The organism is Staphylococcus sp. FSL W8-1207 (assembly GCF_038003745.1).
GTDB classification, from domain to species: domain Bacteria; phylum Bacillota; class Bacilli; order Staphylococcales; family Staphylococcaceae; genus Staphylococcus; species Staphylococcus equorum.
Map to the genome: position 1 here is coordinate 1 of NZ_JBBOPU010000004.1, position 57671 is coordinate 57671.

The window sequence follows — 57671 nt, forward strand, 5'->3', positions numbered from 1 at the left end:
TACTTCTCCGCCACCTCCAGGTTTATTAATCACATTAACATTTTGTTTAGTTAAGTCTTCATCAATCATAATTTTTTGTATCGCACGCGCTGTAGTATCCCAGCCGCCTCCTGGAGAAGCTGGTGCAACAATTTCAACCGTTTCATCAGGAAATTGCTTGTTTGATGCACTTGATTTATTGTCATTGCCACAACCTGCTAATACAACTGAAAAAATGACAAGTAAAATCCCCCATCTTTTCATCGGAATCCCCTTATTGAAAGCGTTTACAAAAATTCGCATTATATTCTAATTAAAAGTATTAAATGGGACATATTCATTCATTAAATAAGTTATGTTTGACTGAAAATTCTGTTTTTTTATAACAGTCGAATGTCGGCTACGTATACTAATATAATTAGATTATTTAATGGCATTCTTGCATCCGCATTATTTCGTATTGCGTTGAAATATCCAGAGCAATCAAGAGCAACTGGTTCCTAAAGAATTCATTATGCACGCTTGTCGCTAATGGATATTTATTTGCAACACCTAGTCAATTTGGCTATTACAAAATGTAATAGCACATATGTTTATATATTGTGTGAAAATGATGCTCAATTATCTATTTTGTTCTCTTGCGCATATTCTGCTGCTGATTTTCCAGCTCTTTTTCCATAAACTGAACCCGACATTAAACCAGATCCTCCAGGATAATTATGATAAAACAATCCTCCTACCATTTCTCCTGCTACAAATAATCCATCTATTGGATTGTTTTGTTCATCTAAAGCTTCAGCTTTAGTATTTGTAGAAATACCACCAAAAGCAAAAGTAATACCACATGTAATAGGAAACGCATAATAAGGGGCCTGATCAAATTTTAAAGCCCAATTCGTTTTTTCTGGACTAATACCTTTTGTAGATTTACCATCTTTCACACTTGGATTATAGTCTCCGTCTTAACACTAGCGTTGTACTCATCAATCATTTCAACAAAATCATTAGGATTGATATCCATTTTTGTAGCTAGTTCTTCTAATGTGTCCGCTACAATCTTAGTCGCTTCTGTTAAATTATATTCTTTTCTCAACATAGAGATGACTTGAGAATCAAAAATTTGAAAAGCTTTTTGGTCAGGTTGTCTCAAAGTCTCTTTTCCATATTTTGCATAAGTATAATTTCTGAAATCAGCACCTTCATCAACAAATCTCTTGCCATTTTTATTAATGATTAATCCCAGTGGATAAGATGATTTTTTATAGATATCACCAGGTTTTGAAAAATCGCCCACCTTAGGAGCGTTATAATCTGTAGTATGTGCATGACAACCATCATAGTGACCTGCTTTATTAGCTCCGATTTCTGTCGCTATTTCTATTCCGTTGCCTGTGTTATATTCAGTACCTCTAACGATTGCTTTTTCCCATTCTTCACCTAAGTTTTTAACCCTTTTATCTTTACTCGCTTCAAAACTACCACATGCTAATACAATAGCCTCAGTATTTACAGTCACCTTTTGCTTATTATTATCTAGGTAAGTTACTGCTGATACTTTATTATGATCCATTTCGATTTTGTTAACTTCAGCACTATATATAATATCAATACCTAGTTCTTGGGACCTTTTAAATAAAGTGTTCATTAATCCTATCCCTTTATCTACTGTTTTTATCGGTAAGCCACCCCAAAAATTTTTATTGCCATTAATTTCAAAGTATTGATTTTCATTTAATTGAAATTCTACTCCTTGTTTTTTCATCCATAAAATAGTTTCAAATGACTCATTTGCTAAAAATTTTGCTAATTCTGGATTACTCTCACCATTAGTTACTTTTAAAATATCTTCATAAAAATCTTCAGTATTATAATTAGGCATTTGTATTTCTGATAAATCATTTTCAGATAGTGCTGTAACAACTTCTTTTATTCCTTGCAAATCATTGTAAGCAAACCTTATTGCGCCATCAGTAAATATTGAGTTGCCCCCTCTTTTTTCTTTGGGCGCTTTTTCTAATACAAGCACTTCACTACCATTCTCTTTTGCTGATATTGCTGAACTTAGTGCAGCATTTCCTGTTCCAACTACAATTACGTCATATTTCTTCAAAAATATCCCTCCATAAAAAAAGTAATCTAAAAGTATCTCTATAAATTATTTCATTCTTTTTATCTTTAATAGGTACAATATTTAAGTTTTTATATTCCCTAACACCAATATTTGGAGCAATTGCATAACCCATACCTTTTTCTACTAACTTTAAGCAAGACTCTAAATTATCAATTAACATCGCTTCATTCGGAGGCTCGTTGTAAGATTCTTTCCACCAGTTATCGATAGTATGTTGTAATCTTGTATCAGTCTTAAAAGCTATCCTAGACTTGGAAGGTAATTTTTCTAAATCAATCTCATCTTCACTGATTATACATATTGGTTCTTTATTTAACAGGGTTTTATAGCCCTTCCAAGATACGTCTCCTCTTACGATTGCAAGAGAAACTTCATCAGATTCTATTAATTTATAGATAGACTGACTCCAAGAAGTAACAATTTTGAATTGAACTTTTTGAAAATCATTCGTAAAACTACTAAGTAGTTCAGGCAGATCATATCTAGCTAAATTTTGCGAGACACCGAGCCTGATGACTCCCTCATCCTCATTATCTATACTGTGAAGATAATCTTTCATCTTATTAAATCCATTTAATGTTTTTCTAGCATAATGAACGAGATGGCTACCTTGAGAAGTGAATCTAATACCTTTCTTAGTACGTATTATTAACGGCACGCCAAATTCTTGTTCAAGTGTATTAATTTTATAACTTAGCGAAGGTTGAGATACGTATAATTTTGTCGCTGCTCTTGTAATATTTCTTTCATCATCCAATGTTTTTATTATCTCTAAATCTCTAAAATCCATGGCTGTTTTCCCCTTTGATCGCGTTAATTATAAATTATTTTTATCGCGTTTCGTTATGTATCTATATTAAAACCTATCATGAAATGTCATTAAGCTCATTATATTAACCTTTAAAAATTACTATTTTATATTTTCTAAATATAAAAATACTCCCTTCCAAGTTTTTCACATGTTATGTGATTACTTTGGAGGGAGTTTATTAAAATGAAATTGAATTGTTATTTATATTTTTGAAAAGTTGAATAGCGTTTATTTTTAATATTATATATCTATAATGATCGCTTTCCGATATACTATATCGTTTGATAAAAATGTTTTATTAATTAGTTAAGCATGCTTAACAATTATTTTAGCAGCCTAAACAATTGTTGGTTTACTCTTTTTCTAACCTTCTCTTTTTATCAAGATCAACAGTCATACCAATCATTGCGCCTATTGCAATGCTAGGGCCGATACCTAAAGGAAAACCCAATGTATAACACATTCCAATAGAGATGATCGCCATATATGGAATCCAATTAATAAATTTTTTCATACCTATATCTCCTTTAATATTAAAATGACATAATTATTTTATTCAAATTTCTCTTCATCAACTCACAACATTCAGCTGTTTTATTATTCTGCTATTCATCTTTTAATTTTTTAGATTTTTTCACCTTATCAAAAGAAGAAAAGCCTAAAATAAAAGCAATAAAACCTAATATAAAGCTTAAAACAATCAATCCATTTAATTCTTTATCTTCAAAAATATTAATTAACTCCAAATTTCCTAAACTGCTCCAAATTCTATTATGACCGATATTCAAACCAGTAACATTTAAAAATATAGCAATGATGACGACACCTATAAATACGAAAAAGCCATCTTTTACGCCACTCACAATTCTCTTTTTCACACTTAAAACTCCCTTTTCTTTTTGGAATCTAAAACAATATTTGAGTATGGACGTTAACATCGGAATACTTAACTCTTACAAATCTTATCTAAACTATATATTCAACGTTTTTTATCACGATTATTCCAAAATAAAAAGAGAATAAAAAACAACAGATAAAAAGAAAACCAAGTGTCTAAATATTTTTGATTCATTTGTTGATATGTAAAAAAAGCTAATAAAATTGTCAAAATAGTTTGGATTAAAAATAAAAACCACTTCACAGTATCACCTCTTTACAGACAAAGTTCAACGAAATGGTAATTGCTTTATATTTCGTACTTCGTTGTTTCTATCTAACTCAATCACTTTTATTCAAAAGCCTTTGTTTGGATATCATGCTTATTCAGAAATTGTTCTACTTCTTTTTGTTTCTTACCATTAACTTGCTTTTTATATTGAGCATTTATCTCTTTTATTTCGCCTACATTTTTTAATTTTGTTTGGTCAGTATTAGAATCATCCATTGTTGCATCTACTTTATCGTTGATTTTATTCATTAATTCATTCACTGAAGTTACATAATCACTTACTTTTAAACTTCCTTTTTCGTATTGCTTCGGTAGCTGATTATTTTCTATAAACTGTTTAAAATTTTTATCATTTTTATTTGTAAGCTTAGTAAGTTTATTTAATTTATTCTGGTCTTTTTCATTTAATTCGTCTTTATCTCTAATTTTCGAAGTATTTTCATCTAATGCATCAAATGTGTCCAAATACTTTTTGATACTTGAACCCATTTCATCTTCACTAATCTTTTCGTCACTCTTTTGACTTGAAAAGACCTTTTTGGGAATTTCTGTTGCTTTTGCTTCTTGATCAGAACTTTTGTTTTCGGATTCTCCCTTGCTACAAGCAACTAATAACAAGGCTAATGTTATCAATGATATGTATTTTATGATTTTCATAATAGCCTCCTCTTTACTTTAGAATACCATTTTTATAAATATTATAAATACTTTTAATTAAAATTATATTTTTATTATTACTCCAATTGTTTTATTAAACCCAAAATTGTTTAAACGAGCAAGCGATTTTTTAAAGAACTAGCAGTAGTCTGACACACTCTTGTGGGAAAATGCTATATGAAGACTACAAATTGAGGCAATACATACGAAATAAAGGGAAAATCGTTAAAAAAGTCGGAGAAACTGTCGACATACAGAGTCTTACTTTCAATAAAAATTTTTTAACCTACTCATAATTAAATTCGAATGAATCAATTATGTTTCTTTAAATGTTGAACTTTGATATAGTCGGATATTGAATATAAAATATCAGAATTATATTAAAAACAAGCGATTTTTATTTCTTTGAAATATTATTTCTATTCAAAAAAACAGACTTTAGCACTTCACATTTTAATGTGGGGTGTTTTTCTATGTTTTTAAATCAACGTTTAATAATAGATGTTGTGAAGACTATCTATTATATAAGCAAAAATTTTATAAGGAGCGTAATGTATGATTATAAAGGATAGTATTACTAATCCATTTAATATAATTTGTAAAAATAAATATGAAGAAACAAATGCCTTCACGTACAATAGATTAATAAATTATGGAAGTGCTTATTATTATTTAAAAGATACTTCATTTGATTATATTTCAAAAAGTGTTATTAGTAAGTGTGATGGTGTAGACAACGAGGAATTCAAATCTAGATTTTATCATTATGGAGAAACTGAAAAATTTTGTATCGAAGAACTAGAAGTAACCTCTACATTTGAAAATAAAGGTGTTATGACCATCATGTTTTGTGACGTGATGCTAGCAATGTTAACTAGTGAATTATCACATCAACATCATATAGAGGTTAAATTTATAAATACATCAGATTTGATAAAAGATGGCAAAATAGTAAACGTGTACCATAGTGTGATACCTAATTATGAATTATCAACTACTAAGCCTGATAGTACAAGGATATCTTTAGAAGGCCAACGTAATAAATCAAGTATTGAATTTTATCAAGATATTTATAATATATTTCCTTTAGAGACTAGAGAAGAAGATATTGAATATTATACAAATCTAAGAGCTGAAAAAATAAAAAGTTTTAATGAAAAGTTAAAAGCTATTTAGATAGTTAACAGCAACTATCCGTAAGCATTGTTATTAGGGGTAAATTTGATTTTGAAACAATTAAGTCGCTTCATTAAAATATGATGTTTATTTTTTTATATGTTAAAAACATAGTATATGTGCGAAATATTTATCTCTTAATAACTGCTTATTTATATTTTCTAAACTAAAAAATTTCCCTTCAAAGTTTTCACATTTTAAGTGTGTACTTTGAAGGGAGATTGTTACTTATATCGATCAAAATAATATGAAATTGTGAACTTATATTTTTATATGAATGAAGTCACTTTTATTTCAAGTTAGATTCGAAAAATTCTTTTAATTTGTTAAATGGAATTTTTTCCATATTGTCATACAATGTTGAATGCGCAGCGCCAGGAATAATTATAAGTTCTTTAGGTTCCTTAGCTTGCTCATATGCTGATTCACTAAGGGGTTTAGAAAATGCTACTTCCCCTGCTATAAATAAAATTGGTCTAGGAGATATTTCATCTATATACTGCATGACAGGTGTAGTCATAAATGAAAGTGGCATAGTGGCATTCCAATTACCATTAGATAAAATAGAATTTTCATGGTAACCGCGTGATGTTCTATAAAATTCGAAAGTTTCTAATGTATCTTTATCTGGATTATCTGGTAATTCAGATGGCAATTGATCTTCCATAGGAGCATATGAACCATTTTCAAAATCTGTCCATCTTTGTTGACTTAAAGCTTCCAAAAATTGAGAACGTTGTTCTGCGGGTAGACTACCTAATCCAGCAGAATTATCATACATAGACACTGTGGCAATCGCTTTTACTCGTTTATCTACAGAAACTGCATTTAGTGTCATTGATCCCCAGCCACATATACCAATAACGCCAATACGATTACGATCAATATTAGGTTGGACACCGATGACATCCACCGCAGCCATAACATCTTCAGTATTTATATCTGGAGCAGCAACGTTACGTGGTGTACCACCACTTTCCCCTGTATAAGAACCATCAAATGCAAGTGACGCAAAGCCAAGTGAAGCCATTTGATTAGCATATCGACCTGAAGCTTGTTCTTTGACAGCCCCAAAAGGTCCAGCAACAACAAGTGCAGGTAAACTGTTGTTGTCGATATTTTTAGGTAAATATAAATCACCAGCTATTTCTATGCCAAAACGGTTGATAAATCTAATTTCTTTTCTTTCAACATTTTCATTTAATTCAAAAGTAAAATTTCTCATTTTAAATCTCCTCCGTTTTTATTCAATGCGTTTTCATAATTTTGAAGCACGTTTTCATAATTTTGAAGCACGTTTTCATAATTGTTTATTTTATAAGTGATTGTTTCTAGTGCGCTGTTATATTCTTGTATTTTTTTATAAAGCTGTGTTTTCTGTTGTTCTAAAATATCGATTCTTTCTTTTGAGAAAATAATATTAATGTCTCCCTAATTCACAAAGAATTTGGGAGATATTTTTAATTGTTACACAAAACAATAAATATAATACGTATTTATTGCGAAAAGTTTAATATATTAAAATTGTGGAATATATACACCATAACAGTAATTTCTCTTAAGTGTTTGAAGATTTAAATCTCATTCACAGTATATAGTTTATTAAAAACAAATAATCATATTTCCTCAATCTTCAATATAACTTTTAAAGTTCATGTCTAATAAACAAACGACTCAATATATTCCTTTTGTATAAACGACTTTTTTAACCTTTTTAACAATTTCCATTACAGTTTTAAATTTTCAATTCCAAAGCTACGATATCAAATTCAAAGTTTAGGTGTGATAATTATGAAAATAGAACAATGTATAGAAGATTTTATAAAAAGTATTATTAAAAAAGATCCAGAGTTATTTTGTAGTTTATTATGCCCTAAAGATTTATCTCTTTTAAGAAAAAAACTATATATAAAAACAGGACACCTTGGTGTAAATCGTTATATAAAAGATAAATACTTAAAAAAACTCACACGTTTAGTAACTACTTTTTACAAATACGAGTATTTTAAAGATGGCGATAAATATATAGTGAAATATTCTTTTGATCAAAACAATTCTTATCTTAAGACAGAATTCAAAATCGTTGGCGATAAAAATACGCCATTATTTAATTTGAATATAAATAAAATGCAAGTGAAATTTTTCAACCATCCTTCTACTGTAGGTGATGTACATGCCACTTAATTCAGATTTACATTCCGAAACACAACGTCTGCCACGCATTGGAGAAAAGGCTCCATTTTTTAAAGGTCAATCCACACAAGGTGAAATAACTTTAGATGATTATAAAAATGACTGGGTGATTTTATTTGCTCATCCAGCTGATTTTACGCCAGTTTGTACTTCAGAATTTGTAGCATTACAAAATCAATATTCGGAATTTCAAGATTTAGGTGTGAAACTGGTTGGTTTAAGTGTAGATAGTCTTGCCTCACACGTGGCATGGTTAAACAGTATCGAAGAGTCTTTTGATGTACAAATTGAGTTTCCACTTATTTCAGATGCCAACAAGGTAATATCAGAAACTTATGGTATGTTGGCGCCTGAATCAAATAATACAGAAAGCTCAAGAGCAGTATTTATTATCGATGATGATGCTGTGGTTCGTGCCATGATTTACTATCCAATGACTACTGGTCGTAATATCGACGAACTTTTACGTGTTACTAGAGCGATGAAGACCTCTGATGAAACAGGAGATAACACACCTGCTAATTGGAAAAAAGGAGATAATTTATTAGCCGCCCCACCAGAAACGCTTGAAGATGCTAAAAAACGAATGAAAGATTCTAATTATGACTGTAAAAATTGGTATTATTGTGAAAAAGATGATGAGCAAAGCTCTAAAAAATTTTATAACCCATTTTTATATAACAATTAGTCCTACTCCAATAAGATGAGTTATTACTTCTCTCTATTATTCAAAATAAAAAGATAACATGGAGGCAAAGTCATGACCTTGAAAGCAATTATTTTAAATGCATCTCTAAAACACAGTGATGAACTATCCAATACAGAAGGGTTAGCGCAAGAAGTCACTGACATCTATCATAAAGAAAATATAGCGAGTGAGATGATTCGATTAAGTGATTATAATATTTCTTATGGCATCTCTGATGATATGGACGGTGACGACGAATGGCCCCTCATTTTAGAAAAAATTAAAAACGCAGATATTTTAATTATTGGTACACCTTTATGGCTAGGTGAGAAAAGTAGTATCGCAACGCTTGCTATTGAACGTCTTTATGGCAGTACAAGTTTAACCAATGAAGACGGTCAATCCATTTTTTATAATAAAGTGGGCGGTGCGATTATTACTGGTAACGAAGATGGCGCAAAAAATGCCGCGGCTTCAATACTATATGCCCTATCTCATATTGGCTTAACAGTACCTCCAAATGTTGACGCTTATTGGGTTGGTGAAGCAGGCCCAGGCCCTTCTTATTTAGACATCGAACACGTAAACGAATTTACCAAAAAACACGTTGAAATGCTCGCTTATAATACAATGCACTTAGCTAAAATTTTCAAGGATAATCCAATTCCGAATAAGGGTAATCAATTATAAAAAACAATATTAAAAAGCCAGTTGCTTCATGCAACTGGCTTTTCGCGTAGTATTTAAGCTTTTATATTTTTCGGTATAATAATCTGCGCTAAAATCACACCAATGATCATTAACATTATACTTGCCATGAAAGACCAAGTCGCTGCCACGCTTGCACTATGTGTCACTTGTACCGCCGCAAATATTGTTGTATTCATTGCAATGCCAAACGCCCCACCGAGTGAAGAAGTCATTTTATACAGACCTGAAGCTAGGCCAATTTTTTCATCTGGAATCGTTAAAATAGCTACAGTTAAACCAGGTGTCGCACATAAACCATTGCCAATAGCAAAAATAACAAAACCAAATGTTACAGCTACAATATACCAGTCAGATGGCAATACGGTTAAACTGGCGAAAATAATGCCTATTGCAGGAAATAATGGTCCTACAAGTAACATTGGTTTACCTCCATGACGCAGTGATATTTTTTCCCCTAAGCGAACCATTAACACTGCCATGATGACATACGGCACTGTCACTAAACCTGATTGAAACGGCGTTAAGCCCAATTCTGTCTGAGCATAGATATTAAATACTGTTGTTACCCCTATACCTGTATTAAGTACAAAGTTAACCAAAGATGACCCAACGAGCCCACGGTTACGGAATAATGCAAAATCAATAAATGGGGCACGCTTTCGACGTTCAAAAAAGTAAAATACAATTACAGAAATAATAAATACACTACCACAAGTAATTGAAAAAGGACTCGTCCAGCCTTGTTCAAAGCCTTGCGTTGCAAATAAGGTGATGCTCCCTATTAAAACGGCAAAGATTAACATACCTATATAGTCAAATCGTCGATTATCGATTACTTCCTTAGCTTCTTCTTTCGTACCAAGTAATAGTACAAATGCTATGATAGCGATAATAATAGACAAGATGAAGTTAGACTGCCAATTGATATATGTAGCGATAAATCCACCAACCAATGAAGCGATACCTACGCCTCCAACAGTACCAATCATTAAGTAACTAATCGCTTTACGTAAATCCTTACCTTCAAATTGATCTTTCAGCACACCTACTGTTGCAGGTAAGAGTATGGCTGCTGATATACCTTGTATGACTCTCCCTATAATAAGTAGTGCCGTAATATCAGAAATAATAATTAATAATGAGGCGATAATACTTAAAATGATGCCCAAATAGGTCATTTTAAGTCGCCCTATTTTGTCTGACACATCACCTGCACCCACCATAAAGATACCAGTTGCGAAAGATGTGATACTCACTGATAAATTAATAATACCAGGCGTTGTTTGATATGTTTGTTGCACTGGCGTAGATATATTTATAAACGATTGAACAAACAGCCAATACGTTAATACACTTAATACAATAGCTAAAATTAATTTGTTGCCAGATTGTTGTTTCGTACTCATGATGTTCTATGCCTCCATCTTATATAATTCATATATTTAAAAAACATATGTACTAGATAGATAATATCACACAAACAACTACTTATTGTTAAAAACTATTATATATATTTATTATTTAAAATTTAGTAATAAATTCAATGTTTGTACTACGCCATCAGCATTATTATTTATAGCTATTAAATTGGCTTCTGCTTTCAACTCTGGGTATGCATTATCCATGGCCACTTTATATTTCGCTGCTTTAAATAAATCAATATCGTTTAAGCCATCGCCAAATGCAATTGTTTCTGCTGGACTGATTTGAAGTAAACTTTGAATTCGGTTAATAGTTGTTCCCTTGTTAACCCCTAAATCTGCAATATCAATCCATTCTTCATCAGATGCGATGATATAAACCTCTGACTCATAGTGTTTAATCTGCTTTGCAGTCTCTTTACACTTACCTGTTGCATCGTGTACAGAAATTTTTAAAATATCTTCTTCAATTTCATCATAACTATTAATATAAATTACATTTTGGAATGAGCCATGTACCAATATCTTCTCTGATTCTTGTGTATCTTGTAAGACATATGCACCAGATGCGGTACATGCAAGTACAGTTTGCGCTGGATCAATATCTTTAATTACTTGAATAATTTCTTTAGCTTTACTATTTTCAATCGTGGCATTATAAATAAAATCACCGTTAAATTTAATTCTTGTTGCGCTATCTCCTACGATAAACGTATCTTGTGCTAAATCCCCAATAATACTTTCGACACGCTCACACTGTTTCCCCGTACAAAACACAAACCGAACATTGTGTTTCTCGCAATTTTCTTTTAATAATTGAAATGATTCACTATTAAATTGACTTTCATTATTTAAAAATGTTCCATCCATGTCCGCAACAATCAGTTTAATATCCATTGTAAATTCCCCTTTAATCATAATTAAGATAATTGTATCGGTTTATAAATGAAAACCATAATATTTATCTTTATTTGATACGTCAATCCAAATAAAAAAGGTAACTCAATGAGCTACCTTAGACTGTCTATATTGATTTGTGTATAGTTTAGTTGGAAATAAGTTTCAACTATTTCTTTATTAACTAGTCAGGAATTGCCTCAAATTACCTTAAGGATTTAAATGACTCTTAACTATACTCAAAATTAACATAAACAAAACTATGAGTTAGTAGATTAATTCCCGGGAATTAATTGAAATTACTTAATTACTATCTCTGAACCTTCTTTAATAATTGGAATATCTTTATCTTCAACATATAGTGTGCCAGATTGCTCTGCCACTGTGCCGCCATCAAATTTCACCGTTATATGACCTAAATCATTTAAATTTTTATTAACTGCTGAACCTACTTTGGTAATATCAAATGCTGTATTATCTATATAAAAATTTTGTTCCTCAGTAATACTATCTTCAACAGATTGCACTTCAATAATATAGCAGTAATCTGCTAATTCTTCAGGGGCATTGTCTCCAAATAATATAATCATTTTTTCTTCTTCAAATGCTCCTGCATCTTGCCCGATTTTTTTTACTAACGTTTTATACAATTTTAAAACCCTTTCTTCAATTTATTTATATAATCCAAAACTTGCGATCCAAGCTACAAATACACGAGGCATACCATTCAAGAACCTTGAATATAAAACAGAGGGAACGCCTACTTCGATTGTTTTCGTTTCCGCTTCTGCTAATCCTAAACCTACAGGGATAAAATCAGCACCATTTTGTGTGTTAATTGCAAACAAAGCTGGTAATGCTAAATTCGGAGGAATGTTGCCTTTACCAATTTCCACACCTATTAAAGTACCTAATACTTGGCCAATAACCCCACCTGGGCCTAACAAAGGACTTAAGAATGGCAATGAACAAATGAATCCTATAGCTAATAGCCCCCATATATTTCCAGCAAGAGGTGACATAATTTGTGCGAAAAGGTCACCGATACCAGATCCTTGGATAATACCAATCAATAAAGCTACGAATCCCATAAATGGAAGTATGGTATGTAGCATTGTATCTACAGCATCACGAGCAGCTTGGTAAAAAGTGTTTATAACCTTTCCTGCACCCAAACCAATTTTAGTTAAGAATGACTTGTTTACTTCTCCTTCTCGTGTTTCCATAATTTTTTTATCTTTAGAATAAGTGCCAGCTACCTTTTCAGCTGATGTATTATCTTTTTGAGTTGTACTCTCACTCAAAGATGTTTCTTCTGTTTCCGACACTTCTGATACTTGTCCTTCATCTACGTTAGAAACATAAATATCTTCCGTAATATATTGACGCAATGGTCCACTTTTGCCTGTAGCCATAATATTAATAGTAGGTATTCCTTTTTTAGGATAAATACCACATCTTAGTGTCCCACCACAATCTATAACAGTTGCCATTACTTCTTCATCTGGCACTGATGTCTCAAATCCATTAACAATTTCTGCTCCTGTAATATCAGCAATTTTATCCACAACTGCAGGTTTATGCCCACCAGTTATATAAACTAATTTATTCTTTTTGCCTGCTACAGCAATTTTCAGTGGACCACCAAATCCTCCAGAACCTTTTACGATTTCTACTTGTTTACTCATTTTTTCACCTCAACCTTCCAAATTAATTTCTTTACTCAGTTTAACTTTCTGTTGCTTTTCTACGTAACTTGTTGTGAAATCAGTAATCCAACCACCAATAAAGTTCATAACTAAACCTACTAATAAGTAACGCACTGCTAAGTCAGCTGTTGGTAAACCTAATTGTTGTATTCCATTGGCAATACCTAAGAAAATAAATAATTCAGCTGGGTTTATATGTGGAAATATACCATTACTTGTATGAGCGAACTGTGCTGCAGATGCATAATAACTCGGTTTGTATTTTTCTGGCATAAATCTTCCTAATGAATGAACCATCGGATTTGCTAACATAAATGATCCTAAAAATGGTAAAACTAAATATCTCATAAATGGGTTACGTGCTGATTTTTGTGCAATAATATTAATACGGTCTTCACCTATCAGTTGAATTAGAGTATTCATAGCTATTAATAACATAAGTACTAATGGAACTATTGTCCCCATCCAATCAATAAATGTATCCGCGCCCGTTTGGAATAATTTTATAAATCCTTCTGCGAATTTAACGATGTAATCCATGTTTCATACCCCTTTCATTTTTAAATAATTTGTTTACCTTTTTAACTGCTTTCATCAAAGGCGATGGAATTTTTTCAATTTCTCCACCTTTATCAATAATATTGAGTGTGTGTTGAGCATCTAATATTGCTTTAACTAGTAATTTATTATAATTTTTCAAATCTTTATCAGTAACTTTATTTAATTTAAAACCTTCTAACCCTTCTAGCTTACGAAACTTAGAAAATACTGTTACCCCTTGCATGTAACGGCCTTCTTCAATTTCATTTTTTCCGTTTAATTGGAATAAAACCAATGTTCCTGCTTTAAATATTGAAGGTCTTCTCCCAATCGCCACGCGACCATTACTACGTAAATCTGTATAATTTTTCGTGAAATTTTTTATCTGCAAAAGTCCCAATAAATATTGAACAACAAAACCAACTGCAGCTAATACGATGAGTATTATGAAAAACATAACTTAATTCCTCATTTCTTGATTTAATAATTGTGCAAAATCAACAAAGGTAGTTTTCTCGGAAAACTTATTAATTAAAAATGCATTTGTTGATAAATTCAATATTTTCTCATACGTTCGAATTAATAATGCTTCATTTACAACTCTTTCAGGAGTAGCTATAAGTACGACAATTTTTAATTCAGGATAATCGATGCACCCTTTTTCTAAAATTGCGACCTTGATATATATACCTTCTCTATTTTGACTAGCATGTGGGAAACCTAGATTTTTATTAACTGTAGATTTTCTTTTTTCTCTTTCGATAATATGTGCTTTGAAAGTGTCCTCAACTTTATTTTCGTGATATAAAATATCTACCATTTTCCCAATTACTTCTTCATAACTAAGTAGTTCATTTATATAATGCAAATCGTTATCAGACATGCTGTCAACAATGACACTTTTGTTAAAAATAGTTTTACTTTTTAAATCTTTATAGATTAAAAATTGTTCTACTTTGAGTTTTAATAATTGTTCATCGAATGCATCTTCTATATAAATAACTCTATTGAAAAGTCTGTTTTCTTTAGTCGTTGATATGATTAGCTCATAGTCATTTACTACATGTTCATTAAATTCTACCTTTTCAATCGTAGTAATATTGATGTTCGATCCAAAAACTTTATACAAATTATTTTTCAACAGTTTAAGGGTACTTAATCCATAATCTGTCACTATTGCAATATTAGAAATTTCATTTAATTCTTGTTCTAATTGCTCCAAATAAATACTGAAGTAAATGGTTAAGAATCCTAATTCTTGTTCTGAAACATCCAAACCAATCTCTTTCGTGATATTTTCACCTAATACTTTTGACAATTCATAAGCAAAGGGAAAACGTTGTTTCATATCATAAGAAATTTCGTTATTAAGTCTAATGTCAAAAAGCATACGGTTGATTAAATGTTTTATATGTAACCGTATATCTTTGGTAAATAACGAATAATCTATTTCTATTGCAAAGTTTTCAATAACGTCATCTACTGTGTTTGAAATAATACGATTAATTAGTGCTTCATCTGTGGATGAAATTAATTCATCTAATATAGAGGCACGTCGTCCCATTAATTGTATGACGATTAAAATCATCTCTTTATCTACATCAATATTTGTATATTTTTCATTCAAATAATCTCGAATAAAAAGTATTTCCTTATAGTCATTTGAAGAGAAAATATGATTGTCTAAAGTGATATCATCATCTATAAGTTCACTTTCTTCTATTCGCTCTATTGTCACCAATATAGAAACAAGAAAACGATTATAAGATTGTTCATCAAGCTTTAACGTCTCGCGAAGTTTAGTTAGATGTATAAATAATTTATCCTCTATTTCAGTATTGTTATACCGATCCATGAATTTCTCAATAATTAATTTTCGAATATCATACTCAAACCCACCGATAGATAAACCTACATTGGTTTTACCAATGACTGAAACATCGTATCCATCTATTTCTATTTTGAGATTACTCAATAAATTATTCACGCTCGTTTTACTCATAAAATAATACTCTGCAAGATCATCAATAGTAATGGGATGATTTTTTAGTATTTGAAAAAATATATCAACCATGGCGTTATAATTAGAAAAGTTATTTTCCTCATTATTTCTCACTAAATCTTCAAAGTGATTAAAAAACGCTTGCTCTTTCTTAATATAAAGCGTTAGAGTTCTATGATATTTAGATATAACAACCAAACCATCAAAATAATGATTAATTTGTTTTATATAATTTAAAATAGTCTTTTCTGAAACTTCTATGTTAAATGATAATTTCTCGAGAGAAATATTGTCATTGAGCAGTAATTCAACTATTTTTATATGTTTTTCACTTAATTTCATAATTTCCCCCTATTTTATGGGGTTACCCTCTGGATTTACCACCTGAAATGTTAATTGTTGTACCAGTGATATAACTTGATTTGGTAGAACTCAAATAACATACTAAATCAGCAATTTCTTTCAATTGCCCCACTCTTTTTAGAGGAATGGATTTAGAATAATCCCCATTTAATTTATCTACAGTTGTATTTCGACTATACGCTAATGCCTCTTCATATTGAGAGGTGCGTAATCCAGTTTCTTCAATTATTCCTGGTGCTATAGCAACAACACTAATATTGTGCTTGCCTAACTCCTTAGCCCAACTTCTAGTTAAACCAATTAATGCAGCTTTAGTTGCTGAATATATACTTTGACCCTCAGAACCTTCTTGTCCCGCTTCACTTGAAACATTAACAATGTGGCCATGTTCTTGTTGAATAAAATATTTAGCAACTGCTTGGCTGAACCAAATAGGACCTTTTAGGTTTACATCAAACATAAAGTCCAAATCTTTGTTATTGATTTCGTATTCAGGATGTTCTTCTTTCTCATCAACTAGCACACGTGGTAAGTTAATACCCGCATTATTGATTAAAACATCTATCTTACCTTCTTTGGAATAAACTTCATCTACAGCATTTTGTACGATGTCTCTATTTGTTACATCTACTTGTAAAAAATTGTATTTTTCATTATTTACTTCACTATTTTTCAGATCTGCATTATAAACAACTGCGCCATTATCTAATAAGTTATTAACGATTTCATTGCCTATGCCTGAGCTCCCACCTGTAACAATTATAATTTTACTTTCTAAACCTAACCAACTATCCATAACTGATGTCCTCCTACTAAAATTGATTTGTCCTCATTATATTTGGAATCGTTTACATAATTAATACAAAGATTTGTGCATATTTAAGAAAAGTTACAAATAATAGAAGAATTGTTGATAGTGTTTTCAATAAATTAATTAAGTATAAGGCTATATTCTTTAGGAAAATTCAAATTATAATGGAACCATTGACTGAAAGTCATTAATAAAATCCAAATAAAAAAGGTAACTCAATGAGCTACCTTAGACTATCTATATTGATTTGTGTATAGTTTCCAATGGTTCCACTTTAGAATATATATCGCCATTATTACTTTTCGTATATGAGTTACAGATCTTGCATAAGAACTACTTGTATTCATAAATGAGATAGTGGTTCTTTAAAAGCTTAATATAAGTGCATTTTCAAAGCAGTCAGCTACCCCGACATAATAAATGAGACTAAGACATGTATGATGTCTTAGCCTCATATTAGGTACTTTAAAGTAATTTCTACTATTTAATAATTATCATATGTTGAATTAAAGTGCCGTATAACCACCGTCAATAGTAAATACACTACCTTGTGCAAATGAAGATGCATCTGATGCTAAATAAACAACAATACCACCTAGTTCGTCTGGCATACCAGGACGTCCCATTGGTGTGAAGCCCATCCAATCTTCGATCATTTCTCCACCTTGATCAAAGAATGGTTTTGTTAGTTCTGTTTTCATGTAGCCAGGTGCAATAGTATTAACTTTGATATTATATTTTGACCATTCCATTGCTAAACTTTTCGTTAACATGATTACTCCAGCTTTAGAAGCATTATAAGAACTTTGCTCTTGAGGTTTATTCGCAATTAAACCTGACATTGAAGATGTATTAATGATTGAACCATATCCTTGTTTAATCATGACACGACCAACAGCTTGTGCTACTAAAAAGATGCCATTTAAGTTTAAATTGATAACCTTATTCCAATCTTCAAATGACATTTCTTCTGCTTTTGCATTAATCGTCATCCCTGCATTATTTACTAAAATATCAACTTTACCAAATTGTTCTAAAACATCTTCGACCATTTTATTAACTGCATCAGGATCTGTAACGTCAACTTTTAATCCAATTGCTTCAACATTTTCGTTTTTCTTAATTTCTTCTGCTGTTTCTTCAGCTACTGCTATATTTATATCTGCAATAACTATATGTGAACCTGCTTGCGCTAATGCTGTAGCCATTGATTTACCTAGACCCATTGCGCCTCCTGTTACGATTGCTACTTTTTCATCTAATTTAAATTGTTCTAAAACGTTTGTCATAATATATCACCTTTCTATAATTAATGATTAGGTTGGTTAACTTTCATAAAGAAAGTTAAAATAAATCCTATAAAATAAATAATTGCATATGTCCAAATAGTTAATTCAGGACCTGCTATAGGAACTGTTATTGTTGCAATAGCAGGACCAATGAAGTTACTTAAGCCTGCGGATAAATTATGAATAGATACCGCAGCACCTTTATGATTAGGTTCTAAAATAGGGAAAATCGCAGACATCGGTACAAAAGCTGCTACAGCAAAACCGAACATAACAGCTACACTGCCAGCAATCCAAATGTTAGGTCCTGACCAAATAGGTAAGTAATAAAAGGCTAATGTTGAAATAACCATACCTATACACCCAAACCACCGAACTTGTCTAACCCAACCGATTTTATCACCAACAACACCCCAAAATAGATTAGTGAAAATAGTTACAATGTACATGAGACCCCATATACGTAACCATTCTGATGTTGTAAATCCTACGGTGTCTGTAAATACAATCGGCATAATAACGACTAAGCCAAAGAGGGCTAATTGATTAATGGTTCTAACAACACTTGCAATTGCTATTTGAGGATTTTTCAAAATGGTAATACCTCTAGCAAACTCAATTAACATTTCTTTTGCTGTTAATTTATCAGCTTCTTTGTCTTCACCTTTTTTATCTTTAACTAAGAACATCGCCATCAATCCACCGATTAAAATAAAGATTATTGATGACCACAATGTTCCCATAAAGCCAATCCAAGGAATGGAAAAGCTAGGTATATATGTTCCTAAGAAACCTATACCAACAGAATACATGGCCCAAAACCATCCCATCGCAGAAGCTAAACGATGTCGTGGTGCTGAATAAGTAATCCACACAACGAAACTATAAATAAACATTGGATATGCGAAGCCACGGATACCATACATGATCAGCATCATTGTATAGCTATGCTGCTCTATACCTAAAGTTAAGAAACCAACATGAAAGACAATCCAAATAATGAAAGCTAATATCATAATTTTTCTTGGACTGAAAATTTCTGCTAAAATACCAGAAAGCCATGATGCGATTGCTACTACTAAGCCGTAAAGCGTTAAAACGGTAGAAGCTTGATGGGCTTCAAACCCAATATTAACAATGTACTTAGATAAAAAGGCCTGCTCTATTCCATCACCTGTCATAAAGATGGCTATTGCAACATAACCCCAAATCAAAGTTCTCGGTAAACCTAAAAATTGCTTCGGCTTATCTGCATTTAATGATTCCACACTAATCTCTCCTACGTATTAAAATATGCTTTATTCACTGTAACTAACACTTACATTAAGCGTGTTCATCTACTTGTTGTTCCAGTTGAAGAGATGATTTGAAACGTTGAATGTATTTTTTAAAGCTCTTTATATCATTCTCGTTAGGCTCTATAGTAAATTGCTCAGTATGTTTAAAAGCGTGGATACTTAAATATTCGGTTAAATTATTATGCTGTTCTTCTACCAAATATCGTGCTAATACAGCTATCCCCCATGCGCCGCCTTCACTTGCTGTCTTCATCACACTAACCGGACTCTCTAATGCTGCTGCTAAAAACGATTGCGCTACTTTTTCTGTTTTAAAAATACCTCCATGACCTAACATGGTATCTATTTGAATATTTTCTTTTTCTTTTAATAAATCAATACCGATTTTCAAAGTACTAAAAGCACTAAAAATATGTGTTTTCATAAAGTTTTCTATATTGAAATCGCTATCAACATGACGTAAAAACATTGGATAACCTTGTTTTACATCTGTTATAAATTCACCTGAGATATATCCGTATGATAATAGCTTGCCTAGATCTTCGTCTCCGTTAAAAGCGCTTTCAAACAACTTTGTAAATAACTCATTTTTATCGTATTTCACATTCATTATTCTAAATACATCTTCAAAAAGTCCAATCCATGCATTAATATCAGAAGTACAATTATTCGCGTGAACCATAGCAACATCATAACCATCTGGTGTTGTTACTATGTCTACTTCTGGATATACATTTTTAATTGGTTGCTCTAATACAATCATCGAAAAGATACTTGTTCCCGCTGAAACGTTGCCTGTTTTAGGAGCGACACTATTTGTAGCAACCATACCAGTAGCTGCATCGGACTCAGGAGCACACATTGGGCAACCTGATTTCAGCTGGCCATTTGGGTCAATCAATTTTGCACCTGTTTCTGTTAAATATCCCGCTGACTCACCTGCTACAATTACTTCTGGCAGAATATCTTTAATATCTTGTTGATACCCTAATCCTTGAAATAGTGTGTTAAAGCTCTCCATTAAATCTTCGCGTAACTCTTTTTTATCAGTATTAATTGGAAACATACCAGATGCATCGCCTATACCTAACACTTTTTTGTCTGTTAAATACCAATGAACATAACCAGCTAACGTTGTCATATATTTTACTTTGGATACATGATCTTCGTTGTTTAAAGCTGATTGGTATAATTGGGCAATACTCCAACGTTCAGGGATATTTACATTAAAATCATTTCGTAATAATTTAGCGGCTTCATTCGCATTGTTATTTCTCCATGTTCTAAAAGGTACTAATAAGTCATCATTTTTATCAAAAACTAAATAACCATGCATCATTCCACTAATGCCTAAAGATGACAAATTAGTGATAGGTATACCGCATAAATTTTTAATTTTTTGAGCCATTTCATTATAACTTTTTTGAATACCTACCCAGACATCATTCATTGAATAAGTCCAGTAACCATTTTCATATTGATTTTCCCATTCATAAGAACCTGTAGAAACTGTATTGCAATGGGGGTCAATTGCTACAGTCTTAATTCTTGTCGAACCAAATTCAATGCCTACTGAAAGTTGACCAGTGTTAACATAATCCTTCAAGACTTCAATATCCATTTGCTTACCTCTTTCTTTATAATATGTAAACGGTGTCAAAAACGTAGATTACGCTTAAATTTCTTGAAAGTCAAAGTTTTGCCCTTATAAAAAAATTAAAATTTAAAGTATACTATATTTTTATTCATAAGTCCTATATGATATTAATTTTGAATTAAAAAGGAAATTTCAAAAAAATATATAGTATCTACTTTTACAAATCTGTCTTTTAGATGGAATAATATAGCAATATTTATATTACATAAGCAATTATTATTATCTTTTTAAGCATTATATTTCTAACAATATATGTAAAATTAAGTATTAAAACCAATAGATTCATGTTAATTTAATTATAAAGTGTTTTTTAATTTTTTTTGGTATTAATTGATAAAGTAATTGTTTGGAGGCAATTAAAAATATGAATAAAACTAAATTAAGATTTTACATGCATATAGGGCTATGTATGCCATCGCTTACGGCATATTATTACTGTCGACTGACTGGATTTCTTCTGGATGGTCACTAGCATTCGTATTAAGCTTTGCTGCTATCGGTATCTTAAGTGATATTGTCGCTCCAAAAAAGCGTAATAACTCGGAGAATAGTCAAAAGCGTCAAAGAGATTATATAAAATGAAAATAATTGAGTTAATAACTATCATAGCCATTATTTTATTTACTATTTTAGTAGCTATTGCTGTGCCCAAATTCATTGCAGATAAAGACTATATAGTACTTATATTTGTAAGTATTTCCTGGGTAATTTCTATCTATTATTGCTTTATCTTTTTAAAACCAGAAAATAACAATAATTAAAACAGCGACAATTAAATGAATCAGAGGAGTATATCATATGAACTTACTTAAATATTTTATATTTAATTTAATCGTATTCTTTATTATATTTAGCATACTGCTCCTAATTTTTATAAATGAATATAACATTATCAAAACTATTCTAACGACTATTTTATTCGCATTTATAATGACTGTTTATAAATATGCAGTAAATCAATATAAAAAGAAAAGGAAAAGAAGGAGATGATGAACGTAATGATAGAAATATTTGCACTAATTTATGGTATCGCCATAAGTTTGTGGTTTTTATTCATAGATCGTAACGAGTCAGAAGGATTAAAGAAGAAAATAACCGCTATGTTTTTAATGTTAAATAGCGTTTTATTAATTATATTTGCAGTCATAGGGCTTTTAAAAATTATTGAACTGTCAAATTTTGAAGGAACTTTAATATTATTAGGAATAGCAATGATTCAACTTTCCCTATTAAATAAAAAGAAAGTTAAACCGATTTATATTTACTTTGGTCTAGCTATGCTTGTAATAAATGTGTTTATTAGTTAAAAAATTTTGTATGTTACATGAATCAAAGGAGGAAGTCACATATGTTACCTAAAATGTTAGTCGTTTGTTTATTACTTTTTTATCCGATTTTTGTTAAAGCTATGAATAAGAAAAAGAAAGATAACTATGAATCTTTAAAATAAAAAAATCAAAAGCGCTTAACAGAGAACAAACTGTTAAGCGCTTTTGATTGTGTGTTGTTATGAAAATATGTTTCTTATCACAGTAATTATACCTCTAATTATTGAAAGTAATATATCTAGAATAATAGTCATAATACTAAATTTATCTTCTTTATCAAATTTTCTTTTTTTGTCTTTGTTGGTCATATAAATTCACAATCCACCTTTTATAAAATCAAAGTACGCTTAACTATGCTTTCTTTACCTTTATTAATTAAATTATAAACAACTTTGCTATGTGCTACTTAGCAATATTGGTAATTCAAGTTTAAATATTGATAGTATGAGATTAGAAACCTTTTAGGTAATTTCATTTATCAACAATCTGTTTACTATAAGGTGCTTTTCCTATAAGACACTTTTATAGAAAAAATTAGGAGGAACATCATGCAAGCTAAATTACTACAAGAAAGTGTACAATCAACTTCTGCAGAAGGTCCTTTGTGGGACGATGAAAATCAATGTTTATTTTGGATAGATAATGTAGAAAATAAAATTCGCGCATATTATCCTCAAACTAATCAATATACTTTTTACCAACTCGAAAAATCTCCAATGTCACTTGCAAAATACTCACAGAATGAACTTATAGTGATTATGAAAGATGGATTTTATCTGTATAATTTAGAAAAAGAAACGTTAAAAGAAATTTTCAAACCAATGGATTTAAATAACAAAATACTTTTAAACGATGCTAAGTGTGACCCTCAAGGTAGACTTTGGGCAGGTACAGTTAATGATGATTTTAGATTGTTTAAAGAAAGCCAAGATAGCACTCAAACTGAATTTCATGGGCAAATCGCTAAGCTTTATCGCGTAGAAAAGAATTTTTCTAATATTGAAACAGCTAAAGAGAGAGTAACACTTTCTAATGGGCTTGATTGGGACCCTGTTCGAAATATTATGTATTATATCGATTCTGCTAACCAATCCGTGAGTCAATTTAATTATGATTCGAAAACCGGTCAAATTTCAAATGAAGAGACTGTTTATACTTTTAAAGAAACAGATGGCTTACCTGACGGCATGACAATTGATCAACAAGGCATGTTGTATGTTGCTTTATTCAAAGGCGGCGTAGTAGCAAAAATTGACCCTTTCCAGAAAAAATGGATAGACAGTATTACTTTACCAACTTCTACCGTTACATCTTGTGCATTTGGTGGAGAAAATTTAAAAACTTTATTTATGACTACGGCATTGGCACCATTAAATGATTATGAAAGACACCAAGAACCCACGGCAGGCCACATGTTCTCAGTCGATTTAGAAGTTGGTGGATATAAAACGAATATATTCAGAACAACTTAGAAAGTGTTGCAGTTTATTTCACCAACACAATTTAGGATATGATACCAAAAACTGATAAAATCCCCTTCACTTTAGCTACTAGTGAAAGGGATTTTCATGTATTTTATAAAGCCTAAAGGTATAATACGTATTTACATATTACCAATAATTAGCTATCTATTTCTGCTGACCATTCATCTTAATGGCATAAAATAAATAATATACAATACCAATAATAAACCAAATCAATGTATAGAATTTAGCTTGTCCGCTTAATCCCCAAAATACTGCAAATACACAGATAAATATAAATATCGGCATAACAGGATAAAATGGTAATTTAAATGCTGGTTCTGGTAAATCTTTACCTTCTCTTTTGCGTAATGCATAAATTCCAATTGTCACAAACATGAATGCGACGAGCGCACCTGCTGAAATCAATTCCGCTAAAAATCCAAATGGAAATACAGATCCGATAATGACTGCCACAATTGTTAATATGACTAAAGAACGATTAGGTTGATTCTTGGTATTTAACTTGCCTAACCAAGCCGGAAGAATGCCATCACGGCCAAATGAATAAAGCAAACGTGAACCGGCAAGCATCATACCAATAAGTGCCGTAAACATACCTATAACTGAGACAGCCTGTACGATAACAGCAACTGTGCCGTGTCCACTCATACGTAACGCCCAACCTACTGGTTCTGCGTTATCTTTGTATGCTGAGTAATCAAACATACCTACTAATACGAGTGATACAGCAACAAATAATCCAACTGCAATAAATAGTGACCCTAAGATACCTCGAGGCATTGTTTTCTGTGGGTTAATTGCTTCTCCGGAATTGGCTGCAATAGAATCAAAACCGATATAAGCAATGAAAATAACTGAACTCCCTGCGTATATACCTTGCCAACCACCAAAGGCACCTGCTGCTGTTTCTTTATATTCAGGAATAAACGGTATGTAGTTTCCAAGATTAATAACAGATAAACCTACAATAAGAAATAAGAAAATCGCTAATATTTTTAACACAACAAGTATATTTTGTACGCGTGCTGTTTCTGATGCACCTCTCGCTAACAAGAGTGCTGTGATAATAATTACAATTGCTGCAATAATATCCATTATGCCACCGTTAGTTCCAAGTGAATTGGATAAAGCGTTTGGCAATGATATATCGAAGGGGTCTAAAAGCCCTCTTAAATTGGCTGAAAAGCCTGACGCTACAAAAGAAACTGCAATAATATACTCTGCAATGAGCGCCCACCCTACTATCCAACCAAAAAACTCGCCGAATAATATACTAATCCAAGTATAAGCCGAACCTGCAAATGGCATCACTGAAGCCATCTCTGCATATACGAAAGCTATGAGTGCCGCTACTATAGCTGATACTAAAAATGACAGTGTTACAGCAGGTCCTGTATGATCTGCAGCAACAACACCTGGTAGTGTGAAAATAGCAGTCGATACAATCGTTCCGACACCTAATGCTAAAAAGTCTCTCACACGAAGTGTACGTTCTAAATTTGAATCTTTATTTTGATAACGGGATAAATCTTCTTTCCGAAATACTCTTTTAATGATACTCATTTTGTCTAACTCCTTGTTGTTTTAAAAATAAACATGTTTTTAAGTATAATGATTTTCTAATACAATGTACATGTTGTTTTAAGAAGAAATTAAATAAATTGAGAATGATATTCGTTTTAATTTGTATAATTGAGGAAATATTTGAAGATAAAGTGACAAACTCAAACATATGATAAAAGCGTCGACTTTCTATTATATAATATGGATGTCGCCTATCTCTCAGGCGTCAATTTAGACGTTGAGAGGAGGTGAGCTGAATGGGCATATTTTTTATAAATGTCTTAGCCACAATCATCAGTGGTTGCATCATTGCCATGTTTACGCAATGGCTTCGTAATCGTGGCGAAAAACAATAGGCGATAGCGTAAGCCACACCATAAAAAGCCCTCACTATTATAGCGAATAGTGAGGGCTTGGTGAACTAAATGGTCATATTTTTTATACCTATATTATAATCACATCGATTTAAAAAATCAATTGAAAATATGATTATTCATAAAATAGATACCTAGGTTACTTTAAAGTGCGTACTTACATTTCTAATCAATCAACGGTAATATAATTAATATAAACATTATTTGAAAATAATTTTAAATCAAAAACAGAAAAGGGAGAACAACTATGCAATATATTGATTTTCATAATGGTAATACTATGCCTCAACTTGGTTTAGGTGTTTTTAGAGTAGAAAATGATGACACTGCAAAAGATGCAGTGAAGCATGCAATTATTAACGGCTATCGCAGTATTGATGCCGCATTAGTTTACGGAAATGAAGAAATGGTGGGCCGTGGTATACAAGAAGGTATGGCTGCAGCCGATATTCGAAGAGAAGATTTGTTTATTACATCAAAACTTTGGTTTGATAGCTTTGGCAAAGACAATGTAGAACAAGGGTACCAAACTTCTATAGATAACTTAGGTCTAGACTACTTAGATCTTTATCTTATTCATTGGCCGGGTACAGATGAGTCTGTCATGATTGAAACTTGGAAAGGGATGGAAGCTTTATATGAATCAGGAAAAGTTAAAAATATTGGTGTAAGTAACTTCAATATTGAGCATTTAGAAGTGTTAAAATCACAAACTTCTATTAAACCTGTCATCAATCAAGTCGAATTTCATCCCTACTTTACACAACAAGAATTAAGAACTTACCTAGATACTGAATCTATATACATGGAGTCATGGTCTCCACTAATGAACGCGGAGATTTTAACAGATGAAACAATCAATGCGATTGCAGCAGAAATTGGAAAATCCCCAGCACAAGTTGTTATTAGATGGAATATAGAACATGGTGTCGTAACGATTCCTAAATCAATTACACCTCATAGAATAGAAGAAAACATTAATATCTTTGATTTCTCATTAACAGCTAATCAAATGGAACGTATTGATGCATTAAATGAAAATAAGAGAATTGGACCTAATCCATTAGAATTAAATGGTTAACAAAAATACAAATATATTATGCTATAACAGAACATAGACAAATCAAATGTGTATAGAACTAAAAAGCTGTACTTTGGGTTAGTATATAATTTTAAAGGTTTGTTTCCTATATTTCGTAGGAGGCAAGCCTTATATTTTTAATTGATTTGTTCATTGTTATAAAAATGTTAGTGATTTAGACCGACTCCTGTGGAGAAAGCATCAGCCGAAGACTACACGCTAAAGCTGTGCTCCTGGAAAGCACGCACAAAAAAGTACCACCTAACAATTACACAGTAGCAGTCTGATATCTAGTCAGCCTTATGGGAATGGGAAAACGAAATCAAATTTCAACTTTTGATTTCGTTTTCCCGTTCCTTTTTTATGTTCTCATTGATATTTCTCATCATTTTTAACATTCTAGACGTACTTTAGACAGCCTATCATACTAAAAAGGCTACTGATATAGTTCTAATTACTCCCTATCAATAGCCTTCATATGCTCATTTTATTATTCAATTGTATGACTTTAATCACTATTTCATGCGGTCCAGTATCTCTTCTTGAATTATTTGCAACGCTTCATTATAATCCGTATTGGTATTTTCTTTTGCATTTACAACTAATAAATCTATAAGTTCAATGTCACTCTTTTCACGAACTTCATTTTCAAATTGGTGTAAATGCTCTTCTGAAGTTTCCGTGTTTTGCTTTTCTATTTGATAATATTGATCGGCTCCCAGTCCGCCTTCCTCAATCATCACAGAAATACCGCTAGAACGTGTTTCGTTCAATCTTTTGACTTTGATACGTTTATTTTCACGAATAACCATTTGAATCCCTCCTACATTATGCGCATTTTACAAATCCTTAATGCCTATAAACTATTTACATATTGCTACTGATTGGATTGAATACAAATCGTCTTGGTGTCTTTATTTTTATGTATTAAAAACTATATTTACGAATCAAAATATCTAAAAAACTGGACCGCTTCATTTCAAGTTTGATTCGAGTGTAATACCTTCAGTGTAAATATACAATATTTTTGCTCACTTATCTATACCCTAAATTCAAGGTTAATATATATTTCTGATAAATTTTATTATAAGTTTATTGAAATCTATGAACATTGCAATATTTTTTAACAAAATGTCCACAAAATTAAACTCTAAAACTCTTTTATCGTACAAAACTAAGTTGTATAATTGAAAACGATTATTATTTACAATTAAGAAAGAGTGATGACTATGCTAAATATCGAGACAGCGACTTTGGAAAAACGTTATAAAATTAAAGAGCTAAACATCAAAAATCAGCATATGTTACAACGTTTAAATGCGTTAGGTTTAAATTACGGGACAGATGTGAAAATTAAGCAAAAATGTTTATTTAAAGGACCTTGTATTTTAGAAGTTAATGATCAGTGTTTAAGTATACGTGGTTGTGATGCATGTCATATTTTTTTAGAGGAAGCACATGAATAATAGCTATTGTATCCTAGGAAATCCTAATGTAGGTAAGACCTCATTATTTAATGCGTTAACTGGCACTTACGAATATGTAGGCAACTGGAGCGGTGTTACCGTTGAGAAGAAGGTCGGCCGTCTAAAAGAGAATGCTGGTAGCCTTATAGATTTACCTGGTATATACGAACTATCACCTATTTCTAAAGATGAAACTGTAGTAACCGACTATTTATTAAACAATGAGTTCTCAGGTATGATTAATATCATAGATGCAAGCCAACTCAAACGAAATTTACAATTAACAGTTCAATTAATGGAATTAGGTGCACCCATTATTATCGGCTTAAATATGATAGATGTAGCCACAAAACGTGGTATTCGTATTAATCAAACTGCTCTAATGAAAAAATTAAAACTACCTTTATTACCTATCATAGCTAGAAGTGGTAAAGGCACGACTCATTTATTACATTCGCTTAAAGACCATTCATTATCAAAATCTAGACCTTTGAAAATAAATTATGGCGAAAAATTAGAAGATACAATATCTCGTATTGAAAAATATTTATCTGAACATACTTCTTTCGATAAACAGCTTTTCAGATTTATCGCTATACAATTCCTTTTAGATAATCCTAAAATTCATGAATTACTCGATAAAAACGTGTTAGAAAAAATCATCCCTTTACGTGAAACACTATCTGATTTACTAGACTGTTCTATTCGTGAATTAGTACAACGTAAACGTAGCGACTACATAGCTCAATTATTAGACGGTGTGATTGAATATCCTGATGAAGAACAGCAATATCTTTCTAATCGTATAGATAAATTGCTAACTCATAGAATATTAGGTATCCCTATCTTCTTAGGCATAATGTGGCTCATATTCCACATTACATTTACATGGGTTGGTACACCATTATCTGATCAGCTTGATGAATTTCTTGGTGGTACATTTACCGAAACAATTAAGTCAGCCATGGATAACCTTGGTGTTGTAGCTTTCTTACAGGACTTAATTACTGACGGAGTTATCGCAGGTGTTGGGGGTGTATTAGTATTCGTCCCTCAAATTATCGTACTTTTCTTCTTTATTTCTTTACTCGAAGATTCAGGCTACATGACACGTATAGCTATATTGATGGATAGAATTATGGAAACCTTTGGCTTAAGCGGTAAATCCTTTATTCCTATGATTATTGGTTTCGGATGTAACGTGCCTAGTATTATGGCTGCACGTAGTATTGAAAGTGAGAAAGAACGTCTTACAACAATTTTAATTGCACCATTTATGTCATGTTCTGCAAGGCTACCTGTATATGCATTATTTGTTGGTGTTTTCTTCGAGCAAAATCAAGCGCTCATTGTGTTAAGTCTTTATGTACTTGGTATTGTCATCGCATTATTAACAAGTGTCTTACTGACTAAAACTGTATTAAAAAATGATGATTCAGTATTTATCGTTGAATTACCAACATATCGTTTACCTTCTATCAAAACACTTTGGAGAAGTACTTGGGAAAAAGCAAAAGGATTTGTTAAAAAAGCAGGAACATTCATCTTTGCAGGTTCAGTCGTTATTTGGCTATTAAATTATACAGGACCAAGTGGTTTCAATGTAGATGTAAACGATAGCTTTTTACATTCTATCGGAAGTTTCTTTGCAGTTTTAGTTGCACCGTTAGGATTCGGAACTTGGCAAGCAGGTGCGACACTTATTCCAGGATTCTTAGCTAAAGAAGTCATAGTTAGTTCGATGGCTATTATTTACGCTTCAGATGAAGACGGATTAGTAAACATCGTTCAAGATCAATTTACGTCATTATCAGCCTATGCATTTATGATATTTATCCTATTGTACATCCCTTGCTTATCGACTGTAGCAACCATTCGCAAGGAAACCTATTCTTTAAAATGGACCATATTCGCAGTAGCCTACCCTTTAATTGCTGCCTATGTACTGACATTCATCTTCTACCAAGTTTGCCAATTTTTTATTTAAGGATGTGATTTTATGTCGATTATCATTAACATCGTTATCTTTTCAGCAATTTTTGGCTACACTATATTTACATTAACTAAATTTATGAAAAAATCCAAAGAAGGAAAATGCAGTTCATGCGGTTCAAAAAATGGTTGTAATACAAAAGAATAACAGTGAACTAAATTGAAATTACGAATTCAATCACTAAAATAGATAAAAAATAATGAGGCTAGGACATGTATTTTGTCTTAGCCTCTCATTTAAATTCTACGATTCAGTATTCAAAACATTCTTTTACATCTATTTACCTATTTCCCCTATTTGTAGATGTTGGAGTCTGTCCTCCCAAAAGCTTGTTCTTTCATAACATCTGAATGCTCATATTGCATCTTCATTATAACTTCTCATTTCTTACACGCTTATTAATAATTGTTTTTTAGCCGGTATCGGTACAATATAACTTGAAAAAGGCAATTTACTTATTAAATAAATGGACATTACAGAAATACATAATAAAACGATGTTAGAAATAACAAATGTAGATGGATTATTAACAATATCATCATAAACCAACCATTAAAGCACACTGCTTCTGTATAAAATAATACTAGGATTTAATCAAAACTATAAATTTCAAAAACACTTTATATATCATATTTTAATAAATGTTGTTATGATATGCTTAAAGTGTAATTACACAAAATTTACATATAATTTACACGAACATAATATATAGATATTAAATATAGGTATTATCAATGCTTTTTATTTAATTTTGGGAATGCTGAAATATGGGGGGATAACGTGAATATTAATATAGTGGGATTTAATATTTTTTCAAAAGGGGGTACTTCTAGAAGTAATATTAATTTAATAAAAGCGTTTTTAAATAAAGCTCATACTGTGAACTATTTTAACTATAATAATTTTGAAATTAATCAAATTACGAAATTAATAATACATGAAGACATTGATTATGCGAACTTTAGAGTTTTTCAATTAAATAACCCAAAAGCTTTAGCCGATGGAGACATATTAATTATAACTAGAGAGGATTTATTTAAATACGCACGATCAGTTAAAGAAGAAAAGAATAACATAAAAATTGTTGGCGAAATACACGGACCATTGGAATATATAAATGATGATATTGATTTATGTTTAGATGCTATAGATTCAATTAGAGTTAGTACACCATCAATTAAAGAAAAATTCCAAAAGAAATATAAATTTAAATCTGTCTTTAATCAATACGTAAATGCAGAACATGTAGATATATGTGACAAACCTATTAATACAAAAAGAAATTTTTTAATTAAATCTAGGTTTGAAGATGGTGTAAAAGATATATCTTATATTATAAAACTAATGAATTATATTGTTAATAATAGAAATTATGAAGATATACATTTATACATTATTGGATATGGCCCTTCAGAAAATTTATATAAAAACTTAGTGAGATATTACAATTTAGATCATAATGTTTTTATTAATGAAAAAGAACCGCTCAATTATATTTATATTTCTACATCGCATTATGAGACTTTAGGCTATTCTATTTTAGAAACTATCATGTTAGGAAATAGAGCGCTCATCTATCCTGGGAGAGACGATGTTTTAAAAGAAATATATAGTAAATATCATTGTATTGAGTTTTTACAAAAAGATATTGTTGAAGACAGTAAAAAATTATTAACATTATTAAATCATAAATACACCAGTGAAGATAGAATTAAAGATGTAACATATTTAACAAATGAATTTAAAAATGATTCTTATATAGATGAATACATTAGTAAAATCGCTGAACATGAAAATCAACAAACTTTTTTAACTACGAATAAAGAGATAAAATATAATATCGATCAATCAGACACTAAACTTAATAAATTAAATAGTAAAAGAGATTTATATGAAAAATTGAAAAAGAATAAAATGCTTAAGCGTTTATTAACTAATAATTATTTCTTCAAGAAAATGAAATCTTTTTATAATTATAGAAAAAACAAGCTACAAGTAAAGGTGTTAGATAAAATTGAGCCTGAGGAAACTAAGGTTTTTATAGAATCCTTCCATGGTAATAATTTTAGTGGAGATCCTAAATATATTGCATTGAAAATCAAAGAACTTTATAAAGAAAAAAAGATTTTTGTAAGTTCCATCAATTCATTAGTAGATATTGAAATTAGAAATCACGGTTTCATACCAGTGAGGTTCGGAACTGATCAATACATCAAATCATTCCGTAAATGTAAGTATGTCTTTATGAATGGCAATTCATGGGACAAAGTATATAAGCATGATAAACAAGTATTTATACAAACTTGGCATGGCTTTCCACTCAAAAAAATGGTTAATGATTTAGAAAACAATCAAGATAAAGAATTACAATTAAAACAATTTTTACCCCGTATGAATAAATGGGATTATTTATTTACTTCCTCAGATATCAATAAATTGCTATTAAAGTCAGCTTTTAAATTAGAAGAAAATAACCATTTAAATATTTTAACTTTAGGCGCTCCTAGAAATGAATATCTTCTTGAACATAATAATGATTTCGAAAAAACAAGAATTTTAAATAAATATATGATTAAAGATTTTGAAAATAAAACAATCATTTTATACTGTCCAACATGGAGAAACGATGAAAGAGAATCTTTAACAAACATGGATTTACGACTTTTACTCGATTATTTACCAAAAGATTATGAAATCATCGTCAAACTTCATCCCAACGAAAGTAAGTTGAGAAATAAATATAATAATTTAAGTTCTAGAATACACTGCTTTTATAATGAATTTATAGATATTCAAGAACTTTATATTATAGCTGATGCAATGATTACAGATTATTCATCGACAATATTTGATTACGCTCACTTAAGTAAACCTATATTTTTACTTCAAGAAGATGATAAAAATTATCAAAATGATGTTGGTTTTTACTTTGATATATTTGAATTAGGTGATTTCCCTGAAGTACCGTCTGATGAAAGACAATTAGCAAATCAATTGAAGAACATTAAAAACATCCAATATTCTAAATTGATTAACAGACTTATGACAAAAGATAAGCATGATACCAGCAAAAAGATATTAAAAGAAGTCTTTTCATAAACTTAAAAACCAAAATTAAAATAGTCAGCCTCTGAGCTAACAATGTTTCAAATAAATGAAAAAGCCCCCCCTAAAATTTAGATTTTAGGGGGGCTTCAAATTGTGGTCGAATCACATTTATTAAAGATAGAGTACTTTAATTATCTTGTGCGTTTTATCTGTATCATAATGACTTAGTCCTTTAGATATTCTTAAATTTCAGCACGTTTCCAAATTAACACTTTGTTTTCACCAGCTTGTAAACTTTCAATTGGTCCTAACAGTGTAGTATCCGTTCTCATATTTTCTACTAAATCAGTATTAATACTGATTGGCGTTTCGTTCGGACTTTCAAAGTCTGCATCTACTAGTCTTACTTTAGGTAAAGTATCACTTGATTGGGTTTCTCCTTTAATTTCAAAAAATGATGGTGGTAATGAAATGTTAAGATATAAACCTTCTGATTCTTCTTCTAAAGATAATGCAGGATTAAAGTTCTCATCTATTAAATTATTTTCTTCTTTTTCAAAGTGTTTGGCTTTATTGAAATAAGCATTATTGTTAATAAAAACAGGTTGTTTTATTTTATGATACGCTTGGTGATCTCCTTCTTCTTGAGAGACCAAATACTTATATTCTTCTAAAGATGTTGTATAACCATTATACAGTTCAGTTCCAATATTATTTACAGCATTTTTCCCTATAAATATATTATTGTAGAATCTATCGTCTCCTCCATAGACCGGAGCAAATCCAGCGACTAATGTACTATGTGGCACATGATAAGGCGTTGATCTATCTAGCATCAATCTATGAACCATTTCACCGTTAATAATATTATTAACGTAAGCACCACCTTGTGCATGATTATCTAAAGCGTAATCAGCAGTTAATATATTATTATCGACGAGATAAGGTCCGCTTGTCACTTCTACAAAAAGATCCCTTGTATTTTCATTAAATATATTTTTACTAATTCTTGTTCCTTGAGTTTGCCAATCAAACCACATACCTAAAGAGCAGTTATGAACGTAATTATTATAAACTTGTGTATCTAAAGCCGCATGTAGTTTAATACCAGCAATTTCATATCCGAAAAACGCTCTTCTATTACCAATATTAAAGATGTGGTTATTATATATTTCACTAAAAGCGCACCCTAAATGTCCCACAATAGCATTTTGTCCACAATCGCTAATTTTATTATTTCTAATAATGTGTGATCCTATCGTTTCTTTATTCCAATCAGCGTTAACAGCACTAAAAACTGTTTCTATTTGGTATTGATAGCCAGGTTTATCTTTTCTAATTGAACTAAAGTTTTGTCCGGTAGATATCTCTTTACCAATTGAAACACCACTACACATTGAATCATGTATATAATTATTTTCTACGATCCATTTTTTACTCCAATTCGTATCAATCAAACCAGTTTGTTTAGCTGTAGGTGGAGACCATTGTGTTGCAGCGTGCGCTAATTCAAAATTACGAATCGTTATATAATTAGTATGTGTTTGATTTGGCGAAAATACGTGTTCTCTGACGTTGATTTCTATTAATTCTTCATTTGGATTATTGTTTTGAAAATTAGCGTAAATTGTAGTACTATTTTCATTTACTTCCGCATACCATAAAAATGTCGATAAATCAGCGTAATCAAAATCAACTTCTTTTTCAGTCCAATGATCAAATACTTTTTCGATTCTTTGTGGATTTTTCAATCTATCAAAAGTACTTACTTCAAATAGTGCATAACCATTTAAATAGACTTGCCCTAAAGTCTGGTTATTATCAACCTCAAGCCAATCACCAAATAATTTCACTGAAAACGGATTAAATGTTTTGAATAATTGATTAGGCACTTCTACTTTCCATATATTTCCTTCTACAAGATGCCAATCGTTTATTTCTTCAGAGCCTTTTATAGTAACTTTTTCATTTTTTGCACTTTCAAATGTAATTCTGCGAGACTCGCTTAATCCTGAATTTATGTCGTTTATTTCTTCTCTATATACGCCTTCATGAACGATTACAGTATCCCCTGGTAACGCAATCGAAGCCGCTTTGTTAATTGTTAGTAATGGCTCATCCTCAGACCCTTTAGCAAAATCTGATCCTGTTTTAGCTACATATAATTTTTTTGACATAATATAACCTCCACTTATTTATATATTTGTTTATTTCTCAATTCTCCCACTTCATTATTTCTTATTTGGTCCTTAACTTTATCTATGAATTTTTCATAATTTAAAAAGAATGTGACAATCATTATTAGTGTAACCATTAAAAACGGAAAGTATATTTGCATCGATTTTATGGCAAAAATAGTACTTTCAGATTGTATTGAAGCTCCTGCGACATAACCACCGATAGACAATGACCACCCTACAATAGCTGACTGTAGACCGGATCCGATTTTCATCCCAGCACTAGCCAAACTAAACACTGAGCCTTGTACTGGAACCCCTGTTTTCCAATATATAATATCGCCAATATCTGCAACAATACCACTTAGTGCAGCAGTAAATGGTACGATTCCTATACCATTTATAACTAAACCTATAACTAACATAGTTAAGTTTTCCGAGAACAAACTCATAATGATATAAGAAATAATTGATATTACTAAACCAATAATGATACTTTTCTTAATTCCAACCTTTTCTGAAAATTTAGCTGCAAGAAGTAAACCTAAAATTGTTGGGATTAAAGTAGAAAAACTTAAAAGTGCCATAACATTTTCATCGTTAAAAATATACGTAGCATAATATATTCTCATGCTATTATCTGTTTGACGTAAATACCATAGTAAATATAAAACAATAGTAATAAGAAAGTATTTTTCTGTTATTAATGTTTTTATAATTAATGTAAAAGGTATTCGTTTTTTTTGTTTTTTGACACCTTTTTTATCAATGTGGTCATATTTCTTAGTTGCGACGTTTCTTTCTGTTACAAAATATCCTGCAATCATTAATGGTATAGCACATAATGCCCCATAAATAATAGATGTAACCGTCCAACCTTGTTGACCACCACCAAATCCATTAACTAAAAATGTGGTAAATGTCGTAATACACAATACACTTAAGTTAGCAAAAATAAAACGAATACTTCCCAATGAAACACGGTCAGTTTCATTCTTTGTCATAAACGACACAAGTGAAGAATACGCAACATTATTAGCAGTGTAAAAAACGACTGATATCAAGGAGTATACTATGAATATATAAGTGATTTTTCCAGTATCTCCAAGTGATTGTGGCACGTTAAATAATAAAATTGTTAAAATACCTAATATAGGAGCAGTCCAAAAGACCCATGGCTTAGCCTTGCCCATCTTTGTATTTGTATTGTCAATAATACTTCCCATAAACAAATCCGAAAAACCATCTGCAAATCGACAAATTAGAATGATAGTACCGATAACAGCACCAGCAATACCCACTACATCAGTCATATAAATTATTATAAAAGATGCAATAAAGGTCCAACTATAATTTGCTCCAAAATCCCCGATACCAAAAGTAAGTTTCTCTGGCATTCCTAATCGTTCATTCTTATCACTTTGTTTAGAATCATAACTATCGGACATAACCCCACCCCATTAATTTTTAATGTATGTCTGCTCATAGATGATTAACAAAACAACTATTCATAAATTAGAATGTCCAAACCAGTAATATGTATAGTTATTTTTACGCGTTAACTTTTAGCAATTCCCCCTTATTTTAGTTGGTTTGTTAATTTAACTAACCAAATTAACGTTAATATATCACCTTATTTATTATTTGTAAACGCTTTCTTAAATTAAGGTAGTTTTTTACTCTTTTAAATCAAATGCAATTTAAATGTAAAAATTCCCTTGATATTAATGATACTTTTTTGAAATGAATACCGATAAGCATGCATGTATCTTGATTTTTAAGGTATTTCATTATGTACATAATCTACAAATATATTTATTAAATTGTAGGGAGTTGATTACTACTAAACTGGTCATTCAAATCTTTATTGCGATAATTCTTAATGGAAGTTATAAAAACACTAAAAAGTTCATTCAGTCCCGTTTACATAAAAAAGCATCTCTCAAAATTTGAAAGATGCTTTTACTATATTTTTTATTTAAAAAAATACATACTTAATAACATAATGATTAAAAAACCGCCTACGGTTAATACGAAGGTATATATAAATGTTAGGGTATTTCTTAGTTTTGTAGTATTAACCTCATTAGGATCTTCACCCTTCATAAAAGCTACGATTCGATCGTAAGTTTGCATATTATTAGACTTCTTAATTAAATCTACTTTGATAGAAGCGTACATCGCAATAATAAATAGCACAACCTCAATGACTATGCCAATCGTTCCCCAATAATAAATTGCTGGACCAAATAAAATCGCTGCTAATAACATCGGCCACACCATTAAATGTGACCACAAGTTAAAGTTCGTTTGCTTTAATTTCTGTTCCATAATCTCCACGTCTCCTTTGACTAAATCGTCTAAAGAAACATCAAACAATGAACTAAGCATAAGTAAATTATGAACATCTGGATAACTCTTATCATTCTCCCAATTAGAAATTGTTTGTCGTGAAACATATAATTTCTCTGCTAAATCTTCTTGAGATAAATAATCACGCTGTCTGAAATACTTAATTTGAGAACCTAAATTCATTGTCATGCTCCTTTGACTTGAGATTAATATGGAAATCATTATTAGACTACCAAAGTTCTTTGACATATGCACCTTTTCAATTGTCAAAATGCTTTTACACCTATGATATCAATGTTTTTAAGACTACCTTTAGACAGCACAAAGGGAGCGAGATAGAAATCAAAATCTGATTCCGTATTCCGCTCCCTAAAGACTAACTATCATCCAAATACTGCCAATATAAAAACTTAAGTTGTTTGTTGCTGATATTGAATTTGGTGATCTAATTCAAATTCTTCACCTGCAGTGATTTTCTTATATTGATAACCAAAGTACAGAATCCATAGTATCGTCAGGCCAAACGCTAACACATAGCTTAATGTAAGATCTAATCCTAAACCAATTGGCTGACTAAGAATATACGTAAATATATTCCATGTCATGAACACGGCTGGTATTGCTGCAACCCAGAAATTCTTTTTAGCCATGAGTAGATACATAGCCCCGACCCATAACGCAACAGTGGCAGTTGTTTGGTTAGCCCAAGAGAAATAACGCCAAAGTACTGTGAAATCTACTTGAGTCAAACCGAAACTAATTACAAATAATGGTGCAGCTACGATAATTCTTTTGACAACACTACGTTGACCATAATTTAAATAATCCGCAATAATCATTCTAGCACTACGGAAAGATGTGTCCCCACTTGTAATCGGTAAGATGATTACGCCTAACACTGCCATTGTTCCAAATACAGAACCTAATAATAGATGAGAAGCTTCACTTACCACTAATGCTGCCTCACCACGGGCTAATACATCACTAAGTCCATTGTAACCATTAAATAGACTCATGCCTGCTGCTGCCCAAATCATAGCGATAATCCCTTCAGCAATCATCATGCCGTAAAAGATAAAACGACCATTATTTTCTTTTTTCGTTGTTCTAGAAATAATTGGTGTTTGAGTCGCATGGAAACCAGATAATGCCCCACAAGTAATCGTGAAGAATAATAATGGGAAAATAGACGCCCCATCAGGATGCATGTTTTTTAAATTAATTTCTGGAATCGGTGCGCCCGTTTGAATAAGACGGAACCCTATACCAACCGCACTGATTAATAATAATGCCCCAAATATTGGATAAATACGACCAATAATTTTATCAATAGGTAAAATTGTAGAAAGAACGTAATAAATAAAGATAACAAAAATAATGATACCTAATGCAATACGTCCGTCTAATAAATTATGTAATAATAATGCCGGGCTTGTAACAAATACTGTCCCTGTTAAAAGTAATAATAAAATAGAAAAAATATTAACAAAGTGTTTCATCACTTTTCCTAAAAACTTACCAGCAAGCTCAGGTAAATGAGCGCCTTTATTTCTGATTGAAATCATCCCAGTTAAATAGTCGTGAACCGCCCCTGCAAAAATACAACCCACAACAATCCAAATAAATGCGACAGGCCCATAAAGTGCTCCCATAATTGGTCCGAAAATAGGACCAACACCAGCGATGTTTAATAACTGAATCAGTGAATTAGATGATGTCTTCATCGGTAAGTAATCGACATCGTCCCTTTGATGAAATGCTGGCGTCGGTCGTTCTACTTTTGTGCCAAACATCTTATCGATGTATTTACCATAAGTGAAATAACCTATAACTAATAAAATAATAGATACGATAAACGTGATCATATTATCATCCCCCCCTTTAGATAATGTGTAAGCGTTTTCTTAATTTAATCACAGTTTCTGATTTATCACAATATTACAATGGAATTTTTATATTAACTTAATAAAATTTAAACATAAAAAAGACTGTTAGATTTCCAACTAGGATTCTAACAGTCAGTGATTTAATCTAGGATCTATTTCCCAGATTGTTTTATTTTGGTTATATTAACGTTTGTATAATTTAATCTTTATTTCATAATAGTCGTCATGATCTTTAGCTTGATGTTCATACTTAATACCGCTTTTTTCAATACTTTCAAGACTTTTACCAACTGCATCACGTGCGTCAGTTAAGTCTTTTTCAAATCCAAATGTTTGAGCCGTCACCTTTTCAGGGCCAACTTTTTGTTTCACTCGTGCTTCTGTTTGTTTTACATTTAGCTTCTGGCTAATAACAGTTTCAACCATTATTTCTTGATCTTCTTCTGACAAACTTAACATTGCACGAGCGTGACGTTCAGTAATCTTACCTTCACGTAAACGTTCGATGACTTTAGGTGCTAATTTTAATAAACGCAGTTTATTAGCTATGAAACTTTGACTTTTACCAACACTTTTAGCTAATTCACTCTGTGTGGTATCCCCGATTTCCAATAACTTTTTATATGCTTCCGCTTCTTCAACGACAGATAGGTTTTCACGTTGAATATTTTCAATAAGTGCAACCACTGCAGTCTCTTCATCATCTAAATATCTAATAATGACTTCTGCGTGTGTTTTACCAAGTGATTGAAACGCTCTAAATCTACGTTCACCAGCAATAATTTCAAACATATCTTCTTCTATTGGACGTACGACGATAGGCTGTAACAAACCATGTTCTTCTATTGATTCTGCGAGTTCTTTTATCTTATTTGGCTCAAATACTTGTCTTGGTTGATAACGGTTTGGCACAATACGTTCGATATGAATAGATTCGACGCTATTATTATGATCTTCTTCAATATAACCAACAATGTCATCTTTGTTCTTTAAACCAAATAATTTAGAAAAAGGTTTCTTCATTTTCCATGCGCTCCCTCTAAATTAATTGTATTGATTTGCATTTACTTGTTAAGCAATGGAGACTTATTCGGTGTTCCTGGTTTTCTAGGATACTTCTTAGGTGTCTGACTTCTCTTGTCTATAAGGATCATTTGTCTCTCGCCTGCTTCTTCTGGCAATTCATATGAAATTGTTTCTCGAACTTTACCACCCAAGATACCTAAACCGAAACGTGCTTCTTCTAATTCTTCTTCACCTTTAGAAGATTTTAAAGCGATGAATTGACCGCCTTTCTTAACTAAAGGCAGACACAATTCACTTAATACTGAAAGTCTAGCAACAGCACGTGCAGTTACAATATCATAAGACTCCCTGTAGACTCCTTTGCCAAACGTTTCGGCACGATCATGCACGAAATTTACGTTTTCAAGGTCTAGCGCTTCCGCTAATTGATTCAAAAATTTTATACGTTTATTTAACGAATCTACAATTGTAACTTTTAAATTCGGATAAATAATTTTCAAAGGAATGCTTGGGAAACCAGCACCAGCACCTATATCACAGATTGTTAATTCTTTAGTCAAATCCGTATAAAAACTTGGCGCAATTGAATCATAAAAATGTTTCAAATACACTTCATGTTCTTCAGTGATACTTGTTAAATTTATTTTTTTATTCCATTCAACAAGCATTTGATAATACGTTTGAAATTGTCGTTGTTGTTCTTCAGAAAGTTCTATTCCTTGTGTACTGAGTTGCTTAGTTAACCATTCTACACTCATCTTAATTTTTCACCCTTTGGATTTTTCCTTGTTCAAGAAAAACAAGTAAAATTGAGATATCAGCTGGATTCACACCAGATATACGAGAAGCTTGCGCAATGTTTAATGGCTTAACTTCTGTTAATTTTTCACGCGCTTCAGTCGCTAAACTATCTACCACACTGTAATCTAAGTCTTCTGGAATTTTTTTCTCTTCCATACGTTTTACTTTTTCAACTTGTTGTAACGACTTGTTGATGTAGCCTTCGTATTTCGTTTGAATTTCTACTTGTTCTTCAACATCAGATGGAAGTACATGTGATTCATCCAGAATTTCAAGAATTAGGTCGTAAGTCATTTCAGGACGACGTAACAATTCTAATGCTAAAATACCATCTTTCAAGCGAGAACCACCTTGTGCTTCAATAATTTCTTGAACGCGATCATGTGGTTTCACTCGGATGCTAGCTAAACGTTCTTGTTCTGATTTTATCATGTCTCGTTTTGCATTAAAACGTGCATAACGCTCTTCAGAAATCATTCCTAATTCATGACCTAAATCAGTTAGACGTAAATCTGCGTTATCATGTCTTATTAATAGACGGTACTCTGCACGAGAAGTTAATAAACGGTAAGGTTCATTTGTACCTTTCGTAACAAGATCATCAATTAATACACCGATATATGCGTCAGAACGGCTTAATACAACTTCATCTTTATTTTGTACTCTAGCTGCTGCATTAATACCAGCCATAATACCTTGTCCAGCCGCTTCTTCATAACCTGATGTACCGTTGATTTGACCAGCAGTGTACAAGTTTTTGATTTTTTTAGTTTCAAGTGTTGGCCATAATTGTGTAGGTACGAGTGCATCGTATTCAATTGCATATCCTGCACGCATCATGTCTGCTTTTTCTAGACCAGGGATTGTTTCTACCATTTGTCTTTGTACATGTTCTGGAAGACTTGTAGATAATCCTTGTACGTAAACTTCATTCGTATTACGTCCTTCTGGTTCTAAGAATAATTGGTGACGTGGTTTATCGTTGAAACGCACAAATTTATCTTCAATTGATGGACAATATCTTGGACCTGTACCTTTAATCATTCCTGAATACATTGCTGATAGATGTAAATTATCATCAATCACTTGGTGTGTATCAGCATTTGTATATGTTAACCAACATGGTAATTGATCTAAGATGTATTCAGTAGTTTCAAAACTAAACGCTCTACCTACATCGTCACCTGGTTGGATTTCAGTTTTAGAATAATCAATTGTTTTCGCATTTACACGAGGTGGTGTACCTGTCTTAAATCTAACAACTTCGAAACCAAGGTTTCTTAAATTATCAGCTAATGAAATAGATGGTAATTGGTGGTTAGGGCCACTTGAATATTTCATGTTTCCTAAGATGATTTCACCACGTAAAAATGTACCTGTTGTAATAATAACTGCCTCTGCCCAGTATTCTGTTCCAATATTAGTACGTACGCCTTTAATCACATCATCTTCAATCATTAAGTCATCTACCATGCCTTGCATAATATCAAGGTTTTCTTCATCTTCAATTACTTTTTTCATTTCTTGTTGATACAATACTTTATCTGCTTGTGCACGTAATGCTCTCACTGCTGGGCCTTTACCCGTGTTTAACATACGCATTTGAATGTGCGTTTTATCAATCGTTTTGGCCATTTGTCCACCTAAGGCATCTATTTCACGCACGACGATTCCTTTTGCCGGTCCACCAACTGATGGATTACATGGCATAAACGCGATATTATCTAAGTTAATTGTTAACATCAGCGTTTTTGCACCACGTCGAGCTGAAGCAAGTCCTGCTTCAATACCAGCATGCCCGGCTCCTATTACTATTACATCATATTCTTGAGCCATACTATTTTCCTCCTTATTATTTTCCTAAACAGAACTGACTAAATAATTGATCTATCAATTCATCACTTGCGGATTCTCCGATGATTTCACCTAATATTTCCCAAGTTCTCGTTAAGTCAATTTGAATCATATCCATTGGTATATCTGATTCTGCTGCATCTATTGCATCTTGAATTGTATTCCTAGCCTCTTTTAACAATGAAATATGCCTTGAATTAGATACATACGTCATATCTTGATTTTGAACATCGCCACCAAAGAATAAATCTCTAATCTGTATTTCTAATTGATCTATTCCTTCTTGCTTTAACATAGAAGTTTGGATTAACGGCATATCTCCAACCATTGCTTTAACTTCATCTATATCCAATTGTTTATCTAAATCCATTTTATTTACAATAACAATCGCGTCTTCATTTTTGATTACTTCATAAAGTTTACGGTCTTCTTCAGAGAGCGCTTCGTTATAATTTAATACAAATAAGATTAAGTCAGCCTCGCCCAATGCTTTTCGAGAACGTTCAACACCTATGCGCTCTACAATATCTTCAGTTTCACGAATACCTGCTGTGTCTACTAATCTTAGTGGTACACCTCGAACGTTAACGTATTCTTCTAATGTATCTCGTGTCGTTCCTGGCACTTCTGTAACAATAGCTTTATTATCTTGGATTAGATTATTAAGCATTGATGATTTACCAACATTCGGTTTACCGACAATTACTGTAGACAAACCTTCTCTCATAATCTTACCTTGCGTACCAGTTTCTAATAATTTATTAATCTCTTCTTTAATTTCACTTGATTTACCTAATAAAAATTCTGTAGTAGCGTCCTCTACGTCATCATATTCTGGGTAATCTATATTAACTTCGACTTGTGCAAGGATTTCGAGAATGGATTGTCGCTGTCGCTTAATCATATCACTCAAACGGCCTTCTATTTGATTCATTGCAACTTTTGATGCACGATCGGTTTTAGAACGAATAAAATCCATTACCGCTTCCGCTTGAGATAAATCAATACGTCCATTTAAGAACGCACGTTTCGTAAATTCTCCTGGCTCAGCCATACGTGCCCCATTACTCATTGTTAATTCAAGCACTCTATTAATTGTTAAAATACCACCGTGACAGTTGATTTCAACAATATCTTCACGGGTAAAAGTCTTCGGTGCACGTAGCACAGAAACCATTACTTCCTCTATAACTTCTTCTGATTCCGGGTCAATAATATGACCATAATTAATTGTATGAGATGTTACGTCTACAAGTTTTTGTTTTCCTTTAAATAACTTGTCAGCAACGTTAACTGCATCAGCACCAGATAAACGTACAATACCTATCGCACCTTCGCCCATTGGCGTGGATATACTCGTTATTGTATCTAAATCCATCATCCATCTCGCCTCCTTTATTGTCTAAATTTTATCATTATAATATTGTAAAGAGTTTCCTATCAAAAAGCGAACATCTTGATTGAAAAAAATACACAGTTAGTCTTAGGTTTGTCTGAGGTTAGACTAACGATAGTCTAATTAACCGCTCCCCTACCCTACTTAGATACGCTTATTAAAAGCCTTGGCTATTTTCAATACATGTTCAAGACTCGCTTGAATTTGTAACGTATCCATATCTTTAGCTGGCTTCCTCGCTATTACTACAATATCTAATGGTATCATGTCTTCTTTGTGTACCTTGAAGTTTTCACGAATAGCTCTCTTAATACGGGTTCTGACTACAGCATTACCTATTTTTTTAGAAACACTTATTCCTAGGCGGAAATGTTCTAAATTTTTGTTGGTTTTTGTGTATACTACAAATTGTCTATTAGCGACTGATTTCCCTTTTTTATAAATAAATTGAAAATCACCATTTTTTTTAATTCGATACGCTTTTTCCACCAACCATCACTCACTTATCTCTTCATTAGATGTATTATGTTTTATATATGTTTAATCTATATCACTAATTTTCTTAAATTACTAACGAAAATTAACGTAATTTCCTGTCATTTTCCTTCATTAAAACCAAAAAAAAGACCACTGATGAGTCAGTGATCTTATGCTGATAGTACTTTGCGGCCTTTACGACGACGACGCGCCAAAACTTTACGACCATTTTTTGTGCTCATGCGTTTTCTGAAACCATGAACTTTACTATGTTTACGTTTATTTGGTTGATAAGTACGTTTTACCATGCAAAAACACCTCCATCTTTATTCGGTTATCTAACTATTATAATAGATAAATTAATATACGCTTCTGCTCTTAAGTCTTGATTTAACTGTTATTAATTTCTAGTCATAATTCAAGCAACTTCTACAATATAACAAAATATATTTTATAAAGCAAGCATCAATTTGAGTCTTTGCAATTTTATAGGCAAAATCAAAACACTTCCAAATTCAATTGCATATAAGGAAGTGTTGAATTATAAATTCCCTAACTTCACCCTATTATAGTAGAAATATCACTATCTAAAAAATAAACCGCATTACCTTCATTTTTCTTTATACATTTTCTTTATACATTTTCCATACAATCTTTATAAATTATTTCCCAAGCTCACAAATGGCTAAATTTTTGATATACTGTTTGTTCCTCTAAGTTATCCACTTATGCACAATTAAGTTTTCTATTTTTGTGGATAATATATATGTTATTAACAAGGTCATCTACGTTTTAACAACATATTCACAGCCATTTGACATTGGTCATTGTTAAAAAGTATAATTGTGTGGATAAGTCATGTAAATATTGATAGATACAGGGTTTACTTTATTGAATTATATACTAAACAGCTGTGTATAAATCATAGTTAGTAAATAGTTATCCACTGATTGTGTGTAACTTGTGGATAATTATCAACATGCTGTGATTAGTTTTATTTAAGCCTGTTGTTTTTGTGTATAACTTTTAAAATTTATGAAAGTTGGAGTTTAATCATATGTCAGAAAAAGAAATTTGGGAAAAAGTCCTAACCTTGGCTCAAGAGAAAGTAAGTTATCCTAGCTATCAAACTTTCCTTAAAGATACTAAGCTTTACTCATTGCAAAATGATGAAGCTATCGTTGTTATCGATGATCCATTTGTTGCCAATTGGTTAAAAACACATTATGTTGAAATTATTCAAACTGCATTATATGAGGCAATCGGTCATGAAATTATGCCAGTTTTCTATTCTGAAGATCAGTTAGAGAGTTTAAAGTCCGGTGAAAATCAACACACAAGTCAGGAGATGCCACAAAAGAAAAAGTATACACCAGGTGTAGATGAAGCTGTCATTGGCGGCGAACAATTCAATACACACAATACTTTTGATACTTTTGTGATCGGACCTGGCAATAGATTTCCTCATGCAGCAAGTCTTGCTGTTGCCGAAGCACCTGCTCAAGCCTATAACCCGCTCTTCATTTATGGTGGCGTTGGTTTAGGAAAAACGCATCTAATGCATGCAATTGGTCATTATGTATTGGAAAACAATCCTGATACTAAAGTTATTTACACGTCTAGTGAAAAATTTACTAATGAATTTATTAAATCTATTCGTGATAATAAAACTGAACGTTTTAGAGAAAAATACCGTAATATTGACGTTTTATTAATAGATGATATTCAATTCATCCAAAATAAAGAGCAAACGCAAGAAGAATTTTTCCATACTTTTAATGAATTACATCAAGCAAACAAACAAATTGTTATTTCGAGTGATAGACCGCCGAAAGAAATTGCTAAATTAGAAGATCGTTTGCGTTCTCGCTTTGAGTGGGGATTAATCGTTGATATTACGCCTCCTGATTACGAGACAAGAATGGCTATTTTGCAGAAAAAAATTGGAGAAGAAAATTTAAATATTCCAACTGAAGCATTAACTTATATTGCTAATCAAATCCAGTCTAATATTCGTGAACTTGAAGGTGCACTCACTCGTGTATTAGCATTTTCTAAACTTCAAGGCCAACCGATTACAACTGAATTAACTGCTGCAGCCTTAAAAGATATTATCCAAGCGCCAAAATCGAAAAAAATCACGATTCAGGACATTCAAAAAATAGTTGGACAATACTATAACGTAAGAATTGAAGATTTTAGTGCTAAAAAACGTACAAAATCCATTGCTTATCCGCGCCAAATTGCAATGTACCTATCACGTGAGCTAACTGATTTTTCATTACCTAAAATTGGTGAAGAGTTTGGTGGTCGTGATCATACTACGGTTATCCATGCACATGAAAAAATAGCTAAAGAAGTAAGTAGTGATTCAACTTTTAAACAAGAACTTGAAAACTTGGAAAAAGAAATTAGAAATCAATAAAAAAACTGTACTATAACAGATTAATTGTAGAAAAATGAGGAATAACGTAGTAACGATAAATTTTGGGGAATTGTGGATAATGTGTAAAAGTCATACACACTGTGCACAAGTTATCCACAGTCGTTAAATAATGTCATACCTGAATTCATATAAGTTATCCCGTAATCCACAAGCCCTACTACTATTACTACTGTTTTAAAACCTATATAATTTATATATAAACGACTGGAAGGAGTTTGAAAATTAGATGGAATTCACAATAAGAAGAGATTATTTTATTGCTCAATTAAATGACACATTAAAAGCCATCTCACCAAGAACTACATTACCAATATTAACTGGTATAAAAATTGAAGTTAAAAATAACGAAGTGATACTTACTGGTTCTGACTCAGAAATATCTATCGAAATCACTATACCTAAACAAGTTGATGGTGAAGACATTATAGAAGTTGCAGAAACTGGATCAGTCGTACTCCCTGGTCGTTTCTTCGTAGACATCATTAAAAAATTACCTGGTAAAGAAGTAAAACTTTCTACAAATGAACAATTTCAAACATTAATTACTTCAGGCCATTCTGAATTTAACTTAAGTGGTTTAGATCCAGATCAATATCCATTATTACCACAAGTTTCTCGCGATGATGCGATTCAATTATCTGTAAAAGTACTTAAAAACGTGATAGCACAGACGAATTTCGCAGTGTCCACCTCAGAAACACGCCCAGTACTCACTGGTGTTAACTGGCTTATACAAGATAGTGAATTAATATGCACAGCTACTGATTCGCATCGCTTGGCTGTAAGAAAAGTGGCATTAGAAGACGAGTCAGAAAATAAAAATGTCATCATTCCAGGTAAAGCATTATCAGAGTTAAATAAAATAATGACAGATAGTGAAGAAGAGATTGATATCTTCTTTGCATCAAACCAAGTACTGTTCAAAGTTGGCAATGTGAACTTTATTTCACGTTTATTAGAAGGGCACTATCCTGATACATCTCGTTTATTCCCAGAGAATTACGAAATTAAATTAGGCATTAATAACGGTGAATTCTATCATGCAATCGATCGTGCATCATTATTAGCACGTGAAGGTGGTAATAACGTTATTAAATTAAGTACTGGTAATGAATTAGTAGAATTATCTTCAACATCTCCTGAAATTGGTACTGTTAACGAAGACGTTAAAGCAAGTAACGTTGATGGTGGCAACTTGAAGATTTCATTCAACTCGAAATATATGATGGATGCATTGAAAGCAATTGATAATGACGAAGTCGAAATAGAATTCTTCGGCACAATGAAACCATTTATTTTAAAACCTAAAGACGATGATTCGGTAACACAATTAATTCTACCAATCAGAACATATTAGAAATTAATAACTTATCCCTAGACAATTTATTTTGTCTAGGTTTTTTTCTATTCATTTTTAAATTCGAAAGTAATTACTGGTCTATATGCGTGTATATAAATAAAGCAGGGGACATTTTTTAAGACAAGCTTAAATTTCAGAAGTATTTTAAGTGGTATATTTCATTTTTAAAGGCACTGAGAGATTAAATATAAGCATTTATAGTTAATTGTTAGGGTATTTTAATAGAATTTTAAAATGCGTCTAAAACACGCTTTAAATGTCATTTAAAATCTCAAATATTAAAAATGAAGATATAATTTCGAATTATATTTGAAAATTACGGATAGAGAATCATAAAATCGGATTAAAACTACTCGAAATTTGATATAATATTACATGTAAAACAACTACTATAACGGGCTTTGTAGATAATTATTAAAAAGAAGTGGAAATTAGTTATAAGAATACGCTTACACACTGTATTTTACATGAAATTTTTCGTGAAAAAAGGTATAATATATTAGTGAGCTTAAAAGAAACGGAGTGATTGATTTGGTTGAAGAGGTAATCGTTGATGGAGACATTACTTTAGGGCAATTTCTAAAGACAGAAGGTATTATCGAATCTGGTGGACAAGCAAAATGGTTCTTACAAGATTTTGATGTCTTGATAAATGACGAACGTGAAACACGTCGCGGTAAAAAGTTAAACCATCAAGATAGCATTGTCATACCAGAAATCGGTTCATTTGTTATTTTACATCAAGGTGAAGAATGAGATTAAAGACACTCCAGATAGAAAATTATCGTAACTATGATTCAGTTACCCTTGATTGTCATCCAGAGGTAAATATATTGATAGGTGAGAATGCACAAGGGAAGACAAACCTCCTTGAATCTATTTATACATTAGCGTTGGCTAAAAGTCATAGAACGTCCAATGACAAGGAACTTATACGTTTCGGTATGGACTATGCTAAAATAGAAGGTGAACTTAGTTATAGATACGGTGAAATGCCTTTAACGATGTTTATAACCAAAAAAGGTAAGCAAGTTAAAATTAATCACTTGGAACAAAGTAGACTGACTCAATATATTGGTCACTTGAACGTCGTATTGTTTGCGCCTGAAGATTTAAATATTGTCAAAGGATCACCACAAATTAGACGCAGATTTATAGATATGGAGCTTGGACAAATTTCTGCAGTATACTTAAATGATTTGTCTCAGTACCAGCGAATTTTAAAACAAAAAAATAATTATTTGAAGCAGCTGCAATATGGTCAAAAGACAGATAGCACAATGCTAGATGTCTTAAATCAACAATTTGCAGCGTATGCGCTCAAAATTACGCTCAGACGTGAACATTTTATTAAAGAACTTGAATCACTAGCTAAGCCTATCCATTCTGGGATAACGGACGAACGTGAGACATTGTCATTAAAATATTTGCCTAGTATAAAACTCAGCGATGAAGAGAAAAGTGAGACGGAACGCTTAGAAGAAGTCTTAACTTTGCTCAATGACAATATGGAACGCGAGAAAGATAGAGGCGTTTGTTTATACGGTCCTCACAGAGATGATTTAGGTTTCAATGTAAATGGTATGGATGCTCAGACGTATGGTTCTCAAGGCCAACAAAGGACTACTGCTTTATCGATAAAACTCGCAGAAATCGAGTTAATGAATATCGAAGTAGGAGAGTACCCTATCTTATTGCTAGATGATGTATTAAGTGAATTAGATGATTCACGGCAGTCGCATTTATTAAGCACAATTCAACATAAAGTGCAGACTTTTGTAACTACAACATCAGTCGACGGTATAGAGCATGAAATTATGAAGAACGCTAAACTTTATCGCATCAACCAAGGCGAAATTATAAAGTAATAGAAAGTGAAGGTGGAAGCATTGTCAGATGTGAACAACACGGAAGATTATGGTGCTGGTCAGATTCAAGTATTAGAAGGTCTAGAAGCGGTTCGTAAACGACCAGGTATGTATATAGGTTCAACTTCAGCAAGAGGTTTGCATCATCTTGTATGGGAGATTGTCGATAATAGTATCGATGAGGCACTTGCTGGATATGCCGACGAAGTTGAAATTGTTATAGAAAAAGATAATTGGATAAAAGTTACTGATAACGGACGAGGAATTCCAGTAGGTATTCAAGAAAAAATGGGACGTCCTGCTGTAGAAGTTATTTTGACAGTGCTTCATGCTGGCGGTAAATTCGGCGGCGGCGGATATAAAGTGTCTGGTGGACTACATGGTGTAGGTTCATCAGTAGTTAACGCCTTGTCTGAAGATTTAGAAGTGTACGTTTATAAAGATAACGAAATTTATCATCAGGCTTATAAAAAAGGGGTACCTCAATTTGATTTGAAAGTCATCGGGGAAACTGATAAGCCTACTGGTACAGTAATTCGTTTTAAAGCGGATCCTGAGATCTTCACTGAAACTACAGAATATAACTATGATACATTACAACAGCGTACAAGAGAGCTTGCTTTCTTAAATAAAGGTATTTCAATTACGTTAAAAGATGAACGTGAAGAAGAAGTAAGAGAAGACTCATATCACTATGAGGGTGGTATTAAATCTTACGTAGAAATGTTGAATGAAACGAAAGAACCACTTCATGATGAACCGATTTATGTGCATGAATCAAAAGATGACATTGAAGTTGAAATCGCATTACAATATAACAAAGGTTATGCAACTAACTTATTAACATATGCGAACAACATTCACACATACGAAGGCGGTACGCACGAAGAAGGATTCAAACGTGCGCTTTCTCGTGTGCTAAACAGCTATGGCCTAAACAGTAAAATAATCAAAGAAGATAAAGAGCGACTTTCAGGTGAGGATACACGTGAAGGTTTAACAGCGGTCGTTTCTATCAAACATAGTGATCCACAATTTGAGGGACAAACTAAGACGAAACTTGGTAACTCAGAAGTGCGTCAAGTCGTTGATAAACTATTTGCTGAATTGTTTGAAAGATTCTTATACGAAAATCCACAAGTCGGACGTATTGTCGTTGAGAAAAGTATTATGGCGTCACATGCACGTCTTGCAGCTAAAAAAGCACGTGAAGTTACACGCCGTAAATCTGCATTGGAAATCTCAAGTCTACCTGGTAAACTTGCAGACTGTTCTAGTAAAGATCCATCTCGAAGTGAAATCTTTATCGTCGAGGGTGACTCTGCCGGAGGGTCTACAAAATCAGGCCGTGATTCAGAGACACAGGCGATTTTACCATTACGTGGTAAGATTTTAAATGTTGAGAAAGCACGATTAGATAGAATACTAAATAACAATGAAATTCGTTCAATGATTACTGCTTTTGGTACAGGAATTGGCGGAGAATTTGATTTGAGTAAAGCACGTTATCACAAGATTGTCCTTATGACAGATGCCGATGTCGATGGCGCGCACATTAGAACATTGCTTTTAACATTCTTCTATCGCTTTATGAGACCGTTATTAGAAGCGGGATATGTGTATATTGCGCAGCCACCACTTTTCAAATTGACGCAAGGTAAACAAAAATATTACGTGTTTAACGAACGTGAATTAGATAAGCTTAAAGAAGAACTAGACCCAAGTCCAAAATGGTCGATTTCACGTTACAAAGGTCTCGGTGAAATGAATGCGGATCAATTGTGGGAAACTACAATGAATCCTGAACATAGAGCGTTACTACAAGTATCACTCGATGATGCTATAGAAGCAGACCAAGTATTTGAAATGTTGATGGGCGATGTTGTTGAGAATCGTAGACAGTTTATTGAAGATAACGCAGTCTATGCGAACTTAGATTTCTAATACAATGAACTGAATTTTTGAAGGAGGATATCTTGATGGCTGAACTACCTGAATCAAGAATTAATGAACGAAATATAACCAATGAAATGCGCGAATCGTTCTTAGATTATGCGATGAGCGTTATTGTCTCACGTGCTTTGCCAGACGTTAGAGATGGATTAAAACCAGTACATCGACGTATATTATACGGATTACATGAACAAGGTATGACACCTGACAAATCATATAAAAAATCTGCACGTATTGTTGGGGACGTAATGGGTAAATATCACCCACATGGTGACTCATCGATTTATGAAGCAATGGTAAGAATGGCACAGGACTTCAGCTATCGATATCCTTTAATTGATGGTCAAGGTAACTTTGGTTCAATGGACGGCGATGGTGCTGCTGCGATGCGTTATACAGAAGCACGTATGTCTAAAATTACGCTTGAAATGTTGAGAGACCTTAACAAAAATACAATTGATTTCATAGATAACTATGATGGTAATGAAAGAGAGCCGTCAGTCTTACCATCAAGGTTCCCGAACTTACTAGTTAACGGTGCTTCAGGTATCGCTGTTGGTATGGCTACTAATATTCCACCGCATAACTTAACAGAAGTTATTAACGGCGTATTAAGTTTAAGTTATAACCCTGACATCACAATTTCTGAATTAATGGAAGATGTCCAAGGTCCTGATTTCCCTACAGGTGCTTTAATTCTAGGTAAAAGTGGCATCCGTCGTGCATTTGAAACTGGACGTGGTTCGGTTATAATGCGTTCTCGTGCTGAAATAGAAGAGCGCGGTGGCGGACGTCAACGTATCGTAGTGACTGAAGTACCATACCAAGTCAATAAAGCGCGTATGATAGAAAAAATCGCTGAATTAGCTCGTGATAAAAAAATAGAAGGTATTACAGATTTACGTGATGAAACAAGTTTACGTACAGGTGTACGTGTCGTAATTGATGTTCGTAAAGACGCAAACGCAAGTGTTGTTCTAAATAACTTGTATAAACAAACACCGTTACAAACATCATTTGGTGTAAACATGATTGCATTGGTAAATGGTAGACCGAGACTTATCACGCTTAAAGAAGCATTGGTTGAATATTTAGATCACCAAAAAGTAGTTGTAAGAAGACGTACTGAATACAACTTGAAAAAAGCATTAGACCGTGCACATATTTTAGAAGGCTTAAGAATTGCACTGGATCATATTGATGAAATCATTAGAGTAATACGTGAATCAGATAACGACAAAATTGCGATGGCAAGCTTGCAAGAGCAATTTAAGTTATCTGAACGTCAAGCTCAAGCGATATTAGACATGCGTTTAAGACGTTTAACTGGTTTAGAACGCGATAAGATTGAATCAGAATACAATGATTTAATTGCTTATATCGAAGAGTTAAAAGCAATTCTTGCAGATGAAGAAAAGCTTTTACAAATCGTGCGTGATGAATTGATTGATGTTCGTGATCGTTTCGGTGACGAACGTAAAACTGAAATTCAACTTGGTGGACTTGATAATATTGAAGATGAAGACTTAATCCCTGAAGAACAAATTGTCATTACATTAAGTCATAATAACTATATTAAACGTCTACCTGTTTCAACATATAGATCACAACATCGTGGTGGCCGTGGTGTACAAGGTATGAATACACTCGAAGAAGACTTCGTTAGTCAACTCGTAACGTTAAGTACACATGATCACGTTTTATTCTTTACGAATAAAGGTCGTGTTTATAAACTTAAAGGTTACGAAGTACCAGAACTCTCACGTCAGTCTAAAGGTATTCCAGTAGTCAATGCCATAGAGTTAGATAGTGATGAATCTATCAGTACAATGATTGCCGTTAAAGATTTAGAAAGTGAAGAAGATTACCTTGTATTTGCAACATTAAAAGGTAGAGTTAAACGTTCTGCGTTAAGCAACTTCTCACGCATAAACAGAAACGGTAAGATTGCTATCAACTTTAAAGATGATGATGAACTGATTGCAGTACGTCTTACAGATGGTGAAACTGATATTCTTATCGGTACTGCGCATGCGTCATTAATTCGCTTCCACGAAACTGCATTACGTCCACTTGGTCGTACAGCGGCAGGTGTGAAAGGTATTACGCTTAGAGAAGGGGATAAAGTTGTCGGCTTAGATGTTACTAAAGCGGAACAGGATGATGAAATCCTAGTCGTTACTGAAAATGGTTACGGTAAACGTACACCTGTAGGAGATTACAGATTATCAAACCGTGGCGGTAAAGGTATTAAGACTGCTACGATTACTGAACGTAATGGTAATATTGTTTGTATAACATCAGTCACAGGAGAAGAAGACTTGATGGTTGTAACGAATTCTGGTGTTATTATTCGTATTGATGTAAATGACATTTCACAAAATGGTCGTGCAGCCCAAGGTGTGAGATTAATCAAATTAGATGATAATCAATTTGTATCTACGGTAGCTATAGTAAACGAGGAAGATGAAGAAGAAGTTGAAGCAATTGAAGAATCTGAAGCAAATGAAGCAAGTTTAACAAATGCTCAAACAACGGATTCTGAATCACAAGATGCGTCATCTAGTAATGAAGCAGTTGTAGAAGATAACACACCAGGAAATGGTATTCATACAGAAGTTGAAGATGACAACTCTGAAGAAGATGGCCGTAAAGAAGTAAGAGAAGACTTTATGGATCGTGTTAACGAAGATATCGATAATGCAGATAGCGATGACAACGAAGAAGAATAATCTTTGATTAAATATAAATACACATATAAAAAGACCTACCTCATTAAGGTAGGTCTTTTTTCGTTATAAATTAGCTTTCTAATGATTTCATGGCATGTGGGATTTCGCTTATAAGTCTTGATGGCGGGACGACATACATTTTCTCTGCTAACTGTTCACCAATGAAGCTATGTGCGTATGTTGCACTTGTGACAGCTTCCTGAGTGTCATCAAACTGCCCGACGAAACTCGTAATCATTCCAGCTAGGGTATCACCCATGCCTCCGGTTGCCATAGCAGGCGTGCCGATTGGTAATTTATAATCTTTGTCTTTGAAATAAATCTCCGTACCATGCATTTTTAGGACAATAGTTGCTCCAATACGATCTGCTGCTTCACGATTACGTTCATATGTTTGTTCCTCAATTGGAATACCACTTAAACGTTCCCATTCTTTTTGATGTGGTGTAAAAATGACATGACAAGCAGGTATTTCAGGTTTCAATTTACTGAAAATCGTTATAGCATCGCCATCTACGATTAGCGTTTGATGCGGTTGAATATTTTGTAATAAGAATGTGATTGCGTTATTACCTTTGAAATCACAACCTAATCCAGGGCCGATTAAGATACAATCTGTGTTTTCAATCATTTTTGTTAACATTTTTGTATCATTAATATCAATGACCATTGCTTCAGGACAACGAGAATGTAGTGCAGCATGGTTCGTTGGGTGTGTAGCTACTGTTATTAGCCCACTGCCACTATAAACACATGCACGTGCTGCAAGCATGATTGCGCCACCTAAGTTTGCATTACCTCCAATTAAAAGGATTCTGCCATAATCACCTTTATGTGTATCATCTTCACGTCTAGGAATGTTTACCGATGATAAAGTTTCCATATTGAAACCTCCTTTTAAAATTTATGATAATTTAATGCTATTCATTTTTGAATAATATACGTAAAAAGTCAGAGTTTAAAATTACAAAAGTAATTATAAATTGGTTTTAAAATCTTCAATTATACGTGCAAAATATTGCTGTCTATTGAAGGGGTTTTATTTTTAAATTTTTAAGCTGTTTTTTAATACAATAGAAAATAATAAACCTGCATTGCATTTAAGTCAATAGGTAACGTTGTTAAAAAATGATTAAGTTTTCTAAAATGAAGATGAATGCTACTTCACCCTATTAAAACAGTGATTTGATACCATGTTACGGATGTCTCAAAAGCTATTGTTCTGCTGAAAATGTAAGCGTATACTCGAATTAATCGAATTAAATTCATAAGTAGGGAGATGGAGAAATGACATTACAATTAAATGGAGAAATGCTTACAATTGAAGATATCAAGAAATTTTTATATGAGAAAGATACGGTGGAAGTGACTGAAGAAGCTTTTGAACGGGTAAAACAAAGCCGTCAAACAGTAGAGAATATTATAGCGAATAAAGAGACAGTCTATGGTATTACGACAGGATTTGGTTTGTTCAGTGATGTGCGTATTGATGAAGGGGAATA

The 57671-nt window shown here is 32.3% G+C and carries 49 protein-coding genes and 2 pseudogenes (1 of these 51 running past the window's edge); 20 read left to right on the plus strand and 31 right to left on the minus strand.

Features of this window, described 5'->3' with window-relative positions:
* The 6 genes and pseudogenes from NSR03_RS13675 to NSR03_RS13700 form a co-directional block, all read right to left on the minus strand.
* Positions 1-243 (minus strand): annotated as a pseudogene (locus NSR03_RS13675) (tripartite tricarboxylate transporter substrate binding protein); the annotation flags it as partial.
* Positions 244-596: 353 nt separating this feature from the next.
* Positions 597-2089 (minus strand): annotated as a pseudogene (tcuA, locus tag NSR03_RS13680) (FAD-dependent tricarballylate dehydrogenase TcuA).
* Positions 2076-2900 carry a LysR family transcriptional regulator gene (locus tag NSR03_RS13685; protein WP_069820747.1) on the minus strand — a complete coding sequence of 275 codons (825 nt, stop codon included), beginning with the start codon at positions 2898-2900 and terminating at the stop codon, positions 2076-2078. Before NSR03_RS13685 ends, tcuA begins: the two are co-directional and overlap by 14 nt.
* Before the next feature lie 373 nt (positions 2901-3273).
* Complete coding sequence (locus NSR03_RS13690) at positions 3274-3435, minus strand: hypothetical protein (protein ID WP_002511900.1); 162 nt, start codon at positions 3433-3435, stop codon at positions 3274-3276.
* Positions 3436-3526: 91 nt separating this feature from the next.
* Complete coding sequence (locus NSR03_RS13695; protein WP_002511899.1) at positions 3527-3799, minus strand: hypothetical protein; 273 nt, start codon at positions 3797-3799, stop codon at positions 3527-3529.
* Between the two features lie 350 nt (positions 3800-4149).
* On the minus strand, positions 4150-4746 hold the full coding sequence (locus tag NSR03_RS13700; protein WP_002511897.1) for an NDxxF motif lipoprotein: 597 nt from the start codon (positions 4744-4746) through the stop codon (positions 4150-4152).
* 555 nt (positions 4747-5301) lie between these two features.
* Here NSR03_RS13700 and NSR03_RS13705 point away from each other — a divergent pair.
* Entirely contained in the window at positions 5302-5922 is a 621-nt protein-coding gene (locus tag NSR03_RS13705; protein WP_069802645.1) for a hypothetical protein, read from the plus strand.
* A 289-nt stretch (positions 5923-6211) separates the two neighbouring features.
* On the opposite strand, the gene NSR03_RS13710 is transcribed toward NSR03_RS13705, so the two are convergent.
* On the minus strand, positions 6212-7147 hold the full coding sequence (locus NSR03_RS13710) for an alpha/beta hydrolase (protein ID WP_002511895.1): 936 nt from the start codon (positions 7145-7147) through the stop codon (positions 6212-6214).
* A gap of 566 nt (positions 7148-7713) precedes the next feature.
* On the opposite strand from NSR03_RS13710, the gene NSR03_RS13715 reads away from it, so the two are divergent.
* The 3 genes from NSR03_RS13715 (at position 7714) to NSR03_RS13725 (ending at position 9493) form a co-directional block, all read left to right on the plus strand.
* Positions 7714-8106, plus strand: a complete 393-nt coding sequence (locus tag NSR03_RS13715; RefSeq protein ID WP_069820748.1) for a hypothetical protein — start codon at positions 7714-7716, stop codon at positions 8104-8106.
* The gene (locus tag NSR03_RS13720) at positions 8096-8803 is read left to right on the plus strand and encodes a peroxiredoxin (protein ID WP_002511893.1); all 708 of its coding nucleotides are present in this window, start codon (positions 8096-8098) and stop codon (positions 8801-8803) included. The genes NSR03_RS13715 and NSR03_RS13720 overlap by 11 nt, the downstream gene beginning before the upstream one ends.
* 72 nt (positions 8804-8875) lie before the next feature.
* A complete protein-coding gene (locus NSR03_RS13725; RefSeq protein WP_002511892.1) occupies positions 8876-9493 on the plus strand; it encodes a flavodoxin family protein in 618 nt (205 codons plus the stop codon).
* Positions 9494-9546: 53 nt separating this feature from the next.
* Here NSR03_RS13725 and NSR03_RS13730 read toward each other — a convergent pair whose 3' ends face one another.
* The 11 genes from NSR03_RS13730 to NSR03_RS13780 form a co-directional block, all read right to left on the minus strand.
* Positions 9547-10923 (minus strand): MFS transporter, encoded by a 1377-nt coding sequence (locus NSR03_RS13730; protein WP_394802335.1) that lies wholly within the window; start codon positions 10921-10923, stop codon positions 9547-9549.
* A 108-nt stretch (positions 10924-11031) separates the two neighbouring features.
* Positions 11032-11832, minus strand: a complete 801-nt coding sequence (locus NSR03_RS13735) for a Cof-type HAD-IIB family hydrolase (protein WP_002511890.1) — start codon at positions 11830-11832, stop codon at positions 11032-11034.
* A gap of 299 nt (positions 11833-12131) precedes the next feature.
* Complete coding sequence (locus NSR03_RS13740; RefSeq protein WP_002506180.1) at positions 12132-12482, minus strand: PTS glucitol/sorbitol transporter subunit IIA; 351 nt, start codon at positions 12480-12482, stop codon at positions 12132-12134.
* Between the two features lie 21 nt (positions 12483-12503).
* Entirely contained in the window at positions 12504-13520 is a 1017-nt protein-coding gene (srlE, locus tag NSR03_RS13745) for a PTS glucitol/sorbitol transporter subunit IIB (protein WP_002506181.1), read from the minus strand.
* A gap of 9 nt (positions 13521-13529) precedes the next feature.
* Positions 13530-14081 (minus strand): PTS glucitol/sorbitol transporter subunit IIC, encoded by a 552-nt coding sequence (gene srlA / locus NSR03_RS13750; protein WP_002506182.1) that lies wholly within the window; start codon positions 14079-14081, stop codon positions 13530-13532.
* Positions 14065-14538: a transcriptional regulator GutM gene (locus NSR03_RS13755; RefSeq protein WP_002506183.1), complete on the minus strand. Its 474-nt coding sequence runs from the start codon at positions 14536-14538 to the stop codon at positions 14065-14067. The genes srlA and NSR03_RS13755 overlap by 17 nt, the downstream gene beginning before the upstream one ends.
* Positions 14539-14541: 3 nt before the next feature.
* Positions 14542-16425, minus strand: a complete 1884-nt coding sequence (locus NSR03_RS13760) for a BglG family transcription antiterminator (protein ID WP_069820750.1) — start codon at positions 16423-16425, stop codon at positions 14542-14544.
* Between the two features lie 22 nt (positions 16426-16447).
* Entirely contained in the window at positions 16448-17242 is a 795-nt protein-coding gene (locus NSR03_RS13765) for an SDR family oxidoreductase (protein WP_002506185.1), read from the minus strand.
* A 521-nt stretch (positions 17243-17763) separates the two neighbouring features.
* A complete protein-coding gene (locus NSR03_RS13770; protein ID WP_002511888.1) occupies positions 17764-18546 on the minus strand; it encodes an SDR family NAD(P)-dependent oxidoreductase in 783 nt (260 codons plus the stop codon).
* A 20-nt stretch (positions 18547-18566) separates the two neighbouring features.
* The gene (locus tag NSR03_RS13775; RefSeq protein ID WP_002511887.1) at positions 18567-19814 is read right to left on the minus strand and encodes an MFS transporter; all 1248 of its coding nucleotides are present in this window, start codon (positions 19812-19814) and stop codon (positions 18567-18569) included.
* 55 nt (positions 19815-19869) lie between these two features.
* Positions 19870-21465: a xylulokinase gene (locus NSR03_RS13780; protein WP_002511886.1), complete on the minus strand. Its 1596-nt coding sequence runs from the start codon at positions 21463-21465 to the stop codon at positions 19870-19872.
* A 441-nt stretch (positions 21466-21906) separates the two neighbouring features.
* On the opposite strand from NSR03_RS13780, the gene NSR03_RS13785 reads away from it, so the two are divergent.
* From NSR03_RS13785 to NSR03_RS13795, 3 genes are all read left to right on the plus strand, one after another.
* Positions 21907-22083 (plus strand): hypothetical protein, encoded by a 177-nt coding sequence (locus tag NSR03_RS13785; protein WP_002511885.1) that lies wholly within the window; start codon positions 21907-21909, stop codon positions 22081-22083.
* Between the two features lie 416 nt (positions 22084-22499).
* Positions 22500-22808, plus strand: coding sequence for a hypothetical protein (locus NSR03_RS13790; protein WP_069802556.1), 309 nt, complete (start codon positions 22500-22502; stop codon positions 22806-22808).
* Between the two features lie 569 nt (positions 22809-23377).
* Positions 23378-24301, plus strand: a complete 924-nt coding sequence (locus tag NSR03_RS13795) for an SMP-30/gluconolactonase/LRE family protein (RefSeq protein WP_069820751.1) — start codon at positions 23378-23380, stop codon at positions 24299-24301.
* A 156-nt stretch (positions 24302-24457) separates the two neighbouring features.
* On the opposite strand, the gene NSR03_RS13800 is transcribed toward NSR03_RS13795, so the two are convergent.
* Positions 24458-25879, minus strand: coding sequence for an APC family permease (locus NSR03_RS13800; RefSeq protein WP_002511880.1), 1422 nt, complete (start codon positions 25877-25879; stop codon positions 24458-24460).
* A 257-nt stretch (positions 25880-26136) separates the two neighbouring features.
* Between NSR03_RS13800 and NSR03_RS13805 the strand changes: the two genes are divergently transcribed.
* A complete protein-coding gene (locus tag NSR03_RS13805) occupies positions 26137-26235 on the plus strand; it encodes a type I toxin-antitoxin system Fst family toxin (RefSeq protein WP_021339314.1) in 99 nt (32 codons plus the stop codon).
* A 265-nt stretch (positions 26236-26500) separates the two neighbouring features.
* On the plus strand, positions 26501-27334 hold the full coding sequence (locus NSR03_RS13810; RefSeq protein WP_002506199.1) for an aldo/keto reductase: 834 nt from the start codon (positions 26501-26503) through the stop codon (positions 27332-27334).
* Positions 27335-27849: 515 nt separating this feature from the next.
* On the opposite strand, the gene NSR03_RS13815 is transcribed toward NSR03_RS13810, so the two are convergent.
* The gene (locus NSR03_RS13815) at positions 27850-28146 is read right to left on the minus strand and encodes a hypothetical protein (RefSeq protein WP_002506200.1); all 297 of its coding nucleotides are present in this window, start codon (positions 28144-28146) and stop codon (positions 27850-27852) included.
* 417 nt (positions 28147-28563) lie between these two features.
* On the opposite strand from NSR03_RS13815, the gene NSR03_RS13820 reads away from it, so the two are divergent.
* The 4 genes from NSR03_RS13820 to NSR03_RS13835 all read left to right on the plus strand — a co-directional run bounded on the left by NSR03_RS13820 (position 28564) and on the right by NSR03_RS13835 (position 33892).
* A complete protein-coding gene (locus NSR03_RS13820; RefSeq protein ID WP_002511879.1) occupies positions 28564-28800 on the plus strand; it encodes a FeoA family protein in 237 nt (78 codons plus the stop codon).
* On the plus strand, positions 28793-30787 hold the full coding sequence (feoB, locus tag NSR03_RS13825; RefSeq protein ID WP_002511878.1) for a ferrous iron transport protein B: 1995 nt from the start codon (positions 28793-28795) through the stop codon (positions 30785-30787). Before NSR03_RS13820 ends, feoB begins: the two co-directional genes overlap by 8 nt.
* Positions 30788-30799: 12 nt before the next feature.
* Positions 30800-30940: a FeoB-associated Cys-rich membrane protein gene (locus NSR03_RS13830; RefSeq protein ID WP_002506203.1), complete on the plus strand. Its 141-nt coding sequence runs from the start codon at positions 30800-30802 to the stop codon at positions 30938-30940.
* Between the two features lie 633 nt (positions 30941-31573).
* Complete coding sequence (locus NSR03_RS13835) at positions 31574-33892, plus strand: CDP-glycerol glycerophosphotransferase family protein (protein WP_002511877.1); 2319 nt, start codon at positions 31574-31576, stop codon at positions 33890-33892.
* Between the two features lie 191 nt (positions 33893-34083).
* Here the strand turns inward: NSR03_RS13835 and NSR03_RS13840 are convergent, their stop codons facing one another.
* The 10 genes from NSR03_RS13840 to rpmH form a co-directional block, all read right to left on the minus strand.
* Positions 34084-36018: a right-handed parallel beta-helix repeat-containing protein gene (locus tag NSR03_RS13840; protein ID WP_069802550.1), complete on the minus strand. Its 1935-nt coding sequence runs from the start codon at positions 36016-36018 to the stop codon at positions 34084-34086.
* A 14-nt stretch (positions 36019-36032) separates the two neighbouring features.
* Positions 36033-37466 carry an MFS transporter gene (locus NSR03_RS13845; RefSeq protein WP_069820752.1) on the minus strand — a complete coding sequence of 478 codons (1434 nt, stop codon included), beginning with the start codon at positions 37464-37466 and terminating at the stop codon, positions 36033-36035.
* Positions 37467-37992: 526 nt separating this feature from the next.
* Entirely contained in the window at positions 37993-38553 is a 561-nt protein-coding gene (locus NSR03_RS13850; RefSeq protein WP_002506207.1) for a helix-turn-helix domain-containing protein, read from the minus strand.
* A 227-nt stretch (positions 38554-38780) separates the two neighbouring features.
* Complete coding sequence (locus NSR03_RS13855; RefSeq protein ID WP_002506208.1) at positions 38781-40235, minus strand: carbon starvation CstA family protein; 1455 nt, start codon at positions 40233-40235, stop codon at positions 38781-38783.
* A gap of 204 nt (positions 40236-40439) precedes the next feature.
* The gene (locus NSR03_RS13860; RefSeq protein WP_002506209.1) at positions 40440-41279 is read right to left on the minus strand and encodes a ParB/RepB/Spo0J family partition protein; all 840 of its coding nucleotides are present in this window, start codon (positions 41277-41279) and stop codon (positions 40440-40442) included.
* 41 nt (positions 41280-41320) lie between these two features.
* On the minus strand, positions 41321-42040 hold the full coding sequence (rsmG, locus tag NSR03_RS13865) for a 16S rRNA (guanine(527)-N(7))-methyltransferase RsmG (RefSeq protein ID WP_064783315.1): 720 nt from the start codon (positions 42038-42040) through the stop codon (positions 41321-41323).
* 1 nt (position 42041) lies between these two features.
* On the minus strand, positions 42042-43919 hold the full coding sequence (gene mnmG / locus NSR03_RS13870) for a tRNA uridine-5-carboxymethylaminomethyl(34) synthesis enzyme MnmG (protein ID WP_002506211.1): 1878 nt from the start codon (positions 43917-43919) through the stop codon (positions 42042-42044).
* 16 nt (positions 43920-43935) lie between these two features.
* The gene (gene mnmE, locus NSR03_RS13875) at positions 43936-45315 is read right to left on the minus strand and encodes a tRNA uridine-5-carboxymethylaminomethyl(34) synthesis GTPase MnmE (protein WP_031266010.1); all 1380 of its coding nucleotides are present in this window, start codon (positions 45313-45315) and stop codon (positions 43936-43938) included.
* A gap of 162 nt (positions 45316-45477) precedes the next feature.
* On the minus strand, positions 45478-45822 hold the full coding sequence (gene rnpA, locus NSR03_RS13880) for a ribonuclease P protein component (protein ID WP_069820773.1): 345 nt from the start codon (positions 45820-45822) through the stop codon (positions 45478-45480).
* Positions 45823-45980: 158 nt separating this feature from the next.
* Positions 45981-46118 carry a 50S ribosomal protein L34 gene (gene rpmH / locus NSR03_RS13885; protein ID WP_000240855.1) on the minus strand — a complete coding sequence of 46 codons (138 nt, stop codon included), beginning with the start codon at positions 46116-46118 and terminating at the stop codon, positions 45981-45983.
* A 749-nt stretch (positions 46119-46867) separates the two neighbouring features.
* On the opposite strand from rpmH, the gene dnaA reads away from it, so the two are divergent.
* The 6 genes from dnaA (at position 46868) to gyrA (ending at position 56169) form a co-directional block, all read left to right on the plus strand.
* Positions 46868-48235 (plus strand): chromosomal replication initiator protein DnaA, encoded by a 1368-nt coding sequence (gene dnaA / locus NSR03_RS13890; RefSeq protein WP_069820754.1) that lies wholly within the window; start codon positions 46868-46870, stop codon positions 48233-48235.
* 247 nt (positions 48236-48482) lie between these two features.
* A complete protein-coding gene (gene dnaN / locus NSR03_RS13895) occupies positions 48483-49613 on the plus strand; it encodes a DNA polymerase III subunit beta (RefSeq protein ID WP_002506215.1) in 1131 nt (376 codons plus the stop codon).
* 525 nt (positions 49614-50138) lie between these two features.
* Entirely contained in the window at positions 50139-50372 is a 234-nt protein-coding gene (yaaA, locus tag NSR03_RS13900) for a S4 domain-containing protein YaaA (protein ID WP_172457949.1), read from the plus strand.
* Positions 50369-51484, plus strand: a complete 1116-nt coding sequence (recF, locus tag NSR03_RS13905) for a DNA replication/repair protein RecF (RefSeq protein ID WP_002511869.1) — start codon at positions 50369-50371, stop codon at positions 51482-51484. Before yaaA ends, recF begins: the two co-directional genes overlap by 4 nt.
* A 12-nt stretch (positions 51485-51496) precedes the next feature.
* Entirely contained in the window at positions 51497-53428 is a 1932-nt protein-coding gene (gyrB, locus tag NSR03_RS13910) for a DNA topoisomerase (ATP-hydrolyzing) subunit B (RefSeq protein ID WP_172457950.1), read from the plus strand.
* Positions 53429-53463: 35 nt separating this feature from the next.
* Positions 53464-56169 (plus strand): DNA gyrase subunit A, encoded by a 2706-nt coding sequence (gyrA, locus tag NSR03_RS13915; RefSeq protein ID WP_046465664.1) that lies wholly within the window; start codon positions 53464-53466, stop codon positions 56167-56169.
* Between the two features lie 70 nt (positions 56170-56239).
* On the opposite strand, the gene NSR03_RS13920 is transcribed toward gyrA, so the two are convergent.
* Positions 56240-57052, minus strand: a complete 813-nt coding sequence (locus NSR03_RS13920) for an NAD(P)H-hydrate dehydratase (RefSeq protein WP_046465665.1) — start codon at positions 57050-57052, stop codon at positions 56240-56242.
* 404 nt (positions 57053-57456) lie between these two features.
* Between NSR03_RS13920 and hutH the strand changes: the two genes are divergently transcribed.
* Positions 57457-57671, plus strand: partial view of a histidine ammonia-lyase gene (hutH, locus tag NSR03_RS13925; protein WP_046465666.1) — the start only. Its footprint extends 1294 nt past the window's final position; only the first 215 of its 1509 coding nucleotides appear in the window; it begins with the start codon at positions 57457-57459; its stop codon lies beyond the right edge, outside the window.

Excerpts from the sequence above, each read along its gene's own strand:
- rpmH (WP_000240855.1), bottom strand. The coding sequence starts at position 46,118 with ATGGTAAAACGTACTTATCAACCAAATAAACGTAAACATAGTAAAGTT.
- NSR03_RS13785 (WP_002511885.1), top strand. The coding sequence starts at position 21,907 with ATGTATGCCATCGCTTACGGCATATTATTACTGTCGACTGACTGGATT.
- NSR03_RS13725 (WP_002511892.1), top strand. The coding sequence starts at position 8,876 with ATGACCTTGAAAGCAATTATTTTAAATGCATCTCTAAAACACAGTGAT.
- NSR03_RS13720 (WP_002511893.1), top strand. The coding sequence starts at position 8,096 with ATGCCACTTAATTCAGATTTACATTCCGAAACACAACGTCTGCCACGC.
- NSR03_RS13820 (WP_002511879.1), top strand. The coding sequence starts at position 28,564 with ATGCTAAATATCGAGACAGCGACTTTGGAAAAACGTTATAAAATTAAA.
- NSR03_RS13770 (WP_002511888.1), bottom strand. The coding sequence starts at position 18,546 with ATGACAAACGTTTTAGAACAATTTAAATTAGATGAAAAAGTAGCAATC.
- rsmG (WP_064783315.1), bottom strand. The coding sequence starts at position 42,040 with ATGAGTGTAGAATGGTTAACTAAGCAACTCAGTACACAAGGAATAGAA.
- dnaA (WP_069820754.1), top strand. The coding sequence starts at position 46,868 with ATGTCAGAAAAAGAAATTTGGGAAAAAGTCCTAACCTTGGCTCAAGAG.
- NSR03_RS13860 (WP_002506209.1), bottom strand. The coding sequence starts at position 41,279 with ATGAAGAAACCTTTTTCTAAATTATTTGGTTTAAAGAACAAAGATGAC.
- mnmG (WP_002506211.1), bottom strand. The coding sequence starts at position 43,919 with ATGGCTCAAGAATATGATGTAATAGTAATAGGAGCCGGGCATGCTGGT.
- NSR03_RS13800 (WP_002511880.1), bottom strand. The coding sequence starts at position 25,879 with ATGAGTATCATTAAAAGAGTATTTCGGAAAGAAGATTTATCCCGTTAT.
- mnmE (WP_031266010.1), bottom strand. The coding sequence starts at position 45,315 with ATGGATTTAGATACAATAACGAGTATATCCACGCCAATGGGCGAAGGT.
- NSR03_RS13700 (WP_002511897.1), bottom strand. The coding sequence starts at position 4,746 with ATGAAAATCATAAAATACATATCATTGATAACATTAGCCTTGTTATTA.
- NSR03_RS13830 (WP_002506203.1), top strand. The coding sequence starts at position 30,800 with ATGTCGATTATCATTAACATCGTTATCTTTTCAGCAATTTTTGGCTAC.
- dnaN (WP_002506215.1), top strand. The coding sequence starts at position 48,483 with ATGGAATTCACAATAAGAAGAGATTATTTTATTGCTCAATTAAATGAC.
- NSR03_RS13805 (WP_021339314.1), top strand. The coding sequence starts at position 26,137 with ATGGGCATATTTTTTATAAATGTCTTAGCCACAATCATCAGTGGTTGC.
- NSR03_RS13765 (WP_002506185.1), bottom strand. The coding sequence starts at position 17,242 with ATGGATAGTTGGTTAGGTTTAGAAAGTAAAATTATAATTGTTACAGGT.
- NSR03_RS13690 (WP_002511900.1), bottom strand. The coding sequence starts at position 3,435 with ATGAAAAAATTTATTAATTGGATTCCATATATGGCGATCATCTCTATT.
- srlE (WP_002506181.1), bottom strand. The coding sequence starts at position 13,520 with ATGAGTAAACAAGTAGAAATCGTAAAAGGTTCTGGAGGATTTGGTGGT.
- NSR03_RS13755 (WP_002506183.1), bottom strand. The coding sequence starts at position 14,538 with ATGTTTTTCATAATACTCATCGTATTAGCTGCAGTTGGTTTTGTTGTT.
- recF (WP_002511869.1), top strand. The coding sequence starts at position 50,369 with ATGAGATTAAAGACACTCCAGATAGAAAATTATCGTAACTATGATTCA.
- gyrA (WP_046465664.1), top strand. The coding sequence starts at position 53,464 with ATGGCTGAACTACCTGAATCAAGAATTAATGAACGAAATATAACCAAT.
- NSR03_RS13685 (WP_069820747.1), bottom strand. The coding sequence starts at position 2,900 with ATGGATTTTAGAGATTTAGAGATAATAAAAACATTGGATGATGAAAGA.
- NSR03_RS13920 (WP_046465665.1), bottom strand. The coding sequence starts at position 57,052 with ATGGAAACTTTATCATCGGTAAACATTCCTAGACGTGAAGATGATACA.
- NSR03_RS13850 (WP_002506207.1), bottom strand. The coding sequence starts at position 38,553 with ATGAATTTAGGTTCTCAAATTAAGTATTTCAGACAGCGTGATTATTTA.
- NSR03_RS13845 (WP_069820752.1), bottom strand. The coding sequence starts at position 37,466 with ATGTCCGATAGTTATGATTCTAAACAAAGTGATAAGAATGAACGATTA.
- feoB (WP_002511878.1), top strand. The coding sequence starts at position 28,793 with ATGAATAATAGCTATTGTATCCTAGGAAATCCTAATGTAGGTAAGACC.
- NSR03_RS13715 (WP_069820748.1), top strand. The coding sequence starts at position 7,714 with ATGAAAATAGAACAATGTATAGAAGATTTTATAAAAAGTATTATTAAA.
- srlA (WP_002506182.1), bottom strand. The coding sequence starts at position 14,081 with ATGGATTACATCGTTAAATTCGCAGAAGGATTTATAAAATTATTCCAA.
- NSR03_RS13840 (WP_069802550.1), bottom strand. The coding sequence starts at position 36,018 with ATGTCAAAAAAATTATATGTAGCTAAAACAGGATCAGATTTTGCTAAA.
- NSR03_RS13810 (WP_002506199.1), top strand. The coding sequence starts at position 26,501 with ATGCAATATATTGATTTTCATAATGGTAATACTATGCCTCAACTTGGT.
- NSR03_RS13710 (WP_002511895.1), bottom strand. The coding sequence starts at position 7,147 with ATGAGAAATTTTACTTTTGAATTAAATGAAAATGTTGAAAGAAAAGAA.
- NSR03_RS13780 (WP_002511886.1), bottom strand. The coding sequence starts at position 21,465 with ATGGATATTGAAGTCTTGAAGGATTATGTTAACACTGGTCAACTTTCA.
- NSR03_RS13795 (WP_069820751.1), top strand. The coding sequence starts at position 23,378 with ATGCAAGCTAAATTACTACAAGAAAGTGTACAATCAACTTCTGCAGAA.
- NSR03_RS13705 (WP_069802645.1), top strand. The coding sequence starts at position 5,302 with ATGATTATAAAGGATAGTATTACTAATCCATTTAATATAATTTGTAAA.
- NSR03_RS13735 (WP_002511890.1), bottom strand. The coding sequence starts at position 11,832 with ATGGATATTAAACTGATTGTTGCGGACATGGATGGAACATTTTTAAAT.
- NSR03_RS13790 (WP_069802556.1), top strand. The coding sequence starts at position 22,500 with ATGATAGAAATATTTGCACTAATTTATGGTATCGCCATAAGTTTGTGG.
- NSR03_RS13855 (WP_002506208.1), bottom strand. The coding sequence starts at position 40,235 with ATGATCACGTTTATCGTATCTATTATTTTATTAGTTATAGGTTATTTC.
- NSR03_RS13815 (WP_002506200.1), bottom strand. The coding sequence starts at position 28,146 with ATGGTTATTCGTGAAAATAAACGTATCAAAGTCAAAAGATTGAACGAA.
- NSR03_RS13760 (WP_069820750.1), bottom strand. The coding sequence starts at position 16,425 with ATGAAATTAAGTGAAAAACATATAAAAATAGTTGAATTACTGCTCAAT.